Source organism: Candidatus Pelagibacter sp. PS_41 (assembly GCF_059417725.1).
Genome location: NZ_CM182062.1, coordinates 114,632 through 172,302, shown reverse-complemented (window position 1 = coordinate 172,302; position 57,671 = coordinate 114,632). Strand labels below are relative to the sequence as shown.

Here is a 57,671-nt window from a genome sequence, read left to right as displayed (position 1 = left end):
AAATTATTGGTAAATTATATTTTTGTGCTTCAATTAATACATTTGGTAAACCTTCATATTTCGATGATAATACAAAAAGGTTTGCTTTATTCATAAATTTATGAGCATTTTTTTTGTATCCCAATAATTTAATTTCTTTTTGAAGTTGGTGTGTTTTAATATATTCTTTTAAATTATCATAATTATAACCACCACCAATTATACTTGCTTTAAACCTAATATTATTTTCCTTTAATAATTTTAATGACCTCAATAATGTCATTTGATCTTTTTGATGTGTTAATCTACCTATGTTTAAAATTTTTAAATACTTATTAATTTTTTTTCTTTTTTTTTAAATTTTTTATTTGTAATAATTGGGTTGTAAATATAACTAGATTTTACATTTAATTTTTTTTTTAAATTTTTTTTAAAATCTTTACTATTTACTATGATCTCATTTGCTAATTTATAAATTGTTTGAAAAATTATTTTTTGAAAATAATTGCTAATATATTTATTTGGAGAAGTATTTAATCTTATAATGAGATCTACACTGAAAATTTTTGATATTATTAATGCAAATAAGTTTTGCTGAAAAGAAAAAAGTACAAATTTTTTACGTTTAAACAAATTTAATATCAAAAAAAAACAACAAATAGATTTTATTGCTCTTGATTGATTATTAAAAAATCTAGATTTTGGACATACTATCTTAATTTTTTTATTAAATTTTTTTTTATAATTATTATTTGCTGTAACAAGATAAGTATTATTTATATGTTTTGAAAAATAATTAGACAAGATAAATAAATTTTTTTCTACACCCGCATTTTCAATAGATGGTATAAAAATTATTAAGTTTTTCATTTATAAATTTTTTTTTACGAATGCATTTCTAAATATTTTCATAATTGACCTTCCTAAGAAAATATATATTAGCTCAAATATATTCTGACCATTATTAAACCTAATTTTTATTTCATTAATTATTTTTATTAAAAAATTACTTTTTGATGAAATACCACTATCACCTAAATCTCCAAAAATTTCATGAGCTTTTGTATGTACTCCTCTCATCCTATTCTTTACAATTACCCTATATAAGAAATCATAATCTGAAGAATATTTGTATTTTATGTTTAATAAACCCACTTTTTTCAATGATTCTAATTTTATATAAAAACCAACTATTGATGAAGGAATAATGTTAAATTGTTTCTTAATGTCATTAGGTCTAAATCCAGCATAAATTTTGTTATCTTTTTTTACAGCTCCGCAAATGAAGTCATGTGATGGAAATTTATTAATATATCTAATTAAAATTTTAATTGCATTTGGGTAAAGTATATTGGAGGAATCTACAATGCCGACATAATCTCCATTTGCTAACTTAAAACCTTTATTCCAAGCATCCCACATTCCTTTATCTTTTTCACTTATCCAAATATCAATATCTTTATTATAAGATTTTAGTATTTTTAATGTATCCTCTCCTGAGTTACCATCGATAACAATTAACTCCAAATTTTCATAATTTTGTTTCAATATTGACCTTATTGCTTTCTCAATGCTCAAACCTTTAAAGTTTGGCATAACTATCGAAATTAATGGTTTTTTTTTAATACTATTTTTAAATAAATTTTTAAATCTAAGGCCACCAAAAGCAACTGGTCGATTTTTTTTTAATTTAAGTTTACTTGTAATAAATTTTTCTTCTGGAATAATTTTTTGTATGAACTTTTTTGAATATATTCTTGTTTTACCAAGTTTATTTTTAATTTTTATCAATTTATATTTATTTAGAGTTTTCCACGTACCACTTGATTGTATTTTTTAAACCGTCTTTAAGAGATATTTTTGGTTTCCATCCAAATTTTTTTAGTATTGTGTTGTCAAGTATCTTTCTCTTTGTACCATCGGGATATCTTTTATTAAACTTTAATTTAAATTTTCCTGATGTTAACTTTGAAATAAGTTCTGCGAATTTCTTGATAGTGAGCTCTTGACCAGATCCCACATTAATTACACAATTTTTTTTTAAAAGTTCTTTTAAATTTCTATCTTTTCTAACTTTTTTATCTAAAATAAAAAATATAGCTAATGCTAAGTCATCTACATGCATTATTTCTCTTTTTGGCTTTCCGGATCCCCACACTTCTACTAAATTATTTTTTTTATTCTTTGCATTTATAAACTTTTTAATTAAAGCAGGAATAAAATGGCTATTTTTTGAATCAAAATTATCATTAGGTCCATATAAATTGCATGGCATTAGTGTAAAATAATCTGTGTTATATTGTTCATTATAAAATTGGCATGCTTTTAATCCAACTATTTTAGCTAAAGCATATGCTTCATTAGTTTTTTCTAAATCACTAGATAGTAAATATTTTTCTTTTATTGGTTGTTTAGAATTACCCGGATAGATACACGAGCTTCCTAAATTTATAAAATGTTTAACCTTATTCTTATAAGCAGATTTTATTAAATTTGTTTGTATATAAATATTTTCATATAAAAATTCTGTTGGATAAGTTGAGTTGGCTAAAATTCCACCAACTTTACCTGCGCAGTTAATAATTATGTCAGGTTTGTTTTTTTTAATGAATTTTTCTACATCCTTCTCTACTTGCAAATCAAGATCTTTTCTAGAAGCAGTAATAATTTTTTCAACATTATTACTAATTAAATAATTTTTTAAGGCAGTTCCAACCATGCCATTATGACCTGCTATAAAAATTTTTAATTTTTTAAGTTGATTTTTCATATTTGGTAATAAAGTAATCTTAATGCATATTTATAATAAAATATTTTTAAATTTCTAATTAAATTATCAATAATTTCTGGTAGGTATGGTTAAATTTAGAATGTTTGGTATAAGTCTAGGTAATGAAAAACTGCTTAAACATCAAATGTAGAGGAAATGTTACACTATTATACGACTATGGATCAAATTATAACTTTAATGACATTAACTTTGATTGCACTACTAATTCCTATTCAAAACCAAAAATATTTAAGTGTGATAAATGTGATCTAAAATTTTCCGAATTAGCAGCTGTTTTACCTAACAAAAAGATTGAAGATAAATATAACAATGTTGTAGATGATATCTATATAAATGAAATTCCTCAGAGAGAGAAATATTTCTCAAGCCTATATAAAAAAATTTCTTATAATTTTAACAAAAATCAATCAGTTCTCGAAGTAGGTTCATACTATGGTGTTTTTGGTAATATTATTAAACCAAACGTAAAAAATTATTCTGGTCTAGAGCTTTCAAAGCATGGAACTGAGTATTCCAAAAAAAATTATAATTTAGAAATATTTAATGAAACTATCGAAGAACATTCAGAGAGACAACTCAAATATGATATAATAATAATGGCAGATGTAATTGAGCATTTTTCAAATCCTTTTAAAATGCTAGAAACAATTGAAAAAATTTTAAAACCAGATGGGTTATTAATTTTTACCACATACAATATGGACTCATTATATGCCAGGATTACAGGAAAAAACTATCATTGGATACTACCCATGCACTTGTTTTATTTTTCAAATAGAACATTAAAAAAAATTTGTTTAGAAAACAATTTAAAAATAATTAAAATTAAAAATGATTCAAGAATAGTAAGCTTTTATTATCTTCTTAATAAGTTACAATTAATTTTTCCAAAATTAAAATTTTTATTTAAATTCATTAATAAAATAAAATTTCTACAAAAAATCAATATTAATGTAAATTTATTTGATTTAAATATTTATTTTGCAAAAAAGAACAAGCGAATAAATGATTCAAAATAAAAAAAATTTAAATTATATTTTAGTGTGTACTATTTTTGTGTTCATTTTTAAATGGTTATTCTCATACTATTTTTTTAAAGATGATATATCAATAAAAATAATTTTTGACTTTCCTAATGATGGTTATTTTTATTATATATATCCAGAAGCGTTATCTAATTTAAATTTTAATAAATCTTTTGATAATAATGTTGCTAATCTTAAAAACATTCCAACCCCATTTTATGCTGCTGTGCTTCCCGCTATTATGTTTAATATTTTTGGGGGTTATTCATTTTTATTTCTTGAATTTATTTGTATATTTTTATTTATATTAATTTTTTTTAAAATTTTTAAAAAATTACAATTTTCAAATTCTTCAAGTATTTTGATTGCCATTTTTATATTCTGTATCCCCACGATAATAAATTTTTTGCAGATTGATTCTCTACCCTACATGATTGCTCTGGATGAGATATATGGCCTAAGGTTTCCTCGACCATTAGTTTCTAATATCTTTTTCTATTTATTTATTCTTTATTTTTTAATTATTGATGAAGAAAAAATATTTACCAAAAAAAACATGATTTATTTAGCTTTAATTTTATCCTTTTCATTATCCTCATTTTATTATTTCTTTATGATAGAAATTTTAGCTTTTACTATTTTCGTATTTTATAAGTTGAAATTATCAGAAATTATTAGTCTTAAAAATTTAAATTTATATTTTTTATTTATATTTTTTTTTGGCATCTTAATGATGCCTTTTGTTTACTTTGTTTTTTCTGCTGAGCCAGATTATATGGAGAGGCTGTTTGTAACTAATTTTACATTTGAAAAAAAGATAATTTTATTAAAATATCTTATCTCAAAATTGTTTAGTCTAAATGTTATCTTATTAATAACAATAATATCTCTATTAAATATCTATTCTAGTAAATTTAAAATGATTAATTACCAAAAAATTAAAATTCTATATATCTTATTTTTATCTTCTTTATTAGCTCCTTTTGTTTTTATTTTAATTTCTAATAAAAACGGAATTAATTATCATTTTATAAATTCAATAGTAATCTGCACTTTTTTATATTTGTTAATTTTTTGTTTTTCATTTTTAAAAGAAAAAATCGTATTAAAATCAAACTTTAATTTAATAAATTATTTAGGTATTTTTTTAATTATATTTTTTTATAATTTTCATTTATTTAATACATTTAATAAAAAAAATTCAGATAACGATTACGTTTCATACAGAACAGGATTTAAAAACATAACAGATTTAATTAAAACTAATAAAAATGTTAGTTTACTTACATTTGACTCAAGATTAATGGTCTGGGCAATTTTAAATGATGTAAATGAAATAAAACCTTTAAGTGGTCAACTTGTGTCAAAAACTCACTTAATGATTGAAAATGATCTAATCGACAGCTTCAAATTTTTAAAATTAGATTATCCAAATTTTTCAAAGTTTTTTGAAAATCAACTTTCTACATGGCGTATAACAAATCATAATACTAAATTATTTTTTTGGGGAAGATACTCTGCGAGTAAACTTCAAACCTATAAAAATTCAAAAGATTTTAGTAAAGAGGAGACAAAGATTATAAATAATACGAGTCCTCTAAATGTACAATCTATAGCAATTCCTAAAAATGAAATAGAAAGACTAAAAAGAAAATTTGAAAAAAGAAAAATTAACGAAGAATTTCAACCAAATGTTATTTTCCTTCACAGAAATAAGTTTTCAGACAATTTTTTTATTGAAGATATTTTGGAGTGTAAAAAAATTTCAAATAAAAAAATAATTGCTTACTCAAAATTGAATAATAATTCCAAATGTTAAAAATGGTTTTATTTATCTATTAAAAGCTGTTATTTACATTCTAAGATAAAAAACTATAAACTAACATCAAATTAAAATAATATCTTAATTATATGAGTGACAATAATCATAAACTAAACACTTATTTATATGATAAAATTAAAAACATAAATAATGTTAAAATTCTAGAGTTTGGTGTCCGAGAAGGTATCTCAACTAAACTGTTTGTTAGTTTAGCTGAAAAAAACAATGGAAAGGTATTTTCTGTAGACTTAGATAATTATAGTAATCTTATAAACTCAAATACCTGGAAGTTTATCCACTCAAGAGATGATAATTTTGAATTAATTAAAAGCAAAATCGATAATGAATTTGATGTAATTCTTTTAGACAGCCAACATGAAGCAAATCACGTAAAAAATATAATTTATAATTATTATGATCTTTTAAAAAAAGGTGGATATTTTTTTATTGATGACATTTCATGGTTACCTTACTTAAAAAATAGTTATCGAGACAATTTTTGGTGTGAAATAAACAATAAAGAAACATTTAATGTTATTTTAGATATTTATTCTGATAACACATCTAATTTTGATTTAGAGTATTCTTTTATTTCATCAGGCTTTGCTTTACTCAAAAAGAAAACTAATGATACTCTAAATCCAATGAGAGAAAAAAGGGGCAGATCCTTTTCCATAAAAAATCTATTACGTTTAACAAAAAAAAAATTTTATTTGAAAAATAAAATAAAAATATATTTTTTTCACCCTTACTCAGGGGTAGGCGGAGCAGATCTCTCAATTTCAAGACTTATTAATGGTTTAGATAAAAATCATTTTGATATTGATTTTATAAGTATTAATTCGCCAAAGTTAACAAATAAAATATCAAAAAAAATAAAGTACAGAAAATTAAACTCATCAAGAACAATTTATTCTTTTAGGAAAATAAAACAGATAATTAAAAAAGATCAAAACTTTGATAGGAAAATTTTTATATCAAACCAGTATTTTGCGAATGTCTTATCATTATTTTTTTTAAAGGGTTTGGAAAACTTAAAAATTATAGTTTTTGAGAGAAATCATTTATCAGAGCTTTCAAATTACATTAACTTTAGAGATTTATTCAAAAAGATTATTATAAAATTTTTAGTTAAGATTTATTACAAAAAAGCTAATTTGATAATTTCTAATAGTAAAGAGTCAGCTAATGATTTAGAAAAATTTGTTAATAGAAAAGTTTTATCTTTATACAATCCAAGTTTTTTTAATTTGAAAAAAAAGAGAAAAAAAAAATTTTGATAAAATTAAATTGATAAATGTAGGAAGATTTGTTGAACAGAAAAATCAAATCACAATATTAAAAGCTATAAAGAAATCGAATTTTAAAGAAAAATTTGAAGTAACTCTCTTTGGTTATGGCAAAGATTATCTCTATTTGAAAGACTACATAAGAAAAAATAATTTAGAAAATGTGAAATTAGTTCGAAATATTTTTGATAAAAATGAAATTTATTTAAATGCAGATTTATATGTTGGTTCATCTTTGTATGAAGGTTTTCCAAATACTTATGTGGAAGCAGCTAGCTATAGAATTCCCATTATTTCATCAAATTTTAAATCAGGTCCTAAAGAAATATTATTGAATGGTAAAGCAGGAACTTTTTTTCCTATTAAAGACTCAGATAAACTATCAAAACTACTGGATGATTTTTATTTAAATAGAAATAAATACTTAAAAAAAGAAATTATCTGTTCAAAAAATTTAAAAAGATTTTTGTATCAAAAAATTACAAAAAAATTTAATTCAATTCTAAAAAGATTAAATTAAAATTTTATTTATTGGACTTGACCAAAAATATTTAGAATAAGTTTTTTACTGATGGGTTCTTAAAATCTAAGTCTATTAAAGTTATATCTTATTTTTGATATACCAGTTAACTGTATTTCTAAGTCCTGTGTCTATACTGGTAAATTTTTTAAATTTTGTAATTTTTTTAATCAAAAAGTTACTTCCATGTGTTTTGTAAATATCTCCCTTTTGTAAATTTCTTTTAGTTATTTTTGGTTTCTTTTTTGTTAATAAATCAATCTTGCTAATTATTGACATTAACTTTACAGGTTTGTTAGAACAGATATTATAAATTACATGCCTCTTTTTAGATCTAATTTTAATTAATAAATTTAATATTTGACATACATCTTTTACATATGTCCAGTCTCTGACATGTTTTCCAAAATTATTTAGATAAAATTTATGATTTTTATAAAATGAAGATTTTAGATATTTCATCATAAACATATCGGGTCTTCCCCACTCGCCATAAACTGTAAAGAACCTCAGTCCAATCAACTGTATATCGTTATAAAGCGATGTAACTTGACTTATTTCTTCATTAACTTTTTTTGATAATCCATATACATTTTTTGGGTCTATTTTTTGACCTTCTTTTAAAGGAAATTTTTTCGAATCTCCATATACGGAACTAGATGAAGCATATAGAAGTTTTTTAACTTTAAATTTTATTGATGCATCTAAAATATTGTAAAAGCCTAATATATTACTCTCCACAAAAGCTGTCGGATTATCTATTGAATATCTTACGCCAGCTTGAGCTGCTAGATTAAAAACAATATCAAATTTTTTTTTTTTAAACATTTCTTCAACAACTTTTTTTTCATTTATATTAACTCTTAGAAAATTAAATCTTTTAGATTTTTTTAATATAGATATTCTTTTTTTTTTAAGATCAATAGAGTAATAATCATTTAAGTTATCAATACCTGTGATTTTATGATTAGACTTATTTAATAAAAAATTAGCTAAATTGAACCCAATAAATCCTGCGGCACCAGTAATTAAAATTTGCATAAATGAAATACTGATATATCAATAATTTTATAAAAAAAATATAAAAAATTTAATCCTTAAAATTGCAGTAATCAGACTAGGCTACGTTGGATTGCCTATATTATCAACCCTTTCAAAAAAATATCAAACTACTGGTTTTGATATAAATAAAATTAGAATTTCATTTTTTTACTATTCAAATTAACTTATAATTTTTATTAACTTTGTATAATGAGAAAAAAAAGTAAAATTTTTACAATATTTTTTTATTTCTATCTTTTTTTTATAAACTATTTCTTTGCTTGAATTTTTATAATCATAAAAATTATTTACCAGACTTTTATAATTATCATTTTCAAATAAATATCCTCGCTTGGACTCATTTAATATTTCTGAAGGGCCAGTTTTTGAGTCTGCTGCAAAAATTATCTTATTTAAACAACCTGCCTCAACTATAGCAAAACCTGGATCTTCATATAATGAGGATGAGACAAAACATTGACATTGATTTATATAACTAAATACATTTTTTTTAAAACCTAATAAAAAAATTTTTTCCTCTAATTGATATTTTTTTATTTGAGCTTCAAGATTTGTTCTTTCTTCTCCTTCTCCTAATATAACAAGTTTAATATCCGGGTATTTTTTATTTATCTCATTATAAAATTTTATTAAAAGAGAAAAATTCTTCTGTCTAGTTAGTCTGCCTATACTCAAAATATAAGTATCCTTAGACAATGACTTTTCAATAGTTTCATTTTTATTAATAAGAATGTGTTTTATTGATATTACGGGATCATAAAGAATTTTGAGTTTTTCTTCAGGAAAAATCTTTAACCTTTTTAAATTATCGTATGTAGTTTTTGTTGGACAAGTTACAATTTTAACTTTTTTTGAAAATTTTGACCAAAAAAATTTTCTTAAAAAATTCATTTTTGGTGTACCAGATATTCTTATAATTAACTTTGTTTTAAAATCAAAAATATTAAATAAAAGAAGAGGTAATGAAATTATAAGGTGAGCTATTAAGTACTCTGGTTTTTCATGCTTTAATAATTTTCTTAATTTATTAAAACTTAATAAAAAAATTAATATTTGTGATAATCTACTTTTAACATATCCACCTTTTGGTAAAGAGTTGTAATATTTTTTTTTATCAAGACTAATCACATTTAAATTTTTTGTCTTATCTGATTTTTCTATCCATTCTCCTGTAGCATCAATTATGTAAGGCTGAATTTTTTTTTTCTTATCAAATTTTTTTATAGATTTTATCGAATTTACAACTGCATCTATGGTTGCAATATTAGATAAAAACGGAGACCAGTAAAATATTTTCATAAATAAATCTTTTTTTATATTTGTGTAAAAAAACAGTAATACAAAAAATTTTTATCAAATTGATCAACTATTATTCATTATAATAATTTTTCATAATCTTAAAAGTTTTCTCTAATCCTTGAGAAATATCAAATTTAGGTTTCCAGCCTGTTATTTTTGAAATTTTACTTATGTCAGTATTAAATTCCATAGGACCAGATACCTCTTGATTTTTTGATATTATTTTTTTCCCAGAAAGGTTTTGAGTTATTTCACAAATTTTTTTCAATGATGTCATTTTTCCGGATCCTAAATTAACTACTCCTTCATAATCAGTATCAATTATTTTTAAAACAGCATCAGCTGCGTCCTCTGTAAAAATAAAATCTCTCTTTGGTTTATCTGACCAAATAGTAGCTTCTTTTTTTTCAAAAATATCCTGCATAATTGTTGGAATCAAATCTGGTCTTTTAAGTCTTGTATAACCATAGATGTTACTCAATCTAATTATTATCGATGGAACTGAAGTAGAAAAAAAATTTACAACTTGCTCGGAAAGATATTTGCTAAAAACGTATTTGTTTATATAAGGATTAATTTTTTGATCTTCGTTTACTGGAATACTAAAAAATTTTTGGTCATATAATAAGATTGTTGTAAAACAAATAAATTTTTTTAAATTTCTCTTTGAAAAGTATGATAGAGCTTTATTAAGCGGATAAACATTTAAATCAATACCCATATCTGTTACTTTATTTATTTCATGATGATTTGAACTTCCTATTAAAAAAATTACTTTGTCAAATTCAACATTATCTAATTTAGATAGCTCGTCCAAACTATTCATTTGAATATGTTTATTTAAACATTCTTTTGGTGGCTTTGTTCTTCCGACTGAAATAATTCTTGAGTCTTTTGAGAGAATTACTGGTCCAAAAAACCCACTACCACCAAATAACAAAGTTTTACTCATTTTTTAAATCTCTTTTCATATATGTCTTTAATACCCTCAGATAGTGCTATTGGTTTAAAATCTGGAAAATTTTTTTTTAATTTTGAAATATCTATATCTTTCCTCATCTGTCCATTAGGTTTACTTTTGTCATAATTAATTTGAATACTTTCAGCGCCACATGCTTTAAGAGCAATTTTCGCAATTTTATCTACTGTATAGTTTTCTGTTGTAGCAATGTTCATGTTATAAAACTTATTTTTAATTATCATCTCTTTAATAAGTAAAGCAACATCTTTAGCATGCATAAACTGTCTTAAAGGAGTTCCATCTCCAAATAATGTTATTGAATTTTTTTTATTTTTTTTCGCTTCTATAATTTTGTCAATTAATGCACCTACAAAATGCCCTTTAACAGGATCAAATTTGTCAAATTCGCCATACAAATTACAGGGAATTAAATAATTATAGTTAGTATTAAATTTTTTATTATACATATCTATTTGTATTGCTAGACATCTTTTTGCATAAGAATAGGAGAATAAATCTTCGTGAGGTGCACCTTGAATAAGCTTATCCTCATCGATAGGATATTTTTTTATATTATCTGGATAAATACATGAACTTAATAAACCAGTGAATCTTGAGACATTGTTTTTGAAACTTTCTTTTAAAACAAAAGTATTCATAATTATATTTTCTTCAAAATATTTTACAGGTTCCTCAATGTTATGGTGAACTCCACCTACTAATGCAGCAAGATGAATCACAATATTGGGTTTAATTTCTTTAAACATTGTCTGAACTTGATTTTCTTTAAGTAAATTATAGTCTTTTGATCCAACATATTCTGCTTCTGGAAGTATTTTTTTTAAATAACTTCCAATTAGACCTGTGCCACCAGTAACTAAAATTTCTTTACTCATTATTTCTTAACTCCAGAAAACACATATCCAATTGGATATATTATTATTGGATCTTGTTTCATAAAAAAAAATAAAATTTTATCTAGTAAAATCATTAGGGTAATTAGAATATGATAAATTATAGGTAAAAATTTTAAGTATCCTCTTAATAATGAAAAACTAGCCAAAAATGGACCCATACCGAGTTCTTTTATCTTGATATTTTTAAAATTTTTTTTTTGCAGTTCTTTTTTAATTAAATCCTTAGTGTACCTGTTGTAGTCCTTGGGTGCGCCATGAATTCTATATAAGAATGGAGTTGATCCATAAATTTTACCATTTTTTTTCAACATAAAATAAATATTATTTAAAGGTTGATTAATATTTCTTAGATGTTCTAAAACATTAAATATGATTATATTATCATATTTTCTTTTATGATTTATTTTTTTTTCTAAATCTAAAAACAAAAATTTTTTATTTTTTTTATCAATATTGGAGTAAAAAGTTTTATACTTTTTTGAACTTTCTTTCAAAAAGTTTCTATTTAATTTATGACTAGCACCAAACTCTAAACAAACTCCATTTAAATTAACATTTTTAAATGCTTGAATTTGTAGATTTCTTAAAACACTATTATTTGAAAATATCAAACTAAAATAATTCATCATTAACCATTTTATAAATTATTTTTTTAAAATTTGTTTTTGGTTGCCATTTAATTTTTTTTTTGGTTTCACTTATGTCTGCTTTGTATCCACGAATATCTAGCTTTCTTTTAAATTTTTTTACATTAGTATTTAGGTGTTTTTTTTTTATATTTAGTAATTTGAAAACTTCATTAACAAATTCCTTTACACTGTGAACTTTCCCGGTTCCTAAGATTAAATCTGAAGGTGATTTCTGCTGAAGCATAAGCCAAAACCCCTCGACATATTCTGGTGCCCATCCCCAATCTCTATAAATATTTATATTCCCTAGCTTAAGCTTCAATCTGTTATTTTTTTTTATTTTTTTTGAAATATTAATAATTTTTTTTGTTACAAATTCATCTGATCTTAAACTTGATTCATGATTAAATAAAATTCCTGTACAACAAAAAATATCATAATTTTCTCTAAAAACTTTCACTAGCCAGTAGCCAGTAGCTTTGGATATACCATATGGACTTTGTGGATTAATTTTTGAATTTAAATTATATTTATTGTTTTTATTATCCCCATAAAATTGTCCAGATCCTGCATTAAATAATTTTGTCTTAAGGTTTTTATTTTTTATAATTTCTAAAATATTTAATAAACCTAGTGCATTACTTTTTAATGAGCTTATAGGGTTAGTAAACGACCCAACTACTGATGAATCTCCAGCTAGGTAATAAATTTCACTAATTTTTGAATTAAGTATTTTTTTACAAAAATTTAAATCAGTTGCCTCACCCTTATACAATGTAATACTTCCTTCTATTTTTAATCTTTTTAATCTATACAAATTGTCAGAAGAGTTATTTCTAGTAGTACCAAAAACTTTGTATCCCTTTTTTAGCAAAAAATGAGATAAATAAGCTCCATCTTGTCCACTAATTCCAAAGATAATTGCAGTTTTTTTTATTTTCATATGATTAAGATTTATCTTATTACTTATTAAAAATTTGAATACACTATTTTTTTTATGACAAAAACATTAATATTTACAGCGACCTATAACGAAAAAGAAAATATTAAGATCTTAATTGAAAAGATAGTTAATTTAAATAAAGATACTGATATATTGGTTATTGACGATAATAGTCCAGATCAGACTGGTGAACTGTTAAAAGACCTTCAAAAAACAATGTCTAATTTGAAAGTTATTATAAGGGGAAAAAAATTAGGTTTAGATACAGCTCATAAACTAGCATTCAAGTATTCAAAAGAAAATAACTACCAAAAACTTATAACCCTTGACGCTGATTTATCTCATGATCCTATGGAGATTCCAAAAATTATTGATTTATTAGACACCAATTCTTTTGTAATTGGATCCAGATACATAAATGGAGGCAAGTGTGAAATGTCTTTTTTAAGATTAATTTTAAGTGTAATTGGCAACAAAATTATAAAGCATATTTTAAATATAAAATCTAATGAATTTACAACTTCTTTTAGAGGATTTAATTTAATTAAATTAAAAAATTTCGATTTGCATATGGTTAATTCTAAAGGTTATAGTTTTTTCATGGAAACAATTTTTATTTTGAATAAACTTGGTTATAATATTTATGAAATACCAATACAATTTAAAAATAGAACTCAAGGTAAATCTAAAATTCCTAAACTAGAAGTTCTAAGAACACTTAAAAATTTATTGATTATTTACTTTAAAAAATAAAATATTTAATTATTTAAATATATTATAATCATCTATTATTTGTTTTGAACAATTATCCCACAAAAACATGTTTGCTCTTAACTTGCCCACTTTAATTAGTTGAGTTTTAAAACCTTCATCATTCATTAACGGATTGATAGAATCTATAAGCGTAACTTTATCATTAAGATCAAAATACATTGCTGAGTTTTGGCATGTTTCTCTGAACACAGCAATCCTAGAGTATATTAAAGGGCACCCAATTACCCTAGCCTCTAAATTAGGCAAATTAAATCCCTCATATTTTTATGAGTTTAACATACATAAGGAATTTTTTATTAAAATATTTTGACTAAAAAACTGTTTAGTAATTTTATAATTAAAAATAATTAATCTGTCCAACAAATGAACTTTCAAAAAGAAAAAAGTAAGCAATCATGAAAAATAATATTCCAACAAAAATTATCATTATTTTTTTCATTTAAAATTGAAAATATATAAATTTTTTAACCCCAAATTGTCCAAACATTATCATTGAAACTACTATTAGTGTATATAAAGAATATTGAAGAATCTTTGGTAAATATGATATTGCATATCGTTTATTTTTTATCTCCTCAATTATTTCATGAACGAAAAGACCTGAAAATAATATTAAAAATTTCACTATATAATTAATCGTTAACTCATCGATTGTCCAATTAGTAATTATTAATTTAAATAAATCATATGAGTGAGTTAATCCTTCAGATCTAAATACTAACCAGCCAATGCATGCTAAATTAAATGTAATAAAGATTTGTAAATTATTCTCAATTTTATCCCAATATTTTTTTATAAAGTAATATCCCCCAATAAGTATTGCGTGATAAACTCCAAAAAAAGCATAATTCCATCCAGCTCCATGCCAAAGCCCCAACAAAAACTCTGTAAGAAATAATACAACCATAAAAAATACTAAATGACGAAATTGAATACTTTTCCCCCTGAAGATTTTAGAATTTTGAAAATAAATATACAAAGGTGAAAACATATAGTCTCTAAACCATGAGGATAATGAGATATGCCATCTTCTCCAAAAATCAGAGATATTTTTTGAAAAGTAAGGTCTTCTAAAATTTTCCATTAGTTCAAACCCCATCATTTTGGCTAAACCAATAGCAATTAAAGAATAACCAGAAAAATCACAATAAATTTGAATTGCAAAAGCATAAGTTGCTATAAATACCAATGCTCCATTCTGGTTTGTGCTATTAATGTCATATATTGGATCAACCATGTCTGCCATATTGTCAGCTATAACAGTTTTCATAAACAGTCCCCAAAAAACACAATACAAACCTTTTTTAAAATTTTTAAAATTTAAATCTCTTTTATTTAATACTTGGGGCAAAAATCTTATCCCTCTTTCAATTGGACCTGCTACTAATTGAGGAAAAAAGGAAACATATAATGCAAAATCAAAAAAATTTTTGCAAGGTTCTAGTTTGCCCCTATAAACATCAACAGTGTAGCTTATAGTTTGAAATGTATAAAAAGATATTCCAATAGGCAAAACAATGTTAAGGAAAGTAGGATTTATTTCAAGTCCAAAAACGTTTACTAAATTACTAAATTCTAGCGCAAAAAAATCGTAATACTTAAATACTCCTAATAGAGATAAATTTACAAAAATACTTATATATACGAAATATTTTTTGTTTTTTTTTTCACTTTTATCAATAAATAATGCACAAAAATAGTCAGTTATTGTTGAGGTAAGTAAAAGACCTAAATACTTCCATTCCCAAGCACCATAAAATATGTAGCTTGCAACTAAAAGAATTTTGTTCTGAAAAAAATGGTTAGATTTTAAATAAAGTAAAAAAACAATTACAAAAAAAATTAAAAATGTGGTGCTGTGAAAAAGCATCAGTGTATTAATTGATGATTACTTGCTATCAATTATAACTTTTGCTAAATCATTTAGACTTTTAAATTTATCAAAATCTAGTTGTTCCATATCTAATCTCACACCTAGCTCTTGATCAGCAAAAGTAATAACTAACATCATTGTAAATGAGTCAATATCTATATCTACAAATTCATCTTTTATGGTTTTTTCTGTTTGTTTTTCAATAATTTTTTTTAGTTTTTGTGCTATTTGATTTTGATCCATAATATTTAACTTTTTAGGTTTATTTTTTTTTGATATTTATATAAAGCAAACTTAAATCAAATGGAATACCATTTTTGGTATTAATTTTTTCCAATTCAACTTTTAAATCTATCAAAAAACTATCTTTATTCTCAATTTCAGAGATAATTTGTTCTGATCTAGATTTCCACCATTTCATGTGCTCATCAAAATTTCCAAAAATCTTCTGTTTTACATTTTCTACATTAATTACATAGTCATTTTCATCAAAAAACTCTAAGAGGTGATCTCTCATATGTGTAGTTGATAATCTTTGCGATAATGTTGCAGCATTCATTATTTGTTTAAAATTTAAATGTTTTTTCATTGCTAAAATAATAGGATTTTTAAAGCTAGCACCATCATCTTTTTCTGTGAGCATTATATCTAGACTTCCATTTTGTTTTAAGACTCTTTTTATCTCTTTAAGTGAAGATTCGATTGAAGGGACCCAATGTAATGCAAGAGTTGAAGTAATTTTATCTACACTATTATCATCAAGCGGTATTTCAGAAAATGTTCCTACTTTAAATTCAACATTTTCAAAATCAGAATATTTTTTTTTTGCAACATCTAACATACCTTCAGCAGGCTCTACTCCAATAAAATTTATCTTTTTATCATTGATTTTTTTACCAAGGATATCAAAAACAAATCCTGTTCCACATCCTACATCTAAAACCACTTTTTCTTGATTATTAAAAGTTATATTCTTTACAAATTCTTCTGTTTTTTTTCCATAAAGAAAATTTTTATTTGTTGGGTCATCATAATGACCAGAATTTCTTTTTGAATAATTTTCAACAGTTTCTTTTCTGATAGTGCTCATTAATTAATATATTGTGATTAATTTACGAAATCTTATATAGTAAACTTTATATATGTCAAATAACTTTTAATATGATTTCATGAAAAAAATACTTAATTATATTTTGATTGCTGTTTACATTTTAGTCTTTAGTGAAATAATATTAATTACATTTTCAAAACTATTTACAATTTCTACTTTAGAAAAATTAAAATATGCTAATAAATTTATAGTAAATAATGTTGAGGGTGAGAAAGTTTTTAAGTCTCATAAAAAAAATTATTCTGGTGATATTATGGGTGTAAATTTAAGATTCAATTCATTAGGTTTTAGAGGTAAAGACATTTCAAAAAACAACATTGATAATGAAAAAAAAATTATGGTACTAGGAAGCTCTCTAGTAATGGGATGGGGCATTGAAGAAAATAAAACATTTGCCAAAATTTTAGAAAAAAAAATAAATGATAATAAAAAATTCTACACAACCACCACTGTTAATACAGGGATTATGCATACCAATACAGAGTTTCATTATCATGTATTTAAAAAAAATTATGAAACTATTAATCCTGATTTAGTAGTACTTGGATATTTTATTGATGATGCTAAAAATTTATCAACAAAAAAATTACCTTTTTTTGTTAAAAATTTTTTTTTGGGATCTGTTATTTATCAAGTATTAAAATCTAGTTCAGCTGAAAATTTAGATGAGTATTATTTAAGAATTAACAATAAAAAAAATGAAAATTGGCAAAATGTTATAAAAAATGTAAATAAAATAAGAGAATTATGTGAGAAAAAAAATATAGAATTTTTAGTAGTTATATTACCAGATTTCTCAAATTTTTCTGAAAACAATTCTTTAGATAATCTTTATATAGATATTTATAATAGATTTAATGAAGATGAAATACTTACCATAAATCCATACAAATCTCTTCAAAAAGAGTTTAAAAATAATGAAAAAAACTCCTGGATAAGTAGTGACGATAATCACCCCAACGGAAAAGCAAATGAAATAATTGCGAATGAAATTTTTGATGTCATTGATACTAATAAATTGTTACATATAAAAAATTGATGCAACTTTATTTAAAGAAAATATTAAATTATCTTTTTTTATTAATTTTTATTTTTATAATCATCAATTTATTAATTTCAATTTCTTGGCAGATTTATTCAAAATTGAATAAAAAGCCTAATGCTTACAATCAAAAACAACTAGAATTATTAAATCTTTCAAATTTAGACTCTGAAAAATTATTTAGAGAAACATGGATAGATAGACATTATGTCTATGATCAGTTTACAGAATATAAGGAAAAAGAAAAGAGTGGCAGAGAATTTGTAAATATTTCAAATAAAGATGGGCGAAAAATAATTAATAATAAAAATTGTAAAACAAATTTTGCATTTTATGGATCTAGCATAACTTTTGGATACAACGTAACGGATCAAAAAACTTTTTCCCAGTTATTTAAGAATATACTTGATGATAACTACAAGTTTGGATGTGTTTATAATTACGGCAGAGCTGGATATGGATCAACTCAAGAAAATATTCTTTTTATAAAACATATTATTGAAGATAAATTTAATGAAGGAGACTTTATTTTTTTTTTAGATGCAGCAGCTGAAAGAGGAATAAAAAAAGGTGTAAATACAGATTATCTTTCTTATGCACAAAATTTATTTAATGTTCCATATCACTTGAAATTTATAGATTCATTTAAACTTTTTTGGAACACACTACCATTCAATCAACTATTATTAAGGTTTAAGCAGAAATTAAATCAAAAAAATAAAGATCTTTTTCTAAGTGATAAAAATAAAACTAGTTTAAGTGATATTGTTGATGTTTTTGAAAAAAATATAAAGATAAGAAATAATATTTGTGATGCTTTCAATTTAAAATGTTATACATTTATACATCCTCAGTCTGGTGTAAACGGTACCTATTTTAAGAAATTTACTCAATCAACTTATCCACAAACTGGAACCTATGACCTAGAAGATAAAGGTATAAAAAAATTAATTAATGAGAGAAAAGCTAAAATAAATAAATTGTTAGAAGTAAATTCCACAATAGATTTGGGTATTGCATTTGATAATTCAGAACAAATTACATTTATTGATCGAAATCATTTTTCACCATATGGGCATCTATTAATTGCTCAGTTTATTTTTGATATGATCAAAAAAGATTTATTAAAATATTAATTACAATAATTTATACTTTTATCAGTTCCAAATTTTGGAAAATAATCTGCATATACAGCATCTAAATATTCATTAAAATTACAAATTAACTCTTTTTCTGTTCCACCAGGATAACCATCATTTAATCTATACACAAAAACTTTTAATCCTAACAATCTTGCTTTTTTAAAAAACTCTGAATTTTTATAAATAGAATATCTGCTTACTGACAAACCATAAATGTTGTGATCTTTTAATTTTTTCAAAAAAATATCTGAAAAAAAATTGTTTCTCAGAATTTTTTCAGAAACTATTATGTTTTTAATGTCATTATCAAATGCATAAATAAGCTGTTTTTCATCATAAATTTCATGGTAAAAATTTTCATTTTTAGGAAAACTTTTTAATAAAGTTTTTAAATCATCAAACTTATCTGTAAATATAATTGTATCCTCATGACTATTATGCCAATTAATTATTTTATCTAAATCAAGAGGGGTATATTTTTTTAGAATTTTAGTATTAATAAAATCTTTTTTGTTAGGTGGTATTTTTTTTTTATAATCAGTCATATTTTGCCAGCTTTCCCAATCATGAACAGCCACTAATTGATTGTCTGATGTTAAATTTAGATCAAATTCAAATAACTTAACTCCTTTTTTATAGTTAAAATTTATTGCTTCTAATGAATTAGTGTATTTATGATTATTTATAGTTCCTCCAGCATGTGCAATAAAATTTTCATATTTAATTGAATATTTATTAGAATTGAAGATGAGCTGAGAAAAATTATTTAATCTAAGTTTAATATATAAATATTTTATTTCTCTAAACAAATTTCTTACATATGTGTAAAAATTAGGATTAACATTTTTGATGGATAATTTAATTTTTTTGACAAGATACTTTAATGAATTATTAGGTTGTAATTTTTCAAATTTTTTAATTTTATCTTTTATAAAATTTATATCTTTATTTGAACTAGACTTAATATTTATATTTTCTAAATAATAGATATCTTCATCATTAATATTATAAAATTTTAATGTATAATCATTTCCCTTTATAATTTTTAATAGTCCAAATTCACATTTTTTCATTAAATCAAAAAAAATATTAATTTCACTACATTTTGCAATAATATCTAGTTCATTATTTGTAATGATATCATTTTTATGTTTTACAATAATATCATGTAGGCGCTCTTTTGAATTACCATCAACATCTTCTGTTGATAAATAAATATTATTACTTGTTTTTATCAAAGGAAGTTTAATATTTAATCCATTTTGAAAAACTAAGCTTTCATTTTTAAAATCTAAATTGAAACTGTAATTGAATAAATTTTTTTCTTTTTTAACTATTTCTTTTTCATATTTTTTTATAATCTTAAAATCATTAAAATCAGGTGATATTGAGTAATCTAAATCATTAGATGTAAACTTATTTTTCATAAGGCTTTTGCCAAGACCAATTTTGTTTTTATTGTAAAGATAATCTAAAATAGTTGCCGGTATATCAAAATGGTTGCCACTTGCTTCAAAAAATTTCTTTTTATCAATTTTATAAGGATCAATAATCAAAAAAAGATTTCTTCTTTCATTTTCATCATCAAAAAAATTTTTTTGAAAAAAAGAATTCATTAATAAATGATCTGAATGAATTACTATCAGATTATTTTTATTTAGATCTTGTTCATAAATTTTATTAATGAAATTATTTACAAAGATATCTGTACATTTGGCAATTTTTAACATTTGATTTTTTATAAATGGTGTAATTTTTTTACATAAATTTGATAAAAGGCCTGAAGGTGCATGATTATCTAGGGTATTGAGCCAAATGGCATATGGTTTTCCAATATTTTCTAATTCAAATATCTTTTGTTCAGCAAATTCTAAAACATGATTATCATGAACTCCCCAATGACTAATTTCTAAATTCTTATTTTTGAAAATTTTTTGGATTTCATTTTTACCAAATTGATTTAGTACATTATGTAGTTTGTAAAAATTTCCATTTCCTGCGAACTTTAATGAAGAACCCTGAATTAAAAATTGATCATAATTTTGATAATCCAAGTAATCACTCAAGCAAATTGAGTTTGGTGAAAAACTATTAAAAAAATCTAATGAGTTTGAATTATCAACATAGGTTATTGGCTTGCCACAATTAGCAGCAACTAGACCTGCTATAGTCCAGTCAGTATAATCCTTGATTTGTTTAATATTTGTAAAATCATAAGTATCTTTTCTATTTAATAAGTCTAATTCTATTTTTTTAGACAATTTTTTACCATAATATGTTCTCTCAAAACTTTCTAAAGATATAAAAATTAAATCTCTTTTTTCAAATTTTTTATCTAAATCCTCTAAATCATAATAATAATTTGATATTTCCAATTCATCATTATTTGTATTATAAAAATTCTTCCATTCTACATAACTTAAAATTATTGAAAAAAATGCAGGGTTTAAAATTAATAAAATTATAGATAATTTATGATTAAAATTATTTTTTAATAGGTTTATTTTTAAGCTAAGGAAATAACCAAGTAAAATAGTTAATATTAATAAAAAAATATCTAATATAAAGACTAAAAAATATGGAGCATAAGTTCCTGAATTTAGATTAAAATTAAGATGATACCAAAATGATCTTGTGAATCCTGATCCTGTAATTTCATCTACAAATAAATATAAAACTAAGATTAAAATATTTACTAGCAATAATGGGGATAGAGGTCTAAATTTACTTTTATCTTGTATTAAAAGCGCACTTAAAAAAAAACTTAAAAAAAATATATAAAAAAAAATCATTTATTAGTATTACTATATATATAAAAACAGATACTTAAACAGCTTAGAGCATAAAAATAAATTTGGCGATTATTGTCCCAAATACCCTAATTTAAAATTACTCAGATATTTTAACAATATTTTTCTAAAAAAATATTAACTATACATGACCTGATACATTAAAAAAAAATAAGGAATATAAGCAAATTGACTTTGAATTTAGAAAAAAAATTTTTGAAAAATACTGATGAATTTTTTCATATGATGTTGTCAGTCTAAAAAAAATTGCAAAAAATTTTTCTAAAAATTTTACGTGGAAAAGTAGCGCAGAACAAACTCTTAAAACTTATCATTTAATCTTAATTGATTTTATTTTTAATTTAATACTTTTTTTTAAGTCAATTACTTCACAATTTTTAATTTTTTTTATAATTTCATCTTTAGAAAGGTAACTTAATTCTCCTTTTGTATTTCTTCCTTCTCTAAAATTTGCATCAACATAGTTTTTTAAGTTTTTTTGAGTTATATTTTTTAAAGATAATTTTTTTAATAAATCTTTTCTCACAAAAAATGCATTATTTCTCATTAAGTTACTACCAACAAAAGTAAGGTTTTTTTTAGACATTAAATCAATGGCTGCTTTTAAAGACATGCCAAAGTATAGCATTGAACTATGATATTTTGACCTGTCAAAATTTTTTATATTAGGAATAGTTATTGATTTTGTGGAGCCAAAATATGGATTGAATTCTAAAATAGCAATCTTTGAAAAATTTTTAGGTAATTCCTTTAAAATCCAATAATCAATTCCATCAACATCAAGACTAAATAAATCTACTTGGTTGTGAAAATTGTTTTTTTTTAATATTGAAGTTATATTTTGGGATGTCACAAAATCTTCAACAATACTTATATCACTCTTCCATAGTTTAATATTTTTTTTAACTTTTTTTTCTAAATGCTTATTACAATCCACAATTAAACCTTTCGGAGATCTTGTTTCAAAAATAAACCTTGTGTTGGCCTCAGAATAATCGCCCACACCAATTTCTACAAATTTAGGCTTTTGTATTAATAAAGACTCGAGTAAATAATCTATAACACCATCTTCACCATTTTGTGAAAATATTTTTAATTCTGTTTGATTAATATTATCAATCTTTTTATAATTTTTTCTTGAAACAAATAATGCTTTTGCACCAAGTAATATTTTTTTATTAATGGTATAGTTTTTGATAAATTTTTTAATTAAATCTATGATCATTTTTTATTAAATTTTTTCAAAAAAGTTTTTAATATTTTTTTTAGCATTGCTTAGTTGGGTTAATCTTTTCTTTTCTAACTTAATTAATGATGAAAAATTTTTTTTATTTTTTATCAATTTATTCATATTTCGCAAAAATAATTTTTTTTTATTACAAACTATTCCTGTTTTAGATCTTAATTTGAAGTGTTCAAAGGTATTATAAAGTCTTTGGAATTTTTTTTCATTATTTGAGAAGAATAACACTGGATTATTTGTTAAAAAAGCAAAAGTAAAAGCTGTTCCAGATAAGTCTGATATCATTAATTTAGATTCTGAATAATTTTTTAAATAATTATCAGATGTATCAAATATAAATCTCTTGTCATTTTGATATTTGTTTAAAAATGCAAATCGTTCATTAAATTTAAAATTCTCAGTTAAAATATCTTTTCTATTTTGAGGATGAGGTCTAAAAATTACCTTTAAACTGAAAAATTTTAATAAATTATCAATTATAAACTCTAGATCATTAATTAAACTAAAATTTTTAAAAGCAATAAAATTTGCTGGTGCAATTATAATTGATTTATTTTTATTTTTTAAATTTATTTTTTTTAATAAATAATCAATCCTAGGGTATCCGACATCTATTACTTGATAAGTATTTTTTTTTTAAATTTTTTACAGTATTCTGATAATATTTGATTAAAATATTTTTTAACAAATTTCGAATTAATCAAAATATAATTATAACAATAAAACCTTGCTGCTATTTCATTATTTTTTTTAATATCTGTTAATGGACTATCTGTAATACAGTGATGTATATAAATTTTTTTTGATTTAAATGGAAAAAAATCACTTATATAATTTGATACAAAAAAATCTACATTAAAAATAAACTTCAATAAATACTGATGCATATAATATTTATTTTTTAAATTAAGATTTTGATTTTTTATCTTATGTATATAAACAACTAAATATTTTTTTTCTAAGTCCTTAAATAAATCTTGAATATAGTTGATGTCTTTTTTCGCAACTTGTTCTCTTGGAAAATTAAATATTAAAGTTTTCTTCTGAGAAAAATTAAAAATAAATTTTAAATTTAATTGAATAAATGAAGTTAATGATCTTAATGAGTCTTTTATCAAATCAGTCTAAGCTTTAAATATATATTGTTTACTATCTTTTCTTTCAAAATTTGGTGGATAACTTTTTCTCTTATCTTTATAATATATTTTTCTTTTACTACCAAATTTGAAATCATTAAAAGTCATAAATAATGATTTTCTAGTTTTATTTTTTGAAATATTATTTGAAGATCTGTGTGGAACATAATCATCAAAAAAAATAACATCTCCTTTTTTTGCAAATATCTTTTTCCACTTTAATTTCTTTTGATTATTTGTAGAAATTTTACTCCAAGATTTTGATATCAAAACTTTTTTATTTGGATCATATTCCGCAAACTCTAATGCACCATTAGATCTCGTTGTGTCATCCAACATAATGCATAGCGTAATATAATTTTTCATATTATACATGCCCTCCCAAATTGTAGCATCCTGATGTGCATCAAATCCTTTTGATCCTGGAAATTTTGGATGATATTTATCTTTAAACAAAGTTACTTTTTTACCATAAAGTAACTCAAGATTTTCTTGTAATTTTTTAGATTTAAGAAAATTTTTAAAAAAAATATTATACTGAACAAAATTTTCAATTCTTGTCAATACCATGGAACTATTATCGTATTTTGGATCAAAATATTTCATCCATTTATTTAGTGTTTCAGGATAATTTTCAATTTCTAAAATATTTTTATTAAGTTCTTTTAAAACTTTCTTTGAAATAAAGTTTTTACAATGTACATAGCCTTTGCTTTTATAAATAAAAACTTCTTTTTTTTTTAGAATTTTACTTATCATGAAATGAATTTTTTTAATTCTTTGGATTTTATAAAGTTTTTTACTTGGTTTGAAAAATTTTTAGTTAAATCATTTTTTATAGTATAGTCAGCATTTCTAGGATATTCGGCCTTTATATCAATTCCAACAATATTTTTTTTTTGGTTATATATATGTTTTTTTTTTTCAGCTTAATTATTTTATTAATATCAGTATCAATAAAAATTAGAAAAAAATTTTTTATATTTTTTTTATATATTGATCTTATTTTCTTATTCAATCCAACAATACTAAATATTACATTAATATTCCTTTCTGACAGTAAATTGATTAATTTACTAAATAAATGAGAATTGTTAATTCTGTCATTTTTTTTGTATTTATTTAAATTCAAAACTTTTCTAAAATTATCTCCACTTAAAACTATTGTATTACCAATTTTTTTTTCAATTTTTTTGTGTAATAACTTTGACAAAGTACTCTTGCCTGATCCGGAAAAACCTTCTATTAGGAATACTAAGCCAGCTTTTTTTTTTGATTTTTGCATGCTTTTTTTCTTAAAATTGTACTGCTTATACCTTTTGTTCTATAAAAAGTAAGTATTTTATTTTTTGGGACAATATTTTTGTTATCATTTCCATGGACTAAAAGATCAATCTTATTTTTTTTTAGAAAAATTTCATTTATATAAAAAGGTGACTTAATTACCCTATTTACATATTTTATTGATTCCAAAATCTCTTTTCTAAATTTATAATTTAGCTCGGGCGTAAAATTTTTATGTTTTTTTATTTCATGATCATCAGTCAATGCTACTATCACTTGCCCAAATTTGCTTGCTTTCTTTAAAAGCCTAATATGTCCATGATGAATCAGGGTTGCAGACATATCAACTAAAATTTTCTTCATTTTAAGATAAATAATCTAATATTTGTCCTTTAGATTTTTTTCCCAAATGTACTTCACCTAAATGGCAAATTATATTTCCATCTATTTTTACTCTAGGCTGATACATGATAACCTTTTTATTTTTAACTAATATTTTTTTTTTACATGGGTGCATAGAAGTGGTTGGTTTTTTGTTTTTTTTGACAAATAATTTTTCCATTTTATTAAAGCTTTTTCTTTATTCACTTTTACAGCATATTTATAAATTTCGTGCTTTTCTAACACCTTGTCTAGTGAATAAATTGTGTGATATGGTCCTGTAACTTTTTTATTAATATGCGTGTTTATATCAAGGTAAAATGAATTTACTTCATTTATTGGTTTAGGATCAAAGCAAATAAAACTTGCACCAGTCAGACCAAATAAACCCTTACATGAACTAAAAGTTACAACATCTGCCACGTTGTGATTTGACTCAAGACCAATCGAGCCAGTAGCATCTAACATAATTTTTGATGAAGTTCTTTTTGAGAGTTTTTTTATCTCAGAAATTGACAGTTTTAAACCCATGCTAGTTTCTGTGTAACAACAAAATATCCAATCAAATTTTTCACTAATTTCATCAATTTTATCCCAGTTTATTTCAGTTATTTTTTTTATATTATTTAAATTTTCTTTTTGTATTTTACTTAATATATATTTAATTCTATCTGAATAATAACCAGTATTTATTACAAGAATTTTACCAAATAAAAAATTTTTTGCTGCAATTTCAATTGAAAGACTTCCTGAACCCTGGTTGCACACAATATTTTTAAAATTTCCTGCAATTTTATTAATTTTTTTTAAAACTCTTTTTTCTGTTATTAAATAATCTTTATCTCCCCTTCCAAAACAAGGTTTTAAGTTTTTAACATTTTCATCTATTAAACTTGCAGGTCCTGCAGTAAATAAAATTTTTGATTTATTATATCTATTTGTAATTTTTTTAATATCATTCATGTTTAAATCAACTTCATAAAATTTTTCTTTCTATATGAAAGAGTTTCCTTAGGTCTTCCGATACCCAATTTATATCCTGGATTACTTTTAATCTCTATAAAAGAAGAGACATTTTTTCTTACTAATTTATTTACCTCATTATTTATATCATCTTCTTTGTAAACTCTTTTGCAAATTTTGTATCCAAGTTCTTTTGCTACTTTTGAAAAATCAATAGCACTAGAGTTTGTGGTTTGGCCTCCTACAGAATCGTGTACATTATTGTTAATTAATATGTGTGTTAAATTAGATTGTTTTGAACTATTAATAATACTTCCTAGATGCATTAAAATTGAACCATCTCCATCAATGCAAACAATCTTTTTTTTAGACGAAAAAGCTATCCCTGCTGCTATTTGAGAGCTATGCCCCATTCCACCAACTGTTAAAAAATCACTACAAATATTTAAATTATTTTTTTTTCTTAATTCATAAAGTTCTCGTGAGGCCAATCCAGTAGTACAAACAATAATAGAGTTTTTTGGAATATTCTTTAAAATTATTTCTATTATATTTTCTCTTAGAAGATATCTGTTATTTTCAATTTCATTTTTCAAATTTACTTTACTAAATGTATTTTTTCTAACTATAAGCGCCACAGGTCCTTTTATTTTTAGTGCTTGATTTTTTAAATTTTTAATTAAAGTATCAATTTTTTTTTCTTTTGAATTTAAAATCTTATAAGGAATCTGAAGTAATTTAAGTTGCTCAAGTGTAATTTTACCTTGGGTTAGATGCTGAGGTTCATCAGCTAGTTGTATATTCTTTTTTAATTCACCTCTCCATCCAATCAGTAAAACCATTGGTATCCCATATACTTTTTTGTGAGCTAGAGATACTAGTGGATTAATTGCATTTCCTATTCCAGAATTTTGCATATAAATTAGTGCTGGCAAATTGGTACATAAATAATGCCCAATTGCAAAAGCTATTGACGAGCCTTCGTTATTAGAAATTATATAATTTTTTTTAAATTTGCTCTTCAAAGAGTGACACACATATTTTAATAACGAATCAGGCACTCCAACTACTAATTTGATATTTTTTTTTACTGCTTTTGAAAATTTATCAGGATTAATCATCTAATCTATTTAGTTCCAGGGATTAATTCTAACATTTCTTTGATTGTGGCTAAGCTAGAGTCTATTTCTTTAGATCTTTCGTTTCTTAAAATTGATTTAGCTGTTTTGACCATGGCAGGATATGCTGCTCTAAATAAGTGATTTGCATAAATTACAATATTAAAACCTCTTTTTTCAAATTCCTTTTCTTTAACATTGTTATAAGTCGATGGCACACAAACTAACGGAATATCTTTAAAATCTTTTCTAAATCTTTTAGCAAAATTAAAGATCTCTGTTGGGGTTTCTTTTTTACTGTGTATCATGATTCCATCAGCTCCAGCTTTGACATAATTTTTTGCTCTTTTTAAAGCATCTTCTAATCCTCTACCCAATATTAAACTTTCAATCCGAGCAATAACCATAAATTCTTTATTTAATTGCACTGACTTAATTGATTTAATCTTATTAGAGAAATTTTTAATACTATCTTGTTTTTGATTTGAAGTATTTTTATGTAAAGAATTTTTTTTTAATCCAGTCTTATCCTCCATTATAATCGCAGAAACGCCTAATCTCTCTAAAGATTTAATATTTAATTTCAAATGTTCTACTTTACCACCAGTATCTATGTCCATTATCAATGGACGAGAAGTTACTTCAAATATATTGTTTATATTTTCAAGTCTTTCAGAAATATTTAGAGCTTCAATGTCTGGCTTACCTTTATGAGATGCATCTGTTAAAGAGCTTGACCAAAATCCATCAAAATAATTAATCTTTCCATTTATATTTTCACTTGCCTTCTCAGCGATTATTCCTGAAATTGGGCTATGAGTCTCAATTATTCTAATTATTTTTTTTACAGATAAAGCTTTTTTCAAATTTTTTAATCTAGACTCAGGTTGTATTCCTTGCTCAATCTCATATCTAGATAATGCTGTAGAAGATATTCCTTTTGTGTGAGGAAATTCAATCAACTTGCCACCATATTTTTTTAGTACTTTTATGACTTTTAATCTCAAATTTGATTGTGGTCCTTGAAGCCAATCATCGCCGTGTATTACATAATCAGGTTTTAGTTTTTTAATATTTACAGAGTCGTCCCACTCGTTTTGTGGTATTACCTTGTTTACTCCAGATATATTTTTAATTATCATTTCTCTTTGATCATAATTCAGTAAAGGAATTCTTTTGTTTTTAGAGACAGCCTGATCAGTTAATAAACCTACAATCAATAATCCAAATTTTTTTGCTTCTTGAATAAGTTTTATATGACCATGATGAAGGTTGTCAGCAGTTAAGCTTAGGTAAATAATTTTTTTTTTCATTTATATCGTATAATTATTTTTTACTTCTTCTAAACTACCAGAGTGAATTATTCTACCATTATCAAAAACGTAAATTTTATCACAATTTAACAAAGGTCCCAATTTATGAGAGATTATTATCTTAGTACATTTATAGTCTAAATTATCAATTTCATTCATGATTAAATTCTCATTATTAGAGTCTAAAGCACTAGTTGACTCATCAAATATAAGAAGTTCTGGCAAATTATATAAGGCTCTCGCAATACCAATTCTTTGTTTTTCGCCTCCTGAAATTCTAATACCATTATTTCCAATTAAAGTTTTTTCTTTATCTTTTAGATTATTTACAAAACCTGAGAGATTTGAAATTTTAAGACAGTGATTGAATTTTTTATAGTCAACATCTTTTTCAAGTAAGCCATAGGTGATGTTGCTTACTATAGTATCATCAAATAAATATAAATTTTGTGGAATAAAACCAACTTTATTTCTCCAATATTCTAAGTTATCTTTTATATTATGATTATTGATTAATATTGAGCCTTCATTTGGCAAATGTAACCCCAATAATAAATCAACAAAAGTACTTTTACCAGACCCTGACTTACCCAAAATACCTATTTTTTCACCTGCCAAAATAGACATGGAAATATTTTTTAAGGTATAACTATTTTTTTCATGACCAAAACTAATATTCTTTATTAAAATTTTATTAATTTTTTCTTTTAAATCATCAGTTTCTTTTAAGCTATTTGTGCTCTCTATAGTTAGCTTGTTGTCTTTTAAATCTTTGTAAATAGCATTTAATGAAATACTATGAAGTTTAAATATAGTAAATTTGGAAGTTATAGTGTTAAAAGCAGGAATCATTCTCAAAGCACAAACTACATACAATGTTATTTTCGGCAATATTTGATTAAATTCGTATCCTAGATTAAAGTATAAAATTAACACAAAAGTTATTAATGAAATTGTTACCACTTCTAAGACTAATTTTGGAACCGAGGAAATAAGTCCAGAAATAAACTTAGAGTCTTCAATATTCTTTATATTGAATTTCACTAAATTTAAAAAATAATTTTCTCGAGATAATATTTTTGTTTCCTTTATTGATCCAAATGATTGTAATAAATTTTTTAATTCAAGCCCTGAGGATTGTCGTAAATTTATACCTGCTTTTTTTATAATTTTTCTTACAAGAAAATAAAAGACATAGCTTATTAAAGACAAAAGTATAATTAAAAGAAATGTATTGATTGGTGTCGAAAATATTAACACCAAGAGTAATAATAATAATAAAATTAATTCTTTTAAAATCGTTATAACTATGAATAAGACATCTGATGCGTGAATACTATCGTGAGTAATATTCCTTACTAATAGCGAGGGATTAAAGTTTAAATGAAATTTATAAGGCATAAATAAATATGTCTTTAAAATTTTTTCTTTTATATCTTCTCTAATGTGTTTTCTTAATTTACCTTGATAATAATTTGAAAAAAATAAAAATAAGTTCTTCAGAAAAAAAATAATAATAATTCCAAAACTAACGAAATATATTAAGTTCATAGTATTATCTAATTTCATATAGTTAAAATTATTTAAAAATGACAGTTTATCAAAAAATTGATCGACATCAGATATTGCCATTAAAAAAATAGGTATAGAGCCAATGCTAATTAACTCTAAAAAAGTTGAAATGATCAGCAGGAAAAATAAAAAAAATATTTGTAAAAAGAATTTTTTTTCTACAATATATATTATTTTTGAAATCATTAATTGATATTATTATTTATTAGATAAATAGAAATAAATCTATATAACATTTTACAAATGATAAAGATGAAAATTTATTATTTAACAAATTAATTTATCTTTATTTAGGTAATTTTATATCTAGAATACTTTTGTGCCACTAGTAATATTTATGAGCAATAAGTTAATCTTTATTATCAATTATTTAATATGTTTCATAATTTATGAAAAAAAAGATTTAAGCAAAAAAATACAGTACCTAAATTTTTTTTTAGGAAAAATCAATTTTATAGACTTTATTTTATTTACATTTAATCGAAATAAAATTAATCCATTGAAATCTTTTAAATTTAGGAAATTCATAGAAGCAAATAATAAAAAATGGATAAACAAAAAAAAATCTAAATTTGATCAAAAAACTATTATAGTTGAAAACTTTATTAACCACCCGTCTTACACTGTTACTAATGCTATAACTGCATTATTTTTAAATCAATATTTCAATTATAATGTAACTGCAATAATGAGATATGGTGATTTAAAAGGTGAAATTATTTTTAGAAGTTATGGAATTAAAAAATTTTTGTATCTTAAAAATCCAAATTTCAAAAAACGATTATTTTATCTTTATAAAGCATTTAAGATTTCTAAAAATATAAAAACAATCAAACAATTTTGTAAAATTAATTACAATGGGATTAATATTGGTCTATCTACCTATGATACGTTCATTAGATATACAGGAGTATCATCTTTAAATAATTTAAATAATGAACTTATAGTTTTGTTAGCTGACTGTATGGCTATGTGCGATCAGATAGAATATTTATTAAATACAAACAAAAAAATTAAAATTAGTGTTCAATCTGAAACTGCATTTAATCCTTTAAACTCTTTTTTTCAGATATGTCTTAAAAAAAAAATAGAGATTTTTGCTAGATGTGGTGAGGATTATATTTCTTTAAGAAGATATACAAATTGGAAACAAAGACACGATTACAGATATAACATATCACAAAAAATTTTTAATGAAATATATGCGTGTAATAAAAAAAAAATTTTAAAATTGTTTGAAAAAATATATATTAAAAATCTAAATAGTAAAAATTTTGGAATAGATGCTCGTATTAAAGAATTTGGAAATACTAAAATTAAGGAAATTTCCAAAAATACGTTAATTGATAAATTTAAATGGAGTAAAAAAAAAATTGTAGTTTTTTTTTTAAATCATTACATTGACCGTAATTTTCATAATGGTCCAAGAGTAAATTTTCAAGACAACTACACTTGGACAGATTATATACTTAAACTAATTCCAAAAATTAATAATGTGAATTGGATTATTAAACCCCACCCAACAGAATTTTTTTACAATTCAAAAAAAAACCACAAAAATATTATTAAAAACTTAGTAACAAAACATAAAAATATAAAGTTATTTCCAAATTATTTAAAAAGTTCTTCACTCCTAAAAATTGCAGATGTAGCATTAACTTCGCATGGTACAGCAGGCATAGAATATCCTGCATTTAAGATTAATAGTATTTTCGTGGATAATTCGTCATATTCAAATTTAAATTTAATCAAAATGACTCGTTCAAAAAAAGAGATAGTCAAAAAACTAATGAATATTAATAAAATGAAAAAATTAACTAGTAAACAAGTGAATAAATGTAGGGCTTTTCTAGTTATTCAAAAAGAATTAATAAATAGCAAATGTTCCCTTATACCTAATCACGTCATATCAAGAAATATTAATGAGGAAAATTTTTGGGCTGAGTCATTAAAAAATTTAAAAAAATTTAAATATAAGAATGATATTTTTTTTCAGATGTTGAAAATACAATTGCAATATAAACTGAGACATACAATTAACCTCAAAAATCTTAAAATAAGAAAAAGACAATATAACGATTATTAAATATTAATTATTAAAAAATCTTTCTTTAATTATATTTATAATTTTATCCAAACCAGAAATATTAGGGTCTAAATTATGATATGAATTAATATGTTTATCATAATTATTAATATTATCTGAAATTTTTTTTAATAAATCATCTTTTTCAAAATCATAATCTTTAATTATATCTGCAAAATAATATCCAACAATATTTGCATACTTTCTTGAATGTTCGATTTCGTTTTTAGTCATAAACTTTGATTTAAATCCTATAATTTTTTTTTTCAAAAAAATAGCATCCTCAATTGCACTAGAGTCAAAATTAGTTGTTATAAATGACTTATATACATATTCCCGAGTTTTGAATTTAATCACATTAAATTTTTTTAAATAAAATTGATGATGTTCTAAATCATATCCTGGATGAATGCATACAACTACCTCTTTGTTAAATTCTGTGGATAGTTTTGTTAAAAATTTACTAAGATAATAATAATGTTTTTCTATGATTGAGGCTGATAGCGCTCCTCTTAACTCTATTTCTTCTTTGTAATTTAAAGAAGCGTCCAAATGAACGATGTAATCCTCTGAGATTTTATAATTTTGATTTTTATAAGCATCGTAAGTTCTACTATTAACTAATTCTATTCTTATCGCTGCAAATAAATTATTATTAAGCAAAAATGATTTAAATTTACTTTTTTTTATATTTTCTATAATTTTTTTATTGGAAATAAATCTAATTTCTACCTTTGGTAAAATTCCAATTATCATTAATAATTGCGTAAAATTCTGATAAAAATGTTTTTTAAAATAACTTTCAATGAATTTAATAGGATGTTTAATTGATCTTATCATGGCTCCCCCCGAAGGATTTCCAATATTAGATATCATAAGAATTGGAATAGATAATTTTTTTAAAGCATAATGGATTCTAAAAGTTCCATAAGTTTTTCCAAAATTGCTTATAACTAAAATATTTTTATTTTTACAAAAATTTTTAAATTCAGAAATTGAAAGTGGATTAAAAATTTTATATTTTGTTTTGATATCAAAAAAATATTTTTTTTTGTTAAAAAAAGTCAAATTAGTCCAATTAACTATGATAAAATTTTCAAAATTATCGTTTAAATTTTCAAATAAATCTTGGTGTGTAATTAAGCTTCCCTCAAGTGTTGAAAAATTAGTTATATATAATACGAAATTATTTTTCACAAATTTTTACTAATTAATTTTGCAAATATTAGATCTGATTTATTATCAAGATCAAAACTTGAAATTCTATCTGTAACTTTAAAACCAGATGGTTTAGAAAATAAATTTTTTGACTTTTGTAATATCTTTACCCTTGATGCTAAAAAATTTCCAAAACTATATGTTTTAATTTTTTTTTGTTTATTAAATTTTTTAATCCTTTGTTTTTCAAACATAAATTCTAAATTATTACTTTTTGCTGTTCTTGTATTTAAATAATGATAATTGTGAGGAGTAGGATGAACTGTTTGGCAAGAATTTAGGTGTTTGTTTTTTTCAAGCAAATTCATTACTTTTTTTATATCATCCACTTTTAAAAAAGGTGATGTTGGTTGTAATAATCCAACTAATTCATAAAAATTATTCTTATCTTTTTCAGCACTCAAAACATGCAATACAGTTTCAACAACATTTGAACTATCTTTTGCATATTTTTTGGGTCTTTTAATGAAAGGTATTTTTTTCTTTATACAGTGATCAATTATAATTTTAGAGTCAGTTGAGCACAAAATGTTGTCAAATTTTTTTGATTTTTTTGCTTGTGTATAAGCAATTTCTATTAGTGATAGATTATTTATCTTTATTAAATTCTTATTTTTAATATTTTTTGAACCACCTCTTGCTGGTATGATCCCAATAGATTTTACTTTTGTCTTTGATCCCATTTTACTTTCGGGTCAATGATATTTTTGTCAATTCTATCTTTTACTTCTATGATTTTATTAATAACTTTTAGTATAAAATCATCATTTAAATAGATTGGTTTTAATCCAATTTTTAAAAAACTATCATTTTTTGGCTTGTAATAATGTTTAGCAAGTTCATGTCTGGGATTTTTGATAAATTCAATTTTTGTATTTAATCCAATTTTTTTTGAAGCTTTTTTAACTAAATATGCCAATTCTTTTATGCTAAATACCTCTGTAAATTGATTTCTCACTTTAAATTCACCTAACCTTGCAGGGTTTTTAATTGCAAGTTCCACACATTTCAATGTGTCAAGGATATTCAAAAAAGTACGTTTTTGATTACCTTGTCCATAAACTGTAAGTGGTTTATTTATTGCTGCCTCTACACAAAATCTATTTATAACCGTACCAAATAAATGATCGTAGTGAAAGCTAGTACTAAATTTTTCAGATAGTTTGGTTTCATTTGTATCTGTCCCATAGACTACACCTTGATTTAAATCTGTAGCTCTAAGATTCCATACTCTACAAGCAAACGCCAGATTTAAACTGTCATGAGCTTTTGATAAATGATAATAGCTATGTGGCTTGACTGGAAATTGAACAATATCTTTTCTGCCTTTATGATTAACCTTTAAATAACCCTCCTCTATATCTATATTTGGAGTACCATAAACTCCCATTGTGCCAAGTTTAATCAAATGTGTTTTTGGACAATATTTCTTTATACCAAACAAAAGATTCAGGGTGCCAATTACATTATTATTTTGTGTAAAAACTGCTTCTTCTCTTCCTGCCATTGAATAAGGTGCTGAGGGTTGTTCCCCATAATGAATAACTGCATCAGGTTTATATTTTGATAATAATTTATAAACAAATCTATGATTTAATAAATCACCACAAATAAACTTAATCTTATTTTTATATTTTAGTTTATTCCATTCTTTTACTCTGTTTTGCATTGTTTCTATTTTAAACAAAGGTTTAATACCATAGGCTATTTCTATTTTTCTTTTTGAAAAATTATCAACAGATACGACATCATATCCTTTCCTAGATAGATTTAATGCTGTGGGCCATCCAAGATAACCATCACCACCAAGTATAAGTATTTTCACGATAGTTTTTTATTAATAAGTTTAGTTATTACTCTTTTTTCAGTTAAATTCCAAGCATCAAGTGTAGATCCGCCAATATGCGGCGTAATAACTATATTGTATTTTTTTCTATTCTTAAAAATTAGATTTTTTTTTATATCAAATTTTCTTGTAAACTCACCTTTTATAACATCAGTACCATAACCAAGCATTTTTTTTTGAGATAATAATTTTAATATAAAACTTTCATCAACAACTTCACCTCTCGATGTATTTATCAAATAAAAACTTTTTTTTATTTGCGGCAAGTTTTTTTTTTGAAAAAAATTCAAGTTATTTTTTGATTTGATATGAAGTGTAATAAAATCACAATTTTTAAAAATTGTTTGTAATTTTTTTTTATAATTTTTTTTTTGAAGCTTAGTATCTGTATAATAAACCTTTTTAAAAATATTTTTTGATAATCTAGCAACTAATTTTCCTAATCTCCCATATCCAATAATACCTAAAGAACATCTAGAAAGCATTTTATAGCCACCAAAAGGCCTTCTATTAAAATTTTTTTTATCAATTGACTTTATTGCAGAAACATAATTTCTCGCAGTTAATAAAATTAATCCCAAAGTGTGTTCTGCAGTAGAGGTAATTGAATTTAAAAATTTTCCGTCATTTTCTAATGAAATAATTTCAATATTATTTTTTTTACAATATTTATGATCTATAAAATCGGTGGATGTAGTAGAGGAAATTAAATATTTTAAATTTTTAAACATATTTAAGAATCGTGAACTATAGGTAAAATTTTGATCACAATAAATTACTGATATTTCTTCAATATCTTTTTTATTAATACTTTTAACAGAAGCAATATTCTTAATGGTAAATAATAAAAATTTTTTTTTAAGGATCGAAATATTTTCTTTATTAAGATTGATTCCTTTAAAATATAATAACTTAGTTGATTTCATTAAATTTTTTTTCAACCTTAATATTATTAATATTACTTAAAATTTTTTTATATGCCTGTTTATAGGATTTACCATTTCCATAAAAAAGATTAGGATTTTTTAGATTTTTTTTAAATTTTTTTGATAGTGCCAATTTTATACTTTTTAAAATACTTTTTTGCTTAATTTTAGACGAAATTATATTTTTCGATTTTAATCTATTATTTTGCCTATTTCCCAGATTAACAAACGGTTTTTTTAAATATGGTGTTTCTATGATTCCTGACGAAGAATTGCCAATAAAAAATTTTGAAAATTTAATTAAATTTAAAAATTCTGAATAAGCAATGTTAGGAAAAATATTAAATTTTTTATTCGATTTGCTTTTGTTAATAAGTGAATCTATAATTACCTCATATCCAATATCGGTACATGGATAAACACAAATAATTTTTATATTAATAGATTCAAGAGTTTTTAATATAATATCTATATATTCTTTATTCTTTAACTTTGAGGTTCCATCTGGATGAAATAATAAAACACAGTAATCTTCATTAATTTGAAGATCATATTTTTTATAAATTGCATTTTTTTTAAAACTAACTTTTTTTAAGGAATCGATATGACTATCTCCAATATTAAAAACTGATTTTTTGTTTTCACCCATTTGTAAAATTCTTTTTTTGCTCATATAATTAGAAGCAAAATGTAAGTCTGATATTTTGGTTAATGCATGTCTTAGTTTTTCATCAATATTTCCAGAAAGATCGCCACCTTGAAAGTGACAAATTGGTATATTCAAATTAACACACACAAAACCTGCAATAAATGACTCGGCTCTATCTCCATATAAAATTAATAAATCTGGTACATTTTTAGATAAATATAAAGTTAATTTATTAATTAAAATTGACATTGCTTTCAATCGAGATTTACTTGAGCTATCTTTTTGATTTAAATCTAATTTAACAATTTTTTTAAAGTTAAAATCTTTTTGAGCTATTTTCAAAGTTTTTCCAAAATTTTTGTAATTATGTTGATCTGTTAAAATAATTTTAAAATCAATTGTTTTAGTTTTTGAGAGTTTTTTTGATAATGGCAACATGGCATCATATCCGCCTCTTTTACCAGATAAAAAGAAGATTTTTTTTTTATTTTTTGAAGTCACCTTGTTTAATATATGTGTACGGTTCAATATTTTTTTTTAATCTTAAATTTATAATTTTAGTATAAAGATTTGCTTTTAGACCTTTTCCTGGTCTTAGTAAACAAACATTGTTAGAGTTTATTTTAGAATTTTTTAAAATTTTATTTTTAGAAAATATACTTTTTGTTGCCCAAACTTTTGATTTCTTTTCTTTTTTTGAAACAAAAATATTTTCTGATCCAAGAATTTTTTCAATTCTTCTTATTTTATTAATCATATTTTTCATTTTTTTTTGATTAAAACTTACTTTCCAGTCTTGTGCATTTTTGACATTAAATTTAATTGATATATGTTTTTCAATTACTTTAGCATCATTAAAAATTGAACCAGTAATAGCAAGATCATCTTTTGAATGATCAGAATAGCCAATAAAATATTCATTGAAAATTTTTTTAAATTTTTTAAAATTATTAAAATTTATATCTTGATCAACAGATGGATATGTCGATTGACATTTCAAAAATATAACATTGTAAATTTTTTTCTTCTTAAAAAAATTTTTTAGTTTAATTAAATCATCTAATTCATGCATACCTGTAGAAACAATAATTGGCTTTTTTAATGATATAATTTTATTTAGAAAGTAAAAATTACCTAACTCTCCAGAGCCAACTTTAATAGCAGGTAAGTTTAGCTTTTTTATCCAACTTAATACACTTTCAGTGTGAGGAGTTAAAAGCATTTCAATTTTTTTTTTTACAATAACTCTTCAATTTAAGAAAAAAATTAAAATCTACTTCTTTCGTTGCATAGCGATGATACCAATTTTTAAAATTTTTATGAATTAAATCTTTTGTAATATATGCTTGAAACTTTACAGCATCAGCTCCTGAATTTTTTGCTAAATCAACAAGTTTTTTTGCAATTTTAAAAGAACCAAAATGTCCAATTCCTGCTTCTGCAATTATATAAACTTTATTATTTTTTTTTGAAATCCTTTTTTTATTAATTATTATTTCTTTCATTATAATTTTTGATTAGATAATCTATTAATTCTACATTTTAATTATTCATATATCATTTATTTTTAATTATGTAGTAATATTAATTTTTATAAATAATTAATTTATGTTAATAGCTTTTAGTTAAAATAATATGCAATATAAAGTTTTATTTCTTGGTAGAAGCAACTGCATTCACACAAATAGATTGATTAAAATTTTAAAGAACCTTTCTAAAGTTAAATTTATTAAATCAAATTTTCCAAATGAAAAAATTAATTGGAAAACAGTAATTAAACATAAATATGACTTCATTTTTTGTTTCAGAAGTTATTTTATTTTAAATAAAAAAGTTCTTGAAAGTGTAAAAGTAGCTTCAATAAATTTCCATCCTGGAACATTAAAATACAGAGGATTTGGTGGTATTAATTTTGCATTGTTGAATAATGAAAAATATTTTGGGTGCACTGCTCATTTAATTAATAAAAAAATAGATAATGGGCCTGTTATCAAACAAATAAGGTTTAATATTAATAAATTAGAAAATTTAGACAAAATATTAATCAAGACGCATAGTGAGTTATTTAATCTTGCAAAATATTTAATAACAAAAATTTTAAAGAATATTAATATTATTCAAGAATTAGTCAAAGCTAATAAAAAATATAAATGGTCAAAAAAAATTTATAGTAAACGTGAGCTTGAAAAAATTTATCAAATTAAAAAAATAAAAAATAAAAATTATCTAAAAAAAATTATATTTGCTACATATTGTGAAAAATTCAAGCCTTATATACTATTAGATAATCAAAAATTTTTTTTAAACAAAAAAAATCTTGATTAAAAAAAACAAAATTTATTTTAAAGGAAAATACAAATCTTTTTTTAATAGAAATTCTTTAAATTTCGATTGAGAACTAAGTTTTTCAAAATCAAGACCTTCGTGGTCTTTACTCCTAGTCTTACTAAAATAATCTACATAATTTTTTGAATGAGCAGATTGGTTACCAAAAGATAAAAAAATTGCTCTCCTTGAGTTTTTATGTGGACTTGGTGAATGATAAACTCTTGGATCAAAAAAAATACAAGTGCCTGCATTAGCTTTTATTCCTTGACCAAAAATTTTTGGTAAAAAATTTATATATTTATCGTTTATTCCATATCTTTTAATTTTTTTGTGCATAAATCTTAATGCCTCTCTCCATGAAATATTATTTTTATGAGAGTTTGGTATTAAATTTAATGAAAACTTAGTTTCTTCATAAGTATTTAAATATATTCCCACACGAATTATTTTATACTTTTCTTTTTTTTCATCCCAGTCTTCTCCAGCACCAAATTTTCTAAACGGGTTATCTCTGTGGTGTTGATAATGCTTATCTTCTTTTGTTTTCATTATTGCAGAATGATATAAATAATATATTTTTTCTTTTAACAAACTTCTTACAATTTCAAGTATTCTTTCATCTGAAATTAGGGTCCAAAACTCCTCAAAATTATTCAAACCTGTTAACAAATTTCTTTTTTCTGTTATTGCTAAATCATATTCTTTATCTACCAGTTTAGAGAATTCTATTGCTTCATTGTGATCTAATAAATCTACGTGGCAAAAACCTTTATTATTAAAATCATCAACCAATTTATCTATATCAACTTTATAAGTCATTAATTGTATTTTCTAAAAACTGGTTTAATTGAGTCGCCTTCTAAATATTTTTTAACACCCCATTTAAGGGCTTTTTTGTAAATTATAAAAGATTTTTTTATTGCTTTCTTTGTAATTTCTAATTCTTTTTTTCCATGTGAATATGATATTGAAATGTAGTTTGGAAGCAAAATTCCACATTTAATCATTTCTTGCATTAATAATGTTCTAAAATCTAGTGAAACTTCATATTTTTCATTTTTACAAACAAAAAATGGTGAACAATTTATCCCTCCCATATAAATATACTTTTCAATTTTATGTTCTTTCGCCACATCATTAAATATTTTTTTTAAATTTTTTCCATAATCCCAATTTTTGTTTATTACATTATTTTTTTTAATAAATTTTATAGTTGATAAGAAAGCTGCTAATGATGACATTTCTGCACCAAATGTTGATGAAATTAGAAAAACTCTTTCTTTTTTTTTAAATTCTATTGATCCTAATTTCATAATTTCTCTTTTGCCACATAATGCAGAAATAGAAAAACCATTGGCCATTGCTTTTCCAAATGTGCTTAAATCTGGTTTTACCTTATATAAATTTTGAGCACCATGAATATCCCACCTGAAACCAGTAATCATTTCATCTAATATAAAAACAATGTTATTTTTTTTACATAATGTTTGAATTTCTTGAAGAAAATTTTTTTTTTTTTATATTCACAATTAAGTTCTCCACAACATATTTTTTTTTCAGGTTTTTTATAGGGACACTCTTGGTGTGATGGCTCCAAAACAAGCGCTGCAATTTTATTTTTATATTTCAAAATTTTATTTTTTACTTCATTAATAGAATTGTATTTAAAACTAATGGCATTTTTTAAAATATTATTTGGTATACCTCTCTTAATTGGTGTTGAAGAAATGAACCAATCATCATATGAAAAAAAAGGATGATCTTTACAAATTAAAATTTTTTCTCTTCCAGTATATGCTCTTGCCAATTTAATCGCAGCTGTAACTGCTGTAGAGCCATTTTTTGCAAATTTTACCATGTCAGCAGATTTAATTAGTTTTAGAATTAATTGTGCTGCTTCTAGCTCAACTGTAGATGGTAGTGTTAAATTATTGCCATTTTCAATACTTTTTCTAACTGCCTCCAAGACTGATTTCTCTGAATATCCAATGTTTACAGATCTTAAGCCCATTCCATAATCAAGTAATTTTTTATTTTTATCTGTATAAACATAGGCCCCCTTTCCTTTTTTTAATATAGTAGGAGCATTCGAGGGGAATTGATCAAAACCTCTGGAATAGGTATGAGAACCTCCTGGAATAACTTTTAATAATTTTTTTAAAGTTTTCTTATCCATTTTTTTTTATTATTATTTTATTAAATAATTTTTCCATAATAAAAAAATCAATTTTATCATCAGCTTCAAAGTTTTGATATTTTGGCAAAACCCATCCTTCTGTCATATTATGATAAAATGTTTTTTTTTTTAAATATAATTCGGTATCACTTACGTATAAGTTACCATCTGGGAAAAAAAAATTATCTTTAATATCTTGCCTTCTTTTTGATGTAACATTGTAGTTTTTTACAGGCAATAAATTTTTTTTTTTATTTAATCTAAATAAATAGTTTGGATGCTGATTCTCTACACGTCCTACAGTTACAAGAGTTTTTACTTTATTCTTTTTGACATATTTTAAAATTTGATCAATCTCATTTTTATGTCTTAAAGGTGAAGTTGGTTCAATCAAAACTATATACTTAAAAAAAATATTTTTTTTTTTAAAAAAATTGATTGTATGCTTTAATACGAGAAAAATTAAAGTTCTATCTTTTGCTAAATTTTTGGGTCTTATAAAAGGTACTTCAATATTATTTTTTTTTGCAATTGATATTATTTTTTTTGAGTCAGTATTCACAATTGTTTTAGATAATAATTTTGATTTTTTTGCAGATATAATTGACCAATAAATTAATGGTTTGCCATTAAAAATTTTAATATTTTTATTTTTTAAACCTTTGGAATTTTCTCTACCAACAATTACTCCTAAAAAGTTGCACATCATATTCAATTAATATAATGTAATCATTTAAAGTCAAAATATTTAATTTACATGAAAAAAGTATTTATTTCTTCTGGTGGTTTCCGTAACAAAAAAGCTACAGAAGTTATTAAAAATTTGCTGAAAGAAAAAATTTATGATGTTGAACTTTCTGGTGGCAAATATCTTAAAAAGATTGATATAGATCAAATTATTAAACAAAAAAATAAAATCCAATTAAGACCTCACAACTATTTTCCACCTCCTAAAAAAAAACTTGTAATTAATTTAGCAAGTCAAAATTTATTAATTATGAGAAGATCAATTGCTCAAATAAAAAATTCAATTTTACTATCAAAAAAATTAGGGTCAAAATATTTTAGCTTTCATGCAGGTTTTAGAATTGATCCAGATGTAAAAAATTTAGGTAAAACTTTGAATGGAAATCTATTACCTAAAAATCATGCACTTAAAATTTTCAAAAAAAATATTCTTGATTTGAATAAGTTTGCAAAAAAAAATAAGATAAAAATTCTTATTGAAAATAATGTTGTAACTAAAAATAATTTTATTAAATATGGTTCAAATCCACTATTGCTTACCAATCCGAAAGATATAATTGATTTTTTTAAAAAATTGCCAAAATCTATTGGGTTACTGCTTGATGTTGCTCATCTGAAGGTTAGTGCAAATACTGAAAAATTTTCATTTAAAGGTGCCATAAGAAAATTAAATTCAATTACAAAAGGCTATCACTTGAGTGATAATGATTCAATTGCTGACACAAATAATAAAATTACAAAAAAATCCTCTTTTATAAAATTATTAAATAAAAATTTAGATTACTATACTCTAGAAGTATATACTGAAAATTTAAAACTTTTATTAAGACAAAAAAAATTTATAGAAAAAATTTTAAATTATGAAAAATGAAATTATATTTATATTTGGTGGCTCAGGATTAATTGGCAAAACACTAATTAAAAAATTACTGACTCAAAATATAATTATTGTAAATTTTGATCAAAAAAAAACTATTTTCAATAATAAAAATTATAATTATATAAATGCAAATCTTGAAAATCTCAATCAACTTAAAAAAAAAATTGGCTTAATGATTAAAAAAGTTGGATGTCCAATTAAAATGGTTAACTGCTCATATCCAAATAAATCTACTCTAAAAAATAAACTTCATTTTAAGAAAATTAATCTAAATGAATTAACTAAAACTCTTACAGGGCACTTAGGTTCATACATTTTGTCAAGCACGATTGTTTTAAATGAAATGAGAAAAAGAGGTATGTCAGGCTCGATAGTTCTTCTTAGTTCAATTTATGGCCTTAAAGCTCAGGATCTTAATATTTATAAAAATACTAAAATTCTAGATAGTCCAATATATGCTACAATTAAAGGTGCAATTAATGCTTATGTAAAATCCGCCTGCTCTATGTATGCTAAAAATAACATCAATATTAACAGTCTTTGTCCTGGTGGTATTGAAAATATTGATGACAAAAATTTTATTGATAAACAGTTTTACAAAAATTATATAAGCAAAGTTCCAGCAAAAAGATTTGCAAATCCAGAGGAAATTTCTGAAACAATTTTATTTTTGTTAGATAAAAAAAAATCTGGTTATATAAATGGCACCAATCTACCTATAGATGGTGGGATGAATATTATATAATTTATATTTTATTAATTAATTGAATTTTGTTTTTTAAAAAAATTGTTTATCAATTTGCATACATAAGCAATCTCATAATCATTTAAGTTTACAAAGCTTGGTAATGTAATCATATTTTTTGATAGAATAATAGATTTTTCATATGTTGTTTTGTCCGATTTATATTTTTTGTAAATTGGCATTAGGCTTGCAGCAAAAAAACCTGTTCTACCATCAACACCATTAATTTTTAAATATGATATTAATTTATTTCTAATTTTTTCGATTTTCTTAAAATTCTTTAATTTTAGATAAACTAGCCAATATGAGTTTTTTACTCCTAATGAGTCTTTTGATAAATCAAAATACTCATTACTATTTAAATTTTTTTTATAAAACTTGAATATATGAATTTTTTTTTTTAAGAAATAATCAAAATTTTCTAATTGTCCAAGGCCTATAGCTGCTTGAACATTTGTCATTCTATAATTAAATCCAATTTTATTATGCCAGTATCTTTTTGTTGTAGACATTCCGTGGTCTCTTAAGCTTTTTGCATTTAAATAGTTTTTTTTATTTTTGAAAACTAGCATGCCACCTTCTCCTGTTGTGATAGTTTTGTTTGCAAAAAAACTAAATGTTCCAAAGTCACCAAAATTACCAACATGTTTGCTTTTCACATAGGTACCTAATGCTTCAGCACAATCTTCAATTAATATTAAATTATTTTTTTTACAAATTTTTTTTAATTCTATAATATTTGCAGAATGTCCATATAAATGTACAGCTATAATTGCTTTTGTTTTTTTGTTAATTAACTTCTTAATTTTATTAACATCAATACAGCATGTATTATATTCTACATCTGCCAATATAGGTTTTGCATTTGCTAAGATTATTGAATTAATTGGTGACACAAAAGTAAAATTAGGCACAATTACTTCATCATCTTTTTTTAAATTCATAGTTGATAAAGCTAAGTGTATAGCTGTAGTTCCATTGGATGTAAGAAGACAGTATTTAAATTTAAATTTCTTAGCAAAGCTTTTTTCAAATTCATTTATGAATCTTCCCCGTGAAGAAACCCATCCAGAGTTTATTGCTTCAACAACATATTTTAGCTCATTTTTTTTCAATGAGGGTTCAGATTGTGGAATTTGCCCCAATCTTCTGCTGGATGCAAAATCCAATAGAAGTCCTTTATTGGATATAATTGGAATTATTTTAAATTTCTTTATTTTTTCCTGAATTTCTAAATAATCATAGTTTTCTTTAACAAAAGAAAAATTTTTATTAGTAATTGTCTCTACATTTTTATTTAAATTAACATTTTTTAATAGAGCTCTTCTTATATCCCCATCTGTAACAGTTCCTAAAACTTTATTACTTTTAACAACAAAACAAATTCCATATGAGTTTTTTTCAATTATCTTAAGACTGTCTCTAATTGATGATTTGTAGTCAACTTTAATATTTGGTGTCACTTTAAATTCTTATTTTCAAAATGGTTTAATTTTACTGGTGCAAGAGATCTTACCTCAACTTTAAGTCTTTTATTCAAAACTTCATTCAATTGATATGGTAAAATTCCTTTATTCGGTCTTATTAACAATAAATCATTTAAATTTATCTTATACCCTCTTTTAAAATTACTTTTATAAAAAAAAGATTTTCTAGATATCTTAAGCATTTTCATTTCTTCTTTTTGGATTTTTTTTTCTGATTTGCCTAAAATTTTTTCAGTATCTCTTATATCTGAAATTAAATTCTTAAAATCATTAAAGTCTGCAGATGCTTTATGATCGGGCCCTTTGGCTTTTTTGTTGTATGTAACATGTTTTTCAATAATTTTTGCCTTTAGGGCAATTGATAAAGATGCTGCCAATGAATTTTTGCTATGATCAGAGTACCCAATTGTAATATTTTTATATTTTTTTTTGAAAAGCATTAAACAGTTCAAATTTATAGAAGAAAATTTGCAAGGATAGTTTGATACGCAATGCAATAAGGCTAGATTTTTAGTACTTTTATAAATTTTTACGATTTTATCAATTTCTTTGAATGTAGACATGCCCGTGGAAACGATGACAGGTTTGTTCGTTTTTGATAGGAATTTATGCAAATCTAAATCTGTTATATCTGCTGATGCAACTTTAAAAATTTTTACACCTAATTTATTTAAAAAATTTGCGCTCTCTAAATCATATGGCGTAGATATGAAATCAATTTTTTTTTTTTACAAAATTTAAATAACAATTTGTGATTTTTTTCAGATAGTTCTAATTTTTTTAGCATTTGGTAATGATTTTCATTTTTATTATTATTTTTTTGGTAAGGAACTTTATTTGTGTTTTTTAATGCTAAAGTATCGGCTTTAAATGTTTGAAATTTAACAGCATTTGCACCTAAATTCTTACATGATGTAATCATCTTTTTTGCAAGATTCATGTTGTTATTATGATTAACCCCTATCTCTGCAATGATATATGTTTTGTTTATTTTACTAAAACTTATCATTTATTTTTTTTTTATTACAATCATGCTTGACCATGGATGATCTGAAAAATATGGTTTGCTAAACTCCAAAGTATCAAAAACTTGATCCAAAAAAGATTTGCTTAATATTGAACTTTCAAAAAAAGGTTTTTGGTCAATTAAAGTGTAAACTTCCCTATTTTTATAATTTTTAAAAACAAAATTAGAGTTATTTTTTTTTAATCTACTAAAATAAGAAAAAGTTTTTTTACCATCAAGACTTCCTTTATCAGATCCAAATCTGATGAAAAGAGAGTCTAGATCATTCTCAAGTTTGATTCGGTCTAAATCTATTTTACTTGAAAAAAGATTTTTTAATGTTTTTTTAATCATTATTTTAATTTTTATTTTAAAATATCAATCTTATTTTTACGGATAAGGTTGATATTTTTTTTCAAAAGTTGTGAAACCTCCAAAATGCAAATTTTTTTTTATTTTATAATCATATTTCAAGTTTTTTTCTAAAAAGTTTACATTATTATATCTTCTATCAACTAATATAAAAAAATCTGAAGGTGCTGTACTTTCATAAAGTAATGCGTCTGCAGATACTATTCTTCTCTCACAATTTTGATTTAATTCTCTTGGATCATCCATTTTAAAACTTAAGCCATTAATTTTTGAGTCAACATCTAAAGGAGAGGGTCCATCTAGATATATAAAATTTGGCGAGACATTAGGTAAACTTTCATGTAATGAAGCAAGTTGATTATCAATCAGTATTGAATTAGAAGCAGAATACTTTATTTTTACGAAAGGTTTTAAATCATCATTTATTTTATTTTTAGTATTATCAAACCATTTTTTATTCCCCTCAACAGAAATTAGTTTGCCTATAAAGTTTTCTTTGGCCTTAATCTCTCTTAATGCTAGACAAATGGCAATAGTGGAGAAACCTGAGCCAAATTCTAAAATTACTTTTGGTTTTCTTTTAATGATTAGTTTAAAGAGTCGCTCGAGATCAATGAAGTTTGGCATAAACTCATTAGTCGAACCCTCAAAAAAATACTTTAAATAATCTTTCTTTTTAAAAAAAATTTTAGCTTTTTTTTTTTATAGCCTAAAAAAAAACGATCTATGATAATTTTATAAAGAACTTTCAATTTGGAAATGAAAATATGAGGAATATCTAATAACATTGTTTGAAACATATCAAATATCAAATAGTTTTTGTAAAATTTTTTTCAGTGCATAAATCAAGCCAATTGAGCTATTAGTACTGGTCAGCTACACGCATTACTGCGCTTCCACATCCAGCCTATCAACGTGGTGGTCTACCACGGCTCTATAGGAAGAACTAGTTTTGAGGTGAGTTTCCCGCTTAGATGCTTTCAGCAGTTATCTCTTCCATACTTAGCTACCCTGCACTGCGGCTGGCGCCACAACAGGTCCACCAGTGGTATGTTCAACCCGGTCCTCTCGTACTAGGGTCAACTCCTCTCAATTCTTCTACACGCATAGCAGATAGGGACCGAACTGTCTCACGACGTTCTGAACCCAGCTCACGTACCACTTTAATTGGCGAACAGCCAAACCCTTGGGACCTGCTCCAGCCCCAGGATGTGATGAGCCGACATCGAGGTGCCAAACACTGCCGTCGATATGAGCTCTTGGGCAGTATCAGCCTGTTATCCCCGGCGTACCTTTTATCCGTTGAGCGATGGCCCTTCCACTCAGAACCACCGGATCACTATGACCGACTTTCGTCTCTGCTCGACTTGTCAGTCTCACAGTCAGGCAGGCTTATGCCATTGCACTCTACGAACGATTTCTGACCGTTCTGAGCCTACCTTCGCACGCCTCCGTTACTATTTGGGAGGCGACCGCCCCAGTCAAACTACCCACCATACAATGTCTCGCTGCCGGATGACGGCTAGCGGTTAGATGTCAAGAAAAACAAAAGAGGTATTTCACTGGTGACTCCACAAAAGCTGACGCTTTTGCTTCAAAGTCTCCCTCCTATGCTAAATATGTTTTTCCTAACACCAATGTAAAGTTGCAGTAAAGGTGCACGGGGTCTTTCCGTCTAACTACGCGAACTCCGCATCTTCACGGAGAATTCAATTTCACTGAGTTGATGTTGGAGACAGCGGAGAAATCGTTACGCCATTCATGCAGGTCGGAACTTACCCGACAAGGAATTTCGCTACCTTAGGACCGTTATAGTTACGGCCGCCGTTTACTGGGGCTTCAGAAGTTAGCTTGCACCAACCGCATTAACCTTCCAGCACCGGGCAGGCGTCAGACCCTATACATCCACTTACGTGTTAGCAGAGCCCTGTGTTTTTGATAAACAGTCGCTTCTCCCTGGCTTGTGCCACCCTTCTATAGTTGCCTACAAAAGGGTCTTCCTTATCCCGAAGTTACGGAAGCATTTTGCCGAGTTCCTTCAACATCATTCTCTCAAGCGCCTAAATATACTCTATTAATCTACCTGTGTCGGTTTCGGGTACGGTCTTCATGATGGAGCTATTTCTTGGGACCTCTTCGCGGCAAGTTCAATCCATTAAGAACTCACAACTTACGAAATCCGTCACTACCATCAGGTCAAGGAATATTAACCTTGTTTCCATCGACTACGGCTTTCGCCCTCGCCTTAGGTGCCGACTAACTCTACGCGGATTAACCTTGCATAGAAACCCTTAGATTTTCGGCGACGAAGTTTTTCACTTCGTTTATCGTTACTTATGTCAGCATTCGCACTTCTGATACCTCCAGGATCCCTCACGGGTATCCCTTCGCAGGCTTACAGAACGTTCCGCTACCCCTTACAAAGTTCGAAAACTTTGCAAAGCCACAGATTCGGTACATGATTTTAGCCCCGTTACATCTTCGGCGCAGAAACTCTATTAGACCGGTGAGCTGTTACGCTATCTTTAAAGGATGGCTGCTTCTAAGCCAACCTCCCGGCTGTTAAGGAATTTCCACATCCTTTCACACTTAATCATGATTTTGGGACCTTATCTGGTGGTCTGGGCTCTTTCCCTCTCGACCATGGACCTTAGCACCCACAGTCTGTCTGCCGAAGAACAATGTCTAGCATTCGGAGTTTTATTAGGTTTGGTAAGAATCTCTTCCCCCTAGCCCATTTAGTGCTCTACCTCTAAACATCTATTTATTCGACGCACTACCTAAATAGTTTTCGCGGAAAACCAGCTATCTACGAATTTGGTTGGCCTTTCACCCCTTACCACAAGTCATCCAAAGACTTTTCAACGTCAACTGGTTCGGTCCTCCGGTTGGTGTTACCCAACTTTCAACCTGCTCATGGTAAGCTCATTCGTTTTCGGGTCTAATTCATTAAACTAATCGCCCTATTAAGACTTGCTTTCGCTGCGCCTACACCTAGATGGCTTAAGCTTGCTTAATAAATTAAGTCACTGACCCATTATACAAAAGGTACGCCCTCACCCTAAAAAGGGCTCGGACTGATTGTAGGCATGCAGTTTCAGGTTCTATTTCACTCCCCTAATAGGGGTTCTTTTCACCTTTCCCTCACGGTACTAGTTCACTATCGGTCACTGAAGAGTATTTAGGCTTAGAGGGTGGTCCCCCTATATTCGAGCAGGATTTCTCGTGTCCCGCTTTACTCAAGAATTTTGTTAGACATTACTCATACGGGACTATCACCCTCTATGGTTAGCATTTCCAAACTATTCAAATTTTTCTAACAAAACTACTGGCCTACTCCGCGTTCGCTCGCCACTACTAACGGAATCTCAATTGATTTATTTTCCTCTGGTTACTTAGATGTTTCAGTTCTCCAGGTTGTCTCTTTAAACCTATGTATTCAGTTTAAAGTACCACATAAAGTGGTGGGTTTCCCCATTCGGAAATTTTCGGATCAAAGCTTACATACAGCTCCCCGAAACTTATCGCAGTATATCACGTCCTTCATCGGCTTTCAGTGCCAAGGCATCCACTACACGCCCTTAAACGCTTGATTTATGCACAGAAAAAAATTCTTTTAACAGAAAATTTATCTATGTTGTGATCAAATTTTTATTTTGAACATTAAATAATAACTTTTAATGTTCGGATATAGATATTGATATAAATTATTTTTATTTACAATTTTAATAACTAAATGTTTCCTGGTGGAGGATAGCGGGATCGAACCGCTGACCTCCTGAATGCAAATCAGGCGCTCTCCCAGCTGAGCTAATCCCCCAGTTAAGTATGGTGGGCCGAGAAAGACTCGAACTTTCGACCCCACCCTTATCAAGGGTGTGCTCTAACCAACTGAGCTACCGGCCCTACAAGAAGGAAACATTACTTTAAGAAGAGAAATGAGGACGGTCAACATTACCGATGTATATTATTTAGAGTGAAATTTTACTTTCACTCATCCTTAGAAAGGAGGTAATCCAGCCGCAGGTTCCCCTACGGCTACCTTGTTACGACTTCACCCCAGTCGCTGACTATACCGTGGTCAAGGGTTTAAAACCTTGCCTTAAGGTAGAACCAACTCCCATGGTGTGACGGGCGGTGTGTACAAGACCCGGGAACGCATTCACCGTGGCACGCTGATCCACGATTACTAGTAATTCCAGCTTCATGCACTCGAGTTGCAGAGTGCAATCCGAACTGAGGCATCTTTTCGGGATTTGCTTAACGTTGCCGTTTTGCTTCCTGTTGTAGATGCCATTGTAGCACGTGTGTAGCCCAACACGTAAGGGCCATGAGGACTTGACGTCATCCCCACCTTCCTCCAGCTTATCACTGGCAGTTCTTTCAGAGTGCCCAACTTAATGATGGCAACTAAAAGTGAGGGTTGCGCTCGTTGCGGGACTTAACCCAACATCTCACGACACGAGCTGACGACAGCCATGCAGCACCTGTGTTTCGTCCGGCCGAACCGAAAACTCTAATCTCTTAGAGTCGCGACGAACATGTCAAGTGTTGGTAAGGTTCTGCGCGTATCTTCGAATTAAACCACATGCTCCACTACTTGTGCGGGTCCCCGTCAATTCATTTGAGTTTTAACCTTGCGGTCGTACTCCCCAGGCGGTGTGTTTATCGGTTTCCCTGCGACACTGAAAATAAATTTCCAACGTCTAACACACATCGTTTACGGCATGGACTACGAGGGTATCTAATCCTCTTCGCTACCCATGCTTTCGTTCCTCAGTGTCAGTAATGATCCAGAAAGCTGCCTTCGCAATTGGTATTCTTTCTAATATCTACGAATTTCACCTCTACACTAGAAATTCTGCTTTCCTCTATCATACTCTAGCTGAAAAGTTTTAATGGCAGTTCCAGAGTTAAGCTCTGGGATTTCACCACTAACTTTTTCAACCACCTACGAACTCTTTAAGCCCAGTAATTCCGAACTACGCTAGGTCCCTTCGTATTACCGCGGCTGCTGGCACGAAGTTAGCCGGACCTTCTTATTCGGGTACAGTCATTTTCTTCCCCGACGAAAGAGCTTTACAACCCAAGGGCCTTCTTCACTCACGCGGCATCGCTGCATCAGAGTTTCCTCCATTGTGCAAGATTCCCCACTGCTGCCTCCCGTAGGAGTTTGGGCCGTGTCTCAGTCCCAATGTGGCTGATCATCCTCTCAAATCAGCTATTGATCATAGTCTTGGTAGGCCATTACCCTACCAACAAACTAATCAAGTGCGGGCTCATCCAATGGTGCATAAAGCTTTCTCCGTAAAGACTTATCCGGTATTAGCACAAGTTTCCTCGTGTTATTCCAGGCCAAAGGGTAGATACCCACATGTTACTCACCCGTCTGCCACTAAGTATTGCTACTTCGTTCGACTTGCATGTGTTAGGCGTGCCGCCAGCGTACGTTCTGAGCCATGATCAAACTCTCAAGTTAAAAAACGGCGCACACTAGCTTCATATATAAATTGTAAGAATACAATCCATACGATTTTGAAGTGTGTACGACAAATTTTGGTAACCTTAACCGTCCACACTTCTCTTCTTAAATTTTTACTTTTTAAATAGCTAATTGGGTTTAAAACGCCCAATAATCCTCACTAATTTATTGAATAAACAATAATTTTATTGAGAAAGTGTGCTGCTTATAAGCTAAAATAAAAGTAAATCAAGCTTTTAGCATTTAAATAAATCAACAAATACATCAGTAAAAACAAGGTTTTTTTTGATTTTTTGGTATTACTAAATTAATAATTGAAAATTCCAAATGATATTTAGTCTAAATAAATTAATTAAATTAGTAAAAAAGAATACTGAGATATTCTTACTTTTTTTATTGCTAATTTTTTCAATTTTTAGCACCACAATTTATAATAATAAAAAATTAGAAACTTATAATAATTATAAAGAAGTAATAAATAATATTTATTTTCAAAAAAGCTTAAAGCAAATTTTTAATAATCTTAAGCCTAGATATAAAAATATTGATCATAAAATATCTAGTGGTGAAACATTTGATAAAATATTAAAAAACTATTCTATTCCAAGTGAAGAAATTTTAAATATCAAAGAAAATTTAAATTCAAATTTTAAGTTAAGCAATCTAAAAACTGGTTTTGATATAAAGTTTACAATTGATCAATCAAATAATAAAAAAATTACATCTTTTTTATTCCCTGTATCTAGAACTGAAAAAATTTTGTTAACTAGAAATTTAGATACAGATAAGTTTGAAAAAAAAACAATTATTACAAACTTAAATAAAAAAATTATCTTTAAAGAAGGAAAGATTTTACAAAGTTTATATAAAACTGCCATTGATCTAAATATTCAGCCCAACATAATAATTGAGTTTGCAAGGATCTATGGTTTTCAAGTTGATTTTCAAAGAGACATTAGAAAAAATGATACTTTTCAAATTATGTATGAGGTATTTGAGGATGATAATGGAAAAGTGTTTGAAACTGGAAATATCATTTTTGCAGATTTAAAACTAAGTGGCGTAAATAATACTTTGTATTATTTTGATAAAAAAGGAAATGAAGGACACTTTGATCAAAATGGAAAGAGTGTTGAAAAAGCTTTAATGAAAACTCCTATTAATGGTGCTAGACTTTCCTCTGCTTTTGGAATGAGAAAACATCCAATAGATGGTTATAATAAAATGCACAGAGGAACAGATTTTGCAGCACCAATGGGCACACCTATTATGGCGTCAGGAAGTGGTGTTGTTACCAGAGCAAGATGGTGTGGTGGCGGTGGAAACTGTGTGAAAATAAAACATAACTCAACATATGAAACTATTTATGCTCATATGAAAAACTTTGCACGAGGGATTAAAGAAGGTGTCAGAGTTAAGCAGGGTCAAATAATTGGCTATGTTGGCTCAACAGGAAAATCTACTGGACCCCATTTACATTATGAAGTTTTAGTAAATGGAAAGCAAATCAATTCACAAAAACTAAAGCTACCTTCTGGAAAAACTCTTAAAGGTAAAAATAGAGAGTTGTTTGAGGTTGCTCGAATTAAATTGGATGTTTTAAAGTCAGAGCTTATTATTGGCTTGAATTAAATTGCTGCAGATTTTTTTTCTATAGTTTTTTTCTCAATTGTTTTTGAAGGCTTTTTTAATTCTGTTTCTTGAGTATCTTTTTGAGCAATGGATGCTTCTATTTTAGCTTCTTTTACAATCTGATCTGCTGGTGCAATAGGTTTTACCACCTCTGTTGGAGATGAATTTACTCTTGCCATTCTAAGACTTTCTTGTTCTTTTTGAACTCTTGTAAAGTGATCAGCATGTTGAAAATAATTTTCAGATAAAATCTTATCCTCATTAGCCAAAGCTTCTCTTGCTAAATCATTGTATTTTTCAATTAGTTTAACAGCATTATGATTATTTCTACCTGGAACTTTTCTTTGAAAATTATCATTATTAGAAAATTTTGATCCTTCATTGTTATTTCTAAATGAGGGTCTTCTGTTATTATTATTTCTAAATGGAGGTCTTCTGTTGTTATTTGTATTATTGCTTCTAAATGTTACCATAATTATATTTTTAATTTATATTTTAGTGCTGATTATGCAGCGATCATTATTGCCATAGTCTCTTACAGCTTTATTTATATAAAAACCCTCTTGTTTTAATATTTCTTTAACTTTATTTTTTTGATTAAAACCTATCTCTAAAATAAATTTACCATTTTTTTTTATCAGACAGTTTGCTTTATTAATAACTTTTCTGATTTTTGAAAAACCATCAAATCCCCCACTCAAAGCTAATTTTGGTTCAAAATTAACAATTTCTTTTTCCAAATATTTTAAACTTACAAATTTAATATAAGGAGGATTTGAAACAATTATATCATATTTGCCCGTAGTGAAATTGTCAACACTAGAGTGAAAAAATTTAACCCTATTTTCTAAATTTAGCTTTTTTGCATTGAATTTACTCACATTTATGCTTTTTTTAGAAATATCTATTCCTGTTCCATAGAAATATTTTCTTTCTTTTAATATTGATAACAAGATACATCCTGATCCTGTTCCTATGTCTAAGACTTGAAGATGAGTATTTTTTGAATATATTTTTAATACCTCTTCAACTATTAATTCTGTATCTGGTCTTGGAATTAAAACATCCTTATTAACAAAAAATTCATCATTCCAAAATTCTTTTTTATTTATCAAATAAGCTATGGGTTCTCCTTTTTTTCTTTTTTCAATAAGACTCTTAAAATCATTTAATTGCCCATCATTTAAAATTTGTTTTGGATTTAGGATGATATATTTTTTATCTTTATTAATTGAGTTAGATAATAAAATTTCACAATCAAGCTGTGGATTTGACACACCACTTTGCTTTAAAGTATTGATTCCCTCTATTAGAATATTTTCTATATTCATTTCTATGTGAGATTGCTTAGTTTTTCTTCCTGTGCTTGGAGAGTTAAAGTTTCAATCATTTCATCAAAAGCTTCTCCTTCTAAAAATTCTTCAAGTTTATGTAGTGTTAAATTGATACGATGATCAGTAACCCTTCCTTGAGGAAAATTATAAGTTCTAATTCTCTCTGATCTGTCTCCAGTACCTATTTTACTTTTTCTATCCTGTGATCTTTCTTGATCTATTCTTGATCTTTCTAAATCATAAAGTCTCGATCTTAAAATTTTCATTCCTTTAGCTTTATTTTTATGTTGAGATTTTTCATCCTGTTGAGAAACTGATAAACCTGTTGGAATATGGGTTATTCTCACTGCACTATCAGTTGTATTAACAGATTGCCCCCCTGGTCCTCCGGCTCTAAAGACATCAACTCTCAAATCAGAATCATTGATTTTTACATCAACTTCTTCAGCTTCTGGTAAGACGGCTACTGTTGCAGCAGAAGTATGAACTCTTCCTTGAGTTTCTGTATCTGGCACTCTTTGAACACGGTGTACTCCACTCTCATACTTTAGAGTTGAGTATATATTCTTTCCTCTAATGGAGGCAATAACTTCTTTAAGACCTCCCGCTTCACTCTGGGACATACTTATTAATTCTAATTCCCATTTTTTTTTATTACTAACTTTTTCATACATCTTAAAAAGATCTGAAGCAAATAAACTAGCCTCAAGACCACCCGTACCAGCTCTAATTTCTATAATAGCGTTTTTTTTATCAGCTTCATCTTTTGGTAGTAAAAATAATTTTAATTTTTTTTCAATTGTTTCATTCTCTGACTTAAGATCTTTCAACTCTTTTTCTGCCATTCCTATAAATTCGTTATCACTACTTGGATCTTCTAGAATTTTTTCTAAATCTTTTCTTTCTCCTTCATATGAAAAATATTTTTTAGCATCATCTATTACATCATTTAAATCAGAGTACTCTTTAGATTTTTCAGCAAATACTTTTTTATCAACTTCACCAGTTGACAATTCTTTTTCCAAAGCAGAATGTTTAGAGATTAAATCTTCAATTGTTTTCAGAGGTATCATTATAATTTTTTATCAAGTTCAGCAGCTTTTTTTTCAACTTCTTTAACAACTCTTGATATTATATCTTCTGATAAAACTTTTTCACTTTGAATGCCAGATAAATAAAGCATATTGTTTCCTTTGCCACCACCTGTTATTCCTATATCAGTCATCGCAGCCTCACCTGGTCCATTAACCACACATCCAATAATTGATAAAGTTAGAGGAGTTTTTATATGTGAAAGTTTTTCTTCTAAGGTTTTGACTGTATCGATTACTTGAAATGCCTGTCTTGCGCAAGATGGACAAGAAATAATCTTTACTCCCCTATTTCTCAAATTTAATGATTTAAGTATTTCATTGCCTATTTTAATTTCTTTGACTGGGTCGTCGGATAGAGATATCCTTATAGTGTCTCCTATACCATCTAATAAAAGTGAACCTAGGCCTATAGATGATTTAATACTTCCCGAAACAAAACCACCTGCTTCGGTAATTCCTAAATGCAAAGGATAATCTGTAACTTTTGAGAGTTGTCGGTATGCCGCCATAGATAAAAAGATATCTGAAGACTTAACACTAATTTTAAAGTTAAAAAAATCTTGATCTTCTAGTATCTTTATATTTCTTTGAGCACTTTCAACTAAAGCTTCTGGACATGGTTCTTTATATTTGTCTAAAATATCTTTTTCAAGAGATCCGGCAT

The 57,671-nt window shown here is 25.6% G+C and carries 53 protein-coding genes, 2 tRNA genes, 2 rRNA genes and 2 pseudogenes (2 of these 59 running past the window's edge); 12 read left to right on the top strand and 47 right to left on the bottom strand.

Annotated elements, in window-relative coordinates; all coding sequences use genetic code 11:
- The 4 genes in view from AC5SL8_RS00905 to AC5SL8_RS00890 are tightly spaced (at most 11 nt apart) and all read right to left on the bottom strand, a layout consistent with a single transcriptional unit that may run on beyond the window.
- A protein-coding gene (locus tag AC5SL8_RS00905) for a glycosyltransferase (RefSeq protein ID WP_494580786.1) crosses the window boundary here: on the bottom strand, positions 1 to 292 show its 5' portion. It extends 224 nt beyond the left edge of the window; 292 of the gene's 516 nt are visible here — the first part of the coding sequence; the start codon lies at positions 290 to 292; its stop codon lies off the left edge, out of view.
- An 11-nt stretch (positions 293 to 303) separates the two neighbouring features.
- Positions 304 to 849 (bottom strand): glycosyltransferase family protein, encoded by a 546-nt coding sequence (locus AC5SL8_RS00900; RefSeq protein ID WP_494580132.1) that lies wholly within the window; start codon positions 847 to 849, stop codon positions 304 to 306.
- Positions 850 to 1,770 carry a glycosyltransferase gene (locus AC5SL8_RS00895; RefSeq protein ID WP_494580131.1) on the bottom strand — a complete coding sequence of 307 codons (921 nt, stop codon included), beginning with the start codon at positions 1,768 to 1,770 and terminating at the stop codon, positions 850 to 852.
- Between the two features lie 7 nt (positions 1,771 to 1,777).
- Complete coding sequence (locus tag AC5SL8_RS00890; protein WP_494580130.1) at positions 1,778 to 2,749, bottom strand: GDP-L-fucose synthase family protein; 972 nt, start codon at positions 2,747 to 2,749, stop codon at positions 1,778 to 1,780.
- A 122-nt stretch (positions 2,750 to 2,871) separates the two neighbouring features.
- Here AC5SL8_RS00890 and AC5SL8_RS00885 point away from each other — a divergent pair, with 122 nt between their 5' ends.
- From AC5SL8_RS00885 to AC5SL8_RS00870, 4 genes are all read left to right on the top strand, one after another.
- Positions 2,872 to 3,789: a class I SAM-dependent methyltransferase gene (locus AC5SL8_RS00885; RefSeq protein WP_494580129.1), complete on the top strand. Its 918-nt coding sequence runs from the start codon at positions 2,872 to 2,874 to the stop codon at positions 3,787 to 3,789.
- Positions 3,776 to 5,614 (top strand): hypothetical protein, encoded by a 1,839-nt coding sequence (locus tag AC5SL8_RS00880; protein WP_494580128.1) that lies wholly within the window; start codon positions 3,776 to 3,778, stop codon positions 5,612 to 5,614. The genes AC5SL8_RS00885 and AC5SL8_RS00880 overlap by 14 nt, the downstream gene beginning before the upstream one ends.
- A 92-nt stretch (positions 5,615 to 5,706) precedes the next feature.
- Positions 5,707 to 6,897, top strand: coding sequence for a CmcI family methyltransferase (locus AC5SL8_RS00875; protein WP_494580127.1), 1,191 nt, complete (start codon positions 5,707 to 5,709; stop codon positions 6,895 to 6,897).
- Positions 6,898 to 6,907: 10 nt separating this feature from the next.
- Complete coding sequence (locus tag AC5SL8_RS00870; protein ID WP_494580126.1) at positions 6,908 to 7,426, top strand: glycosyltransferase; 519 nt, start codon at positions 6,908 to 6,910, stop codon at positions 7,424 to 7,426.
- Between the two features lie 81 nt (positions 7,427 to 7,507).
- Here AC5SL8_RS00870 and AC5SL8_RS00865 read toward each other — a convergent pair whose 3' ends face one another.
- The 6 genes from AC5SL8_RS00865 to AC5SL8_RS00840 all read right to left on the bottom strand — a co-directional run bounded on the left by AC5SL8_RS00865 (position 7,508) and on the right by AC5SL8_RS00840 (position 13,237).
- Complete coding sequence (locus AC5SL8_RS00865; protein ID WP_494580125.1) at positions 7,508 to 8,467, bottom strand: NAD-dependent epimerase/dehydratase family protein; 960 nt, start codon at positions 8,465 to 8,467, stop codon at positions 7,508 to 7,510.
- Positions 8,468 to 8,647: 180 nt separating this feature from the next.
- Positions 8,648 to 9,787, bottom strand: coding sequence for a glycosyltransferase (locus AC5SL8_RS00860; protein ID WP_494580124.1), 1,140 nt, complete (start codon positions 9,785 to 9,787; stop codon positions 8,648 to 8,650).
- A 70-nt stretch (positions 9,788 to 9,857) separates the two neighbouring features.
- Positions 9,858 to 10,739 carry an NAD-dependent epimerase/dehydratase family protein gene (locus tag AC5SL8_RS00855; RefSeq protein ID WP_494580123.1) on the bottom strand — a complete coding sequence of 294 codons (882 nt, stop codon included), beginning with the start codon at positions 10,737 to 10,739 and terminating at the stop codon, positions 9,858 to 9,860.
- The gene (locus AC5SL8_RS00850) at positions 10,736 to 11,644 is read right to left on the bottom strand and encodes an NAD-dependent epimerase/dehydratase family protein (protein ID WP_494580122.1); all 909 of its coding nucleotides are present in this window, start codon (positions 11,642 to 11,644) and stop codon (positions 10,736 to 10,738) included. The genes AC5SL8_RS00855 and AC5SL8_RS00850 overlap by 4 nt, the downstream gene beginning before the upstream one ends.
- Entirely contained in the window at positions 11,644 to 12,294 is a 651-nt protein-coding gene (locus tag AC5SL8_RS00845) for a class I SAM-dependent methyltransferase (RefSeq protein ID WP_494580121.1), read from the bottom strand. The genes AC5SL8_RS00850 and AC5SL8_RS00845 overlap by 1 nt, the downstream gene beginning before the upstream one ends.
- Positions 12,278 to 13,237 (bottom strand): GDP-mannose 4,6-dehydratase, encoded by a 960-nt coding sequence (locus AC5SL8_RS00840; RefSeq protein WP_494580120.1) that lies wholly within the window; start codon positions 13,235 to 13,237, stop codon positions 12,278 to 12,280. The genes AC5SL8_RS00845 and AC5SL8_RS00840 overlap by 17 nt, the downstream gene beginning before the upstream one ends.
- Positions 13,238 to 13,291: 54 nt before the next feature.
- On the opposite strand from AC5SL8_RS00840, the gene AC5SL8_RS00835 reads away from it, so the two are divergent.
- Positions 13,292 to 13,990 carry a glycosyltransferase gene (locus tag AC5SL8_RS00835; protein WP_494580119.1) on the top strand — a complete coding sequence of 233 codons (699 nt, stop codon included), beginning with the start codon at positions 13,292 to 13,294 and terminating at the stop codon, positions 13,988 to 13,990.
- Positions 13,991 to 13,999: 9 nt separating this feature from the next.
- On the opposite strand, the gene AC5SL8_RS00830 is transcribed toward AC5SL8_RS00835, so the two are convergent.
- The 4 genes from AC5SL8_RS00830 to AC5SL8_RS00815 all read right to left on the bottom strand — a co-directional run bounded on the left by AC5SL8_RS00830 (position 14,000) and on the right by AC5SL8_RS00815 (position 16,974).
- Entirely contained in the window at positions 14,000 to 14,200 is a 201-nt protein-coding gene (locus AC5SL8_RS00830; RefSeq protein ID WP_494580118.1) for a hypothetical protein, read from the bottom strand.
- 250 nt (positions 14,201 to 14,450) lie between these two features.
- Complete coding sequence (locus AC5SL8_RS00825; RefSeq protein WP_494580117.1) at positions 14,451 to 15,881, bottom strand: MBOAT family O-acyltransferase; 1,431 nt, start codon at positions 15,879 to 15,881, stop codon at positions 14,451 to 14,453.
- A gap of 18 nt (positions 15,882 to 15,899) precedes the next feature.
- Complete coding sequence (locus AC5SL8_RS00820; protein ID WP_494580116.1) at positions 15,900 to 16,127, bottom strand: phosphopantetheine-binding protein; 228 nt, start codon at positions 16,125 to 16,127, stop codon at positions 15,900 to 15,902.
- Positions 16,128 to 16,146: 19 nt separating this feature from the next.
- Positions 16,147 to 16,974, bottom strand: a complete 828-nt coding sequence (locus AC5SL8_RS00815; RefSeq protein ID WP_494580115.1) for a class I SAM-dependent methyltransferase — start codon at positions 16,972 to 16,974, stop codon at positions 16,147 to 16,149.
- A gap of 79 nt (positions 16,975 to 17,053) precedes the next feature.
- Between AC5SL8_RS00815 and AC5SL8_RS00810 the strand changes: the two genes are divergently transcribed.
- Both AC5SL8_RS00810 and AC5SL8_RS00805 read left to right on the top strand, forming a co-directional pair.
- Complete coding sequence (locus tag AC5SL8_RS00810) at positions 17,054 to 18,034, top strand: SGNH/GDSL hydrolase family protein (protein ID WP_494580114.1); 981 nt, start codon at positions 17,054 to 17,056, stop codon at positions 18,032 to 18,034.
- On the top strand, positions 18,034 to 19,173 hold the full coding sequence (locus tag AC5SL8_RS00805) for a hypothetical protein (RefSeq protein ID WP_494580113.1): 1,140 nt from the start codon (positions 18,034 to 18,036) through the stop codon (positions 19,171 to 19,173). Before AC5SL8_RS00810 ends, AC5SL8_RS00805 begins: the two co-directional genes overlap by 1 nt.
- Here AC5SL8_RS00805 and AC5SL8_RS00800 read toward each other — a convergent pair.
- From AC5SL8_RS00800 to AC5SL8_RS00750, 11 genes are all read right to left on the bottom strand, one after another.
- Complete coding sequence (locus AC5SL8_RS00800) at positions 19,170 to 21,971, bottom strand: sulfatase-like hydrolase/transferase (protein WP_494580112.1); 2,802 nt, start codon at positions 21,969 to 21,971, stop codon at positions 19,170 to 19,172. The genes AC5SL8_RS00805 and AC5SL8_RS00800 overlap by 4 nt on opposite strands.
- 328 nt (positions 21,972 to 22,299) lie before the next feature.
- Positions 22,300 to 23,214, bottom strand: coding sequence for a hypothetical protein (locus AC5SL8_RS00795; RefSeq protein WP_494580111.1), 915 nt, complete (start codon positions 23,212 to 23,214; stop codon positions 22,300 to 22,302).
- A gap of 6 nt (positions 23,215 to 23,220) precedes the next feature.
- On the bottom strand, positions 23,221 to 23,517 hold the full coding sequence (locus tag AC5SL8_RS00790) for a hypothetical protein (protein ID WP_494580110.1): 297 nt from the start codon (positions 23,515 to 23,517) through the stop codon (positions 23,221 to 23,223).
- Between the two features lie 329 nt (positions 23,518 to 23,846).
- Complete coding sequence (locus tag AC5SL8_RS00785) at positions 23,847 to 24,350, bottom strand: hypothetical protein (protein WP_494580109.1); 504 nt, start codon at positions 24,348 to 24,350, stop codon at positions 23,847 to 23,849.
- Positions 24,351 to 24,356: 6 nt separating this feature from the next.
- Positions 24,357 to 25,127 carry a phytanoyl-CoA dioxygenase family protein gene (locus AC5SL8_RS00780; RefSeq protein WP_494580108.1) on the bottom strand — a complete coding sequence of 257 codons (771 nt, stop codon included), beginning with the start codon at positions 25,125 to 25,127 and terminating at the stop codon, positions 24,357 to 24,359.
- Between the two features lie 112 nt (positions 25,128 to 25,239).
- Positions 25,240 to 25,653 carry an adenylyl-sulfate kinase gene (locus tag AC5SL8_RS00775; protein WP_494580107.1) on the bottom strand — a complete coding sequence of 138 codons (414 nt, stop codon included), beginning with the start codon at positions 25,651 to 25,653 and terminating at the stop codon, positions 25,240 to 25,242.
- Entirely contained in the window at positions 25,623 to 26,015 is a 393-nt protein-coding gene (locus tag AC5SL8_RS00770; RefSeq protein WP_494580106.1) for an adenylyltransferase/cytidyltransferase family protein, read from the bottom strand. The genes AC5SL8_RS00775 and AC5SL8_RS00770 overlap by 31 nt, the downstream gene beginning before the upstream one ends.
- Before the next feature lie 126 nt (positions 26,016 to 26,141).
- Positions 26,142 to 26,996, bottom strand: coding sequence for a pyridoxal-phosphate-dependent aminotransferase family protein (locus AC5SL8_RS00765; protein WP_494580105.1), 855 nt, complete (start codon positions 26,994 to 26,996; stop codon positions 26,142 to 26,144).
- 2 nt (positions 26,997 to 26,998) lie between these two features.
- Positions 26,999 to 28,117 (bottom strand): phosphonopyruvate decarboxylase, encoded by a 1,119-nt coding sequence (aepY, locus tag AC5SL8_RS00760; protein WP_494580104.1) that lies wholly within the window; start codon positions 28,115 to 28,117, stop codon positions 26,999 to 27,001.
- A gap of 5 nt (positions 28,118 to 28,122) precedes the next feature.
- Entirely contained in the window at positions 28,123 to 29,427 is a 1,305-nt protein-coding gene (gene aepX / locus AC5SL8_RS00755; RefSeq protein WP_494580103.1) for a phosphoenolpyruvate mutase, read from the bottom strand.
- Positions 29,428 to 31,185: an ATP-binding cassette domain-containing protein gene (locus tag AC5SL8_RS00750; RefSeq protein ID WP_494580102.1), complete on the bottom strand. Its 1,758-nt coding sequence runs from the start codon at positions 31,183 to 31,185 to the stop codon at positions 29,428 to 29,430. It lies immediately after the preceding gene.
- 151 nt (positions 31,186 to 31,336) lie between these two features.
- Here AC5SL8_RS00750 and AC5SL8_RS00745 point away from each other — a divergent pair, with 151 nt between their 5' ends.
- Complete coding sequence (locus AC5SL8_RS00745; RefSeq protein ID WP_494580101.1) at positions 31,337 to 33,085, top strand: hypothetical protein; 1,749 nt, start codon at positions 31,337 to 31,339, stop codon at positions 33,083 to 33,085.
- Positions 33,086 to 33,088: 3 nt separating this feature from the next.
- Here AC5SL8_RS00745 and AC5SL8_RS00740 read toward each other — a convergent pair whose 3' ends face one another.
- From AC5SL8_RS00740 to AC5SL8_RS00710, 7 genes are read right to left on the bottom strand one after another with little or no spacing between them, the layout of a single operon-like run.
- Positions 33,089 to 34,282 carry a hypothetical protein gene (locus AC5SL8_RS00740; RefSeq protein WP_494580100.1) on the bottom strand — a complete coding sequence of 398 codons (1,194 nt, stop codon included), beginning with the start codon at positions 34,280 to 34,282 and terminating at the stop codon, positions 33,089 to 33,091.
- Positions 34,279 to 34,986, bottom strand: coding sequence for an acylneuraminate cytidylyltransferase family protein (locus AC5SL8_RS00735; protein ID WP_494580099.1), 708 nt, complete (start codon positions 34,984 to 34,986; stop codon positions 34,279 to 34,281). Before AC5SL8_RS00735 ends, AC5SL8_RS00740 begins: the two co-directional genes overlap by 4 nt.
- Positions 34,965 to 36,128, bottom strand: a complete 1,164-nt coding sequence (locus AC5SL8_RS00730) for an NAD-dependent epimerase/dehydratase family protein (RefSeq protein WP_494580098.1) — start codon at positions 36,126 to 36,128, stop codon at positions 34,965 to 34,967. The genes AC5SL8_RS00735 and AC5SL8_RS00730 overlap by 22 nt, the downstream gene beginning before the upstream one ends.
- A complete protein-coding gene (locus AC5SL8_RS00725) occupies positions 36,125 to 37,075 on the bottom strand; it encodes an NAD(P)-dependent oxidoreductase (protein ID WP_494580097.1) in 951 nt (316 codons plus the stop codon). Before AC5SL8_RS00725 ends, AC5SL8_RS00730 begins: the two co-directional genes overlap by 4 nt.
- Positions 37,062 to 38,225: a UDP-N-acetylglucosamine 2-epimerase gene (neuC, locus tag AC5SL8_RS00720; protein WP_494580096.1), complete on the bottom strand. Its 1,164-nt coding sequence runs from the start codon at positions 38,223 to 38,225 to the stop codon at positions 37,062 to 37,064. The genes AC5SL8_RS00725 and neuC overlap by 14 nt, the downstream gene beginning before the upstream one ends.
- Entirely contained in the window at positions 38,209 to 38,946 is a 738-nt protein-coding gene (locus AC5SL8_RS00715) for an N-acetylneuraminate synthase family protein (RefSeq protein ID WP_494580094.1), read from the bottom strand. Before AC5SL8_RS00715 ends, neuC begins: the two co-directional genes overlap by 17 nt.
- A gap of 1 nt (position 38,947) precedes the next feature.
- The gene (locus AC5SL8_RS00710; RefSeq protein WP_494580092.1) at positions 38,948 to 39,229 is read right to left on the bottom strand and encodes an N-acetylneuraminate synthase family protein; all 282 of its coding nucleotides are present in this window, start codon (positions 39,227 to 39,229) and stop codon (positions 38,948 to 38,950) included.
- 130 nt (positions 39,230 to 39,359) lie between these two features.
- Between AC5SL8_RS00710 and AC5SL8_RS00705 the strand changes: the two genes are divergently transcribed.
- The gene (locus AC5SL8_RS00705) at positions 39,360 to 40,049 is read left to right on the top strand and encodes a formyltransferase family protein (RefSeq protein WP_494580090.1); all 690 of its coding nucleotides are present in this window, start codon (positions 39,360 to 39,362) and stop codon (positions 40,047 to 40,049) included.
- Between the two features lie 12 nt (positions 40,050 to 40,061).
- Here the strand turns inward: AC5SL8_RS00705 and AC5SL8_RS00700 are convergent, their stop codons facing one another.
- From AC5SL8_RS00700 to AC5SL8_RS00690, 3 genes and pseudogenes are all read right to left on the bottom strand, one after another.
- Positions 40,062 to 40,871, bottom strand: coding sequence for a phytanoyl-CoA dioxygenase family protein (locus AC5SL8_RS00700; RefSeq protein WP_494580089.1), 810 nt, complete (start codon positions 40,869 to 40,871; stop codon positions 40,062 to 40,064).
- A pseudogene (locus AC5SL8_RS00695) lies at positions 40,871 to 42,228 on the bottom strand (glutamate-1-semialdehyde 2,1-aminomutase). Before AC5SL8_RS00695 ends, AC5SL8_RS00700 begins: the two are co-directional and overlap by 1 nt.
- Positions 42,221 to 42,937 carry an acylneuraminate cytidylyltransferase family protein gene (locus AC5SL8_RS00690; RefSeq protein ID WP_494580087.1) on the bottom strand — a complete coding sequence of 239 codons (717 nt, stop codon included), beginning with the start codon at positions 42,935 to 42,937 and terminating at the stop codon, positions 42,221 to 42,223. The pseudogene AC5SL8_RS00695 and the gene AC5SL8_RS00690 overlap by 8 nt, the downstream one beginning before the upstream one ends.
- Positions 42,938 to 42,985: 48 nt before the next feature.
- On the opposite strand from AC5SL8_RS00690, the gene AC5SL8_RS00685 reads away from it, so the two are divergent.
- Both AC5SL8_RS00685 and AC5SL8_RS00680 read left to right on the top strand, forming a co-directional pair.
- A complete protein-coding gene (locus tag AC5SL8_RS00685) occupies positions 42,986 to 43,846 on the top strand; it encodes a sugar phosphate isomerase/epimerase family protein (RefSeq protein ID WP_494580085.1) in 861 nt (286 codons plus the stop codon).
- Positions 43,836 to 44,600, top strand: a complete 765-nt coding sequence (locus tag AC5SL8_RS00680; protein WP_494580083.1) for an SDR family oxidoreductase — start codon at positions 43,836 to 43,838, stop codon at positions 44,598 to 44,600. The genes AC5SL8_RS00685 and AC5SL8_RS00680 overlap by 11 nt, the downstream gene beginning before the upstream one ends.
- An 11-nt stretch (positions 44,601 to 44,611) precedes the next feature.
- Here the strand turns inward: AC5SL8_RS00680 and AC5SL8_RS00675 are convergent, their stop codons facing one another.
- From AC5SL8_RS00675 to AC5SL8_RS00640, 8 genes and pseudogenes are all read right to left on the bottom strand, one after another.
- Positions 44,612 to 46,063 (bottom strand): aminotransferase class I/II-fold pyridoxal phosphate-dependent enzyme, encoded by a 1,452-nt coding sequence (locus tag AC5SL8_RS00675; protein WP_494580081.1) that lies wholly within the window; start codon positions 46,061 to 46,063, stop codon positions 44,612 to 44,614.
- Positions 46,060 to 47,009: pseudogene (locus tag AC5SL8_RS00670) on the bottom strand (N-acetylneuraminate synthase family protein). The gene AC5SL8_RS00675 and the pseudogene AC5SL8_RS00670 overlap by 4 nt, the downstream one beginning before the upstream one ends.
- 87 nt (positions 47,010 to 47,096) lie before the next feature.
- Positions 47,097 to 47,447 carry a hypothetical protein gene (locus AC5SL8_RS00665; RefSeq protein WP_494580079.1) on the bottom strand — a complete coding sequence of 117 codons (351 nt, stop codon included), beginning with the start codon at positions 47,445 to 47,447 and terminating at the stop codon, positions 47,097 to 47,099.
- 36 nt (positions 47,448 to 47,483) lie between these two features.
- Entirely contained in the window at positions 47,484 to 48,092 is a 609-nt protein-coding gene (locus AC5SL8_RS00660) for a hypothetical protein (protein WP_494580078.1), read from the bottom strand.
- A 214-nt stretch (positions 48,093 to 48,306) separates the two neighbouring features.
- Positions 48,307 to 51,060: ribosomal RNA gene (locus AC5SL8_RS00655) — 23S ribosomal RNA — on the bottom strand.
- Between the two features lie 149 nt (positions 51,061 to 51,209).
- Positions 51,210 to 51,285: transfer RNA gene (locus tag AC5SL8_RS00650), tRNA-Ala, on the bottom strand.
- 9 nt (positions 51,286 to 51,294) lie between these two features.
- Positions 51,295 to 51,371: transfer RNA gene (locus AC5SL8_RS00645), tRNA-Ile, on the bottom strand.
- 98 nt (positions 51,372 to 51,469) lie between these two features.
- Positions 51,470 to 52,944, bottom strand: a 16S ribosomal RNA gene (locus tag AC5SL8_RS00640).
- Together the 16S and 23S rRNA genes with 2 tRNA genes alongside form the textbook arrangement of a ribosomal RNA operon.
- Before the next feature lie 330 nt (positions 52,945 to 53,274).
- On the opposite strand from AC5SL8_RS00640, the gene AC5SL8_RS00635 reads away from it, so the two are divergent.
- Complete coding sequence (locus tag AC5SL8_RS00635) at positions 53,275 to 54,579, top strand: M23 family metallopeptidase (protein ID WP_494580076.1); 1,305 nt, start codon at positions 53,275 to 53,277, stop codon at positions 54,577 to 54,579.
- Here AC5SL8_RS00635 and AC5SL8_RS00630 read toward each other — a convergent pair.
- The 4 genes in view from AC5SL8_RS00630 to ispG are tightly spaced (at most 15 nt apart) and all read right to left on the bottom strand, a layout consistent with a single transcriptional unit that may run on beyond the window.
- On the bottom strand, positions 54,576 to 55,052 hold the full coding sequence (locus AC5SL8_RS00630) for a DUF4167 domain-containing protein (RefSeq protein WP_494580074.1): 477 nt from the start codon (positions 55,050 to 55,052) through the stop codon (positions 54,576 to 54,578). The genes AC5SL8_RS00635 and AC5SL8_RS00630 overlap by 4 nt on opposite strands.
- 15 nt (positions 55,053 to 55,067) lie before the next feature.
- Complete coding sequence (prmC, locus tag AC5SL8_RS00625; RefSeq protein ID WP_494580073.1) at positions 55,068 to 55,910, bottom strand: peptide chain release factor N(5)-glutamine methyltransferase; 843 nt, start codon at positions 55,908 to 55,910, stop codon at positions 55,068 to 55,070.
- A 2-nt stretch (positions 55,911 to 55,912) separates the two neighbouring features.
- Positions 55,913 to 56,986, bottom strand: a complete 1,074-nt coding sequence (gene prfA / locus AC5SL8_RS00620) for a peptide chain release factor 1 (protein WP_494580072.1) — start codon at positions 56,984 to 56,986, stop codon at positions 55,913 to 55,915.
- Positions 56,986 to 57,671: the 3' portion of a flavodoxin-dependent (E)-4-hydroxy-3-methylbut-2-enyl-diphosphate synthase gene (gene ispG / locus AC5SL8_RS00615; protein ID WP_494580070.1), read on the bottom strand. 415 nt of this gene lie beyond the right edge of the window; only the last 686 of its 1,101 coding nucleotides appear in the window; its start codon lies beyond the right edge, outside the window; the stop codon is at positions 56,986 to 56,988. Before ispG ends, prfA begins: the two co-directional genes overlap by 1 nt.

Bases quoted from the DNA above. Each gene is read 5' to 3' on its own strand.
- AC5SL8_RS00690 (WP_494580087.1), bottom strand. From the start codon at position 42,937: ATGATGTGCAACTTTTTAGGAGTAATTGTTGGTAGAGAAAATTCCAAA.
- AC5SL8_RS00630 (WP_494580074.1), bottom strand. From the start codon at position 55,052: ATGGTAACATTTAGAAGCAATAATACAAATAACAACAGAAGACCTCCA.
- AC5SL8_RS00880 (WP_494580128.1), top strand. From the start codon at position 3,776: ATGATTCAAAATAAAAAAAATTTAAATTATATTTTAGTGTGTACTATT.
- AC5SL8_RS00810 (WP_494580114.1), top strand. From the start codon at position 17,054: ATGAAAAAAATACTTAATTATATTTTGATTGCTGTTTACATTTTAGTC.
- AC5SL8_RS00775 (WP_494580107.1), bottom strand. From the start codon at position 25,653: ATGCAAAAATCAAAAAAAAAAGCTGGCTTAGTATTCCTAATAGAAGGT.
- AC5SL8_RS00835 (WP_494580119.1), top strand. From the start codon at position 13,292: ATGACAAAAACATTAATATTTACAGCGACCTATAACGAAAAAGAAAAT.
- AC5SL8_RS00725 (WP_494580097.1), bottom strand. From the start codon at position 37,075: ATGAAATCAACTAAGTTATTATATTTTAAAGGAATCAATCTTAATAAA.
- AC5SL8_RS00865 (WP_494580125.1), bottom strand. From the start codon at position 8,467: ATGCAAATTTTAATTACTGGTGCCGCAGGATTTATTGGGTTCAATTTA.
- AC5SL8_RS00700 (WP_494580089.1), bottom strand. From the start codon at position 40,871: ATGACTTATAAAGTTGATATAGATAAATTGGTTGATGATTTTAATAAT.
- AC5SL8_RS00795 (WP_494580111.1), bottom strand. From the start codon at position 23,214: ATGATCATAGATTTAATTAAAAAATTTATCAAAAACTATACCATTAAT.
- AC5SL8_RS00715 (WP_494580094.1), bottom strand. From the start codon at position 38,946: ATGCTTTTAACTCCTCACACTGAAAGTGTATTAAGTTGGATAAAAAAG.
- prfA (WP_494580072.1), bottom strand. From the start codon at position 56,986: ATGATACCTCTGAAAACAATTGAAGATTTAATCTCTAAACATTCTGCT.
- AC5SL8_RS00705 (WP_494580090.1), top strand. From the start codon at position 39,360: ATGCAATATAAAGTTTTATTTCTTGGTAGAAGCAACTGCATTCACACA.
- AC5SL8_RS00850 (WP_494580122.1), bottom strand. From the start codon at position 11,644: ATGAGTAAAGAAATTTTAGTTACTGGTGGCACAGGTCTAATTGGAAGT.
- AC5SL8_RS00845 (WP_494580121.1), bottom strand. From the start codon at position 12,294: ATGATGAATTATTTTAGTTTGATATTTTCAAATAATAGTGTTTTAAGA.
- AC5SL8_RS00735 (WP_494580099.1), bottom strand. From the start codon at position 34,986: ATGGGATCAAAGACAAAAGTAAAATCTATTGGGATCATACCAGCAAGA.
- AC5SL8_RS00900 (WP_494580132.1), bottom strand. From the start codon at position 849: ATGAAAAACTTAATAATTTTTATACCATCTATTGAAAATGCGGGTGTA.
- AC5SL8_RS00680 (WP_494580083.1), top strand. From the start codon at position 43,836: ATGAAAAATGAAATTATATTTATATTTGGTGGCTCAGGATTAATTGGC.
- AC5SL8_RS00745 (WP_494580101.1), top strand. From the start codon at position 31,337: ATGAGCAATAAGTTAATCTTTATTATCAATTATTTAATATGTTTCATA.
- AC5SL8_RS00710 (WP_494580092.1), bottom strand. From the start codon at position 39,229: ATGAAAGAAATAATAATTAATAAAAAAAGGATTTCAAAAAAAAATAAT.
- aepY (WP_494580104.1), bottom strand. From the start codon at position 28,117: ATGATTAATCCTGATAAATTTTCAAAAGCAGTAAAAAAAAATATCAAA.
- AC5SL8_RS00750 (WP_494580102.1), bottom strand. From the start codon at position 31,185: ATGATTTCAAAAATAATATATATTGTAGAAAAAAAATTCTTTTTACAA.
- AC5SL8_RS00790 (WP_494580110.1), bottom strand. From the start codon at position 23,517: ATGATATCAGACTTATCTGGAACAGCTTTTACTTTTGCTTTTTTAACA.
- AC5SL8_RS00890 (WP_494580130.1), bottom strand. From the start codon at position 2,749: ATGAAAAATCAACTTAAAAAATTAAAAATTTTTATAGCAGGTCATAAT.
- AC5SL8_RS00885 (WP_494580129.1), top strand. From the start codon at position 2,872: ATGAAAAACTGCTTAAACATCAAATGTAGAGGAAATGTTACACTATTA.
- AC5SL8_RS00805 (WP_494580113.1), top strand. From the start codon at position 18,034: ATGCAACTTTATTTAAAGAAAATATTAAATTATCTTTTTTTATTAATT.
- aepX (WP_494580103.1), bottom strand. From the start codon at position 29,427: ATGAAAAAAAAAATTATTTACCTAAGCTTAACTGCTGACAACCTTCAT.
- AC5SL8_RS00660 (WP_494580078.1), bottom strand. From the start codon at position 48,092: ATGCCAAACTTCATTGATCTCGAGCGACTCTTTAAACTAATCATTAAA.
- AC5SL8_RS00685 (WP_494580085.1), top strand. From the start codon at position 42,986: ATGAAAAAAGTATTTATTTCTTCTGGTGGTTTCCGTAACAAAAAAGCT.
- AC5SL8_RS00800 (WP_494580112.1), bottom strand. From the start codon at position 21,971: ATGATTTTTTTTTATATATTTTTTTTAAGTTTTTTTTTAAGTGCGCTT.
- AC5SL8_RS00825 (WP_494580117.1), bottom strand. From the start codon at position 15,881: ATGCTTTTTCACAGCACCACATTTTTAATTTTTTTTGTAATTGTTTTT.
- AC5SL8_RS00635 (WP_494580076.1), top strand. From the start codon at position 53,275: ATGATATTTAGTCTAAATAAATTAATTAAATTAGTAAAAAAGAATACT.
- prmC (WP_494580073.1), bottom strand. From the start codon at position 55,910: ATGAATATAGAAAATATTCTAATAGAGGGAATCAATACTTTAAAGCAA.
- AC5SL8_RS00765 (WP_494580105.1), bottom strand. From the start codon at position 26,996: ATGAATGATATTAAAAAAATTACAAATAGATATAATAAATCAAAAATT.
- AC5SL8_RS00770 (WP_494580106.1), bottom strand. From the start codon at position 26,015: ATGAAGAAAATTTTAGTTGATATGTCTGCAACCCTGATTCATCATGGA.
- AC5SL8_RS00815 (WP_494580115.1), bottom strand. From the start codon at position 16,974: ATGAGCACTATCAGAAAAGAAACTGTTGAAAATTATTCAAAAAGAAAT.
- AC5SL8_RS00780 (WP_494580108.1), bottom strand. From the start codon at position 25,127: ATGATAAGTAAAATTCTAAAAAAAAAAGAAGTTTTTATTTATAAAAGC.
- AC5SL8_RS00875 (WP_494580127.1), top strand. From the start codon at position 5,707: ATGAGTGACAATAATCATAAACTAAACACTTATTTATATGATAAAATT.
- AC5SL8_RS00855 (WP_494580123.1), bottom strand. From the start codon at position 10,739: ATGAGTAAAACTTTGTTATTTGGTGGTAGTGGGTTTTTTGGACCAGTA.
- AC5SL8_RS00860 (WP_494580124.1), bottom strand. From the start codon at position 9,787: ATGAAAATATTTTACTGGTCTCCGTTTTTATCTAATATTGCAACCATA.
- AC5SL8_RS00665 (WP_494580079.1), bottom strand. From the start codon at position 47,447: ATGATTAAAAAAACATTAAAAAATCTTTTTTCAAGTAAAATAGATTTA.
- AC5SL8_RS00820 (WP_494580116.1), bottom strand. From the start codon at position 16,127: ATGGATCAAAATCAAATAGCACAAAAACTAAAAAAAATTATTGAAAAA.
- AC5SL8_RS00840 (WP_494580120.1), bottom strand. From the start codon at position 13,237: ATGAAAATAAAAAAAACTGCAATTATCTTTGGAATTAGTGGACAAGAT.